This is a genomic window from Chloroflexota bacterium, assembly GCA_018648225.1.
Lineage (GTDB): Bacteria > Chloroflexota > Anaerolineae > Anaerolineales > UBA11858 > NIOZ-UU35.
Genome location: JABGRQ010000064.1, coordinates 1 through 49,911, shown reverse-complemented (window position 1 = coordinate 49,911; position 49,911 = coordinate 1). Strand labels below are relative to the sequence as shown.

Below are 49,911 nucleotides of genomic sequence, written 5' to 3'. Positions count from 1 at the left end.
CTCATGCTTTTGATTTTATCACCATCCAAACATTCTGTCCCGATCATGCACTAGTTTGATCTTCGAAATCCAGGGCGTTGTCGCCGGTCAGGCCGCCGTCTACAATGCCAGATATGCTGCCGCCCGGTTTGAAGATGAAGTTATCTTGTTCGGTGCCTCCGTACAAATTCTCAATATGCTCAAAGGGCGTGATGTCCTGCAGGGTGCCGCCGTTCGCTGAGTCGATCTGCCAATCATATTTCCAATCGGGGCCGTATAAAGAATCGGTACCGCCAGCACCATCTAATAATCCTGGCATTTCCCCAAAGTAATAATAGGTTTCCCCATCGTTGCCCAAAAATGAAGTTTTGATGATATTGAAAATATCGTCCAAATCACCGGCGATCAAATTTTCAAATTGGCTGAAATTCAGGCCGGTGGTCGAGCCTGCGCCTGTGTCGGTCAGGTTCCAAATCAAATTCAGGTCGCGCCCGTTGAGGGTATCCTCCCCGCCGCCGGCATTCAACACCCCGCTCAACAATCCCAAATAACCAATATCAAACGTATCATCCGCCTCACCGCCGGTGATATTCTCAATCGAGGTAAAGACTGTCGTCTCGATCAGTCCTGCATCCGTGCCAGAGATGGTAAAGCTCGTATCATCGTTAGCCCCCTTGATCGAGTCCGTTCCAGCCCCGCCGCTAAAGGTGCCATCCAGCTTGCCGTCATTAGCAAACCAGAAGGTATCGTCTCCCGTGCCACCGGTCAGATTTTCGATCTTGGCAAATTCAACGCGTTCCCACTGAGTCAGCCAATGTGCTTCGCTGACCGTGCCCAGGCTCAAGATCACAATGCCAGTGCCCAATTTGGCGTTCTCAGCGCTATCAGCTAATTGGATGACATTCGGGTCAGCCGTCGGGACTATATAATAGAAGGTCTCATTTACCAGACCGATACTTGAAGTACTGCCCGCTGAAGCGTGGTAGAAAACTTTATCGCCCAGAGCCAGGCCGTGCGCCGCGCCAAAATTGATGGTATTGGCGTCGGCATCAATCGCCGTGGAAATATCGAAGGTGCCAACGACCGGCACTTCATAAATTACCTGCCCGCCATTATCATCGGTGATTCGGAAATAGGTGCTGGCGGTAACTGCTGCCAGGGTATCGCTCCCGCCTTCGCCATCCACAGTAACCGAATCGCCAGCGGTATCGAAGCCGCTGTATGTGACTACCTGATTTCCGGAACGCGTCACCTGCCGATTGGCGATATCAACCACGAAGCTGTCCACACCGCTGGTGCCGAAGACCGTCAGGTGATCGTCGCCGCTGCCGCCGTTGACCGTAACAGTCAATGCGCTTGCGCCGCTCAGCGTCACCTTGAGGGTGTCGTCGCCATCGTTGCCAGTGAGCACATCCGCGCCGCCGTTGCCGGTCAGCACATTATCGTTGGCGTCGCCGGTCAGGGTGTCGGCCAAGCTCGTGCCGATGACTTCTTCAACACCGCTGACCAGGCCGCCAATAGAGGGAGCGCTGCCGGTTGTCAGATTAACCGTCACCGCGCTGGTGCGGTTGGAGTAATCCAGAATATCCGAGCCAGAACCGCCAGCCAAAGTCCCGCTGATACTGCCAGCGTCGCGCAATACGAAGGTATCAACTTTGGTCGCGCCGCTCAGGTTTTCAAATGAAACAAAAGGCAGCGTGCTATCGGTGGTCGTCAGGATACCACTATTGGTTCCAGTGATGTCAAAGGTTGTGGCCGCATCCGGGCCAACCAGCGTATCCGTACCGCCGCCGCCATCCAGACCCAGCGTTTCAACAACATCATAAGTAACACGCTGGTTGCCGTTGCGCGTAAAGCTGGCGTCAAATTGGATCGTGTCATTCCCCGAGGTGCCATGCACAACCAAAGTATCATCGTCGGCCGGGTTCATACCGGCGAGAACGCGCTCAGCTGTTTCCGCGATATCTGGCTCGCCGCCCTGTACGCTCAGGTCTACGGCCCCGCTCCCCGCGAGATAGACATCGAAGGTATCGTCCAATTTATCCGACCCGGCCAGGGTTACGCTGGGGCTATCGTCCAGCGTGATCGTGGCCGTAGACATAAACACAAAGTCGCGGATGATGATCGGGGCGCTGTTGCCGCTGATCGTGATGTCGCCGCCCAGTCCGGTATCGCCATCACCGTCGGGGCGCAAGGTCAGCGGGTTCGTCCAGCCGCTGATCGAGAACGCTTCAGTATACAAGGCCCCGGCTTCAAAGTAGATCGTGTCGTCATCCAAGATTTGCGTCTTGGCGTAATTCAGCGCATCCTGAATCGGGGTCGCCGAAACCACACAATTGGTCTTGCCGCTGCAATCCCCGCCGCTAGGCAAATAAGAATGCTGGACACCGGAAATATAAAAATAGGGATCGGGGATGGTGACTTCAAAAATGGGTTCGACTTTAACAGAGACAGGTTCAGCGGACTCCGTTAGAGCGGGTTCCTGTTCTTCAACATCTGCCTGTTCCCCAGGAGATTCAACCAACTCATCTTCGCCGCTATCACACTCGCCATCCGCGGCATCTGTTTGATCCGCAGTGGAAGATGAGTCAGATGGTTCGCAGACATCCATCACAGCGAGAGGTGTTTCAGATTCAACAACAACGGACTCAGTTGAATCACCAGAATCCGTCGAAGGGGTATCTACTAAAGGATCAGTTGTAACAGGGGAATCACTGGGAGTTGTATCCGTTGAAAGCTCCGTCTCAACAGTGGGATCAGGGAGGGGCGTTTCGTCTAGCGAAGAATCAACAACTTCAGATTCGGCGACAACCTGGGTATCGCTGCCGGGTGCAATCGGAGCATCATCCCCAGCGTGAACAACTTGCAGCGGTGTCACTATAAAGAGAAACGTGGCAAGGACAACCAAAAGGTTTTTTATCTGAAGCCGTGGCCGTTGATAATCAATGGGGTGCTCGTTCTTGCCAATCTGATAATTCTGCTTTGCAAATTTCAATTTATATTCTCGGTGGTTTGTCTAGACAAAAAACCTAATTGATCGAAAGCTATCTATTCGCCAAATATTCTTGTGACAAGCGCAAAGGATAAGCAGCCGTCTGCAAGTAAGCAAACGACCAATTATCTCTGTTTATTAATTTGGACACATTATGTCCATAATACCACATATTTAGCATCTCCCTATAGTACCTGGATACCACAAATAAAAAGAGGTACGAAATAGCGCCCTCATTCACACACTGAGAAAAAGCCGAAAACCAAATACTGTTAAGGCCGTTGGCTTAAGGTAATCTTCATTTCAAACCCTTCGCCAGTTGCTGATCGGTACCCTTGAACTATAAGCAGGTCACCCGGTCGATACTCAATGAGTATCTTATTTACCTGATCGGCGGTGTCAATAGAATGCCCGCCAATAGAATAGATTTGATCACCGAATTCCAGGCCAGCGTCTTCGGAAGTGCCATCGGATACGCAATTGGCCAAGGCGCTGCCGGTCAGGCCAAAAACCAGCTGGGAACTTTTTCATCATTTCAAACGTTTATAGGCTATTACTCACCTGTAGACTTCCTGAGGAGATTAGCATGTCTCGCAAAAACACTTACACTTATTTCGCGGTTTTCACAGCCCTGATACTGGCAACGCTGGCCTGCGGGCTAGGTGCCCGCGTCGAGAATCAGGCGCCCACCCAAAAATCCGAGCCGCCGCTGCTGGAAGAGTATCCCGTTGAGGAGCAAGAATACTCCGCGAGCGAGTCCGAGAGCCGCGCTCCCGCGGGAGAAGCGCTATCCGATTCATCTGCCGCATCCATCCCGCAGCCCTCTCCAGTGGCAACCGCCATGCCGCTCAATCCGCCCAACGACCAGAGCTACGCCGATATGTTTTTCGAGAATTACGGCGTGAATCCTTTTGTGGATACCGAAGACGATCACTACTCTACCTTTGCGCTGGATGTGGATACCGGCTCATACACTCTGGCCCGCAGCTACCTGGAGCGCGGCGTCATGCCGGATAAAGATGGCATCCGGGTAGAAGAATTTATCAACTACTTCGAGCAGGGCTATGCGTATCCCCCCGATGGGCAGGCCTTCGCCATTCATCTGGATGGCGGCGCGGCACCCTTCACCGAGAACGATCGCTACCAAATGCTGCGCGTGGGCGTGCAAGGCTATGCGGTATCTCCTGAAGAACGCAAAGATGTTTCACTGACCTTTGTCATTGATGTCTCTGGCTCAATGAATATGGAGAACCGCCTGGAACTGGTCAAGCAGGCCTTGGCATTACTGGTGGAGCAATTGCGCCCCAGCGACCGGGTCAGCATTGTGGTCTACGGAACGACTGCCCATGTGGTGCTGGAACCCATCCGCGGGAATGCGTACGGCACGATTATAGAAGCCATCAACGCCCTGCAACCCGAAGGCTCCACCAATGCCGAGGCCGGTCTGCGGCTAGGCTACGAGCAGGCTCTACGGGCTTTCAATCCGCGCGGCATCAACCGGGTAATTCTGTGTTCAGATGGCGTTGCTAATGTGGGCAACACTGGCGCCGAATCGATCTGGGAGCAAATTTCGGCCTACGCCAGCGAAGGCATCACCCTGACCACGGTCGGCTTTGGGATGGGGAATTATAACGATGTGCTGATGGAACAATTGGCCGATAATGGCGACGGATTCTACGCCTATGTGGATACCCTGAAAGAAGCGGAGAAACTATTCGTAGAGAATCTGACCAGCACCCTGCAGGCGATTGCGCTGGACGCAAAAATTCAGGTGGAGTTTAACCCCGAGGTGGTAGCCCGCTACCGGCTGGTCGGCTTCGAGAACCGGGATATTGCCGATGAAGCTTTCCGCGACGACAGTGTGGATGCCGGTGAAATCGGCGCCGGGCACAGCGTTACGGCGTTATATGAAATCAAACTTCACGAAGACGCACAAGGACGCATCGCCAGCGTCTTCCTGCGCTGGGAAGACCCCGACACGCATCGAGTGACAGAACTCAATCAGAATTTCACCGTCGCCGATCTGGATACGGCATTTGATAAAACCTCACCCTATTTCCAATGGGATGTGGTGGTTGCCGAATTCGCCGAAATTCTGAGAGAAAGCTATTGGGCGCAAGGCAGTTCTTTTAGCGAGATTCTGGAAGAAGCCCAACGAATAAGCTGGTATCTGGACGATAGCGCCGAAACACGCGCATTGATCGAAATAGTGCAGCAGGCTGAAGCGCTGGCCAGAGAGTAAGTAAAAAAAATACACCTTCTCAAAACAGCAAGTCCCTGATATGATGGTGGGCTTGCAACACGACCTCGGTCTGAAAGCCGGGGTCGTTGCATGTGTCAAAGACCAGAGAAACTCACTACAAAGACACGAGGACACAAGTTTTTTTCGGTTTCTTCGTGTCTTTGTGTCTGTGTAATAAACAATTGATAATAGTTACGGCTTGTCTCGTCTGGAGCTTGCCGATAAGGAAGTTCGTAAAAGTATGCAAATAGAACGAACCGATCTTCGTAATATTGCCATCATCGCTCATGTTGACCACGGCAAAACTACACTGGTTGACGGCCTACTCCGGCAGGCACTCGTTTTCCGTGAAAACCAACAAGTTGTTGAGCGCGTGATGGATTCCAATGATCTGGAGCGCGAGCGTGGGATTACCATCCTAGCAAAGAATACTGCCATTGAAGTTTGGGATTCTGAGAACGAGCAGATGGTTAAAATCAACATCGTCGATACGCCCGGCCACGCCGATTTTGGCGGCGAAGTCGAGCGCGTGATGAATATGGTGGATGGCGTGCTGCTACTGGTGGATGCCGCCGAAGGCCCCATGCCCCAAACCCGTTTTGTGCTCAAAAAAGCCCTCGAAATGGGGCATCGTGCCATTGTCGTCATCAACAAAGTCGACCGTACCGGCGCAGACCCCGAACAGGTACTCAACCAAACCTTTGACCTGTTCGTTGAACTGGGCGCCAATGATGTGCAAACCGACTTTCCGGTCGTTTATGCCAATGCTGTTACCGCTCAGGCAAGTCTGACGCCCGAACTCGGCGGTGATTTACAGCCATTGTTTGAAGTGATTTTGCGCCATATCCCTGGGCCAAGCGTTAATCCGGACGCGCATCTGCAAATGTTGGTCACCACACTTGGGTACGATCAATATCGCGGCGTGACCGCTGTTGGGCGGATTTTTGCAGGGCAAATCCATGCCGGGCAAGAATTGGTTCGGATTCAATCCGATGGCACAATGATCCCTGAAAAAGCGCGCTACCTGTATATCCATCAGGGTTTGGAGCGCATCGAAGTCGATCAGGCTCAGGCTGGGGAGATCGTAGCCCTGGCTGGGCTTGAAAATATCGTTATTGGTGAGACACTTGCCGATCCAGAAAACCCGGTAGCGCTGCCTACCATCCACGTTGAAGAGCCAACCGTACACATGGCTTTTAGCATCAACACATCGCCCTTTGCAGGACGCGAAGGACGCTGGAGCACATCCCGCAAACTACGTGAGCGCCTTTTTAATGAACTGCGTGCCAATGTCGCTCTGCGTGTTAATGAAACCGCCAGCGCCGATACCTTCATGGTTTCAGGACGCGGCGAGCTGCATCTGGCCATTCTGATCGAAACTATGCGCCGCGAGGGCTACGAATTCCAGGTTTCACGCCCCAATGTCATTCTGAAACAAGATGAAAATGGAAAAACCCTGGAACCCTTTGAAGACGTTTTCATCGAAACCAGCCCCGAGACAGTTGGTGTAGTGGTTGAGATGCTGGGTTCCCGCCGAGGACAGATGCAAGATATGCGCAATACCCAGGATAATAACGTGCAGATTAAATTCCTGGTGCCAACGCGCGGTCTATTGGGTTTCCGCTCGCACTTTCTGACTGCCACGCGCGGCTCGGGGGTGATGCACACACTCTTTCACAATTATTTGCCGATAGTCGGAGAAATGAACGGGCGCTCTTCCGGTTCGCTGGTGTCCTGGGAAGATGGTGTCACAACAACCTTCGGACTGAAGAGTGCTGAAGAGCGCGGTATATTATTTTGTGAACCGGGCATGGAAGTATATACCGGGATGGTGGTTGGCGAACATCAACGCACGGGTGATCTGGATGTGAACGTCTGCAAGAAAAAACATCTCACCAATATGCGTGCCGCTGGTTCTGATATTGAAGTGCGCCTGACACCGCCGCGTCGCATGAGCCTGGACGAAGCCATTGAGTATCTGTCAGATGACGAACTTCTCGAAGTCACCCCCCAAAATTATCGCATCCGCAAACAGATTCTTGATGCCAAAGAACGCGGCCGACTTGCGAAAAACACCAAAAAAGCAACCGTTGGCGTATAGCCTCTGTAAGGAGTAAATGATGAATCAACAACAAATGGTCCAGGATAACCTGGTCGTTTCAATGGAATACACCCTGAGCGTTGATGGCGAAATCGTTGCATCAGCCGATAGCAATGACCCCATCCAATTCATCCAGGGCATGGGCAATATCATCCCTGGCCTGGAACGTGAAATAAATGGTATGACGATCGGTGAAAGCAAAAATATTACACTGACCCCCGAAGATGGCTATGGCGAGTATGATGATGAAGCTTTTGCCGAAGTTCCCCGCGACGAAATCCCCGATAATGTCCCCCTTGAAATTGGCACCGCCATCGAAATGGAAGACGAAGAGGGTAATTATCTGGAAGCCGTGATTGATGAAATCGCAGATGACTATGTGGTACTCGATTTTAATCATCCCCTGGCAGGGCAAGAGCTGCACTTTGCCATCAAAGTGATTGCGCTGCGAGACGCTACCGAAGAAGAGCTAGAACACCAGCACGTACATTTCGAGGGGCACGAGCATTAACCCTAACCCCTCTCCCAAATTGGGAGAGGGGGGATAAGTTTCAGAATTCCTATGGGCGAAGGGTGTTCAGTGCCCAATATTTCTGTATCACTTCGAGCAATTCACTCGCCTCCACTTCCACATGATTTTCCGGGTCGGGGCCGTGGCGGATATTGAAAGCGTCTACATCGGAGACAAATGGCTCCCACGAAGAAGGCCATTCCCAGAAGGCGTAGTTCAAGCCGCGTTTTTCGAATAAGCTCATCTGGTCATCCATGAATTGCGCCAAATCCGGATTCCAGCGCGTGCCGCCAAATTCATTAATCACCACCGGAACACCGTACTCAGCCTGATATTCATCCACTGTGGCAAGCCACTCATCCAGCCAGGCACGATCAAATGTATCATTTACATTGTCCCAATCGAGATCATAAACTCCGGGGTAGGTGTAAGGTTCATCGGGGGATTGATGCGTGTACACATAAGGCATATATTGATGCGCCGCGTAGACCGTGCGCGCATCGCCGGTCGGCTTCAGATAAGGCAGCCAATTCACGGCGCTGTAACCCATCCCGCCAATGATGATGGGAGTTTCGGAATCGACCTCGCGGATGGCAGCAGAAATCCGAGGGTATAACTGCCCCCAATCGTAGAGCGAGCCGCCATATTGATCGAGAAATTCTTCCGGGTCCCAAATATCCAGATTATCGTATAAAACATGCGTGCCGACCTCATTGGCATTGGGTTCCACCATCAGATCGTAGCCAACCACAATCGGGTTTTCCCGATAATGCTCGGCGGTGGCGCGCCACATCTCCACCCAGGCATCTTGCGCGGCCTGGTCGCCCCACATAGAGTCGTTCAAATATTCCTCACCGAACCAGTCGCCAACTTCGTCCCAGAAAAAGGTAAATTCGGTACGCCCCGGCCCGGTGCGAAAGCTGATTACGGCATAAAGATGAGCATTGGCAGCCATCTCGAGCAGGTTGTCCATATTTTCCAGCACGCCATCATCTAACACATACGGCGGTTCAACTGTAAAAACGCCGGGCACTGAAAAGTTGACATAGTTCGCCCCTAGCGCCGCCAGACGGTCAAAATCGGCCTGGGTTAGCGGCGGTCCCACCGGGCCGGGGCCAATTTCTTCCGTGCCGACCAACTCTGGGTACACGCGCCATTGATGAATATTGGCGCCGCGCAACTGCGTTCCATTTGTCCACAATGACCATTTATCAAAATTTTCATCACTATCCCCGGCTTGCGCGGCGATCTCCCCACTGATGAGAAAGACAAATAGTAGAGAAAGCACAAACAAGCGATTCTTGCGGCGCATAACAGCCTCCTGTTCAGCAGTTCGTTCAGACCAAAAACAACACCGCCACCCCCGAAATAGCGATAAGTGTACCAACAATGGCCCCCCAACCATAGCGCTCTTTGAATACGAAATAGCTGATCGGCAGTAGAAAGACCGGGGGCAGGGCCATCAGGGTGCTGGCAACGCCGACTTCGGAATTCTGAATCGCCAACATCGAAAACGAAACTCCCAGAAATGGCCCCGCAAAGGAACCCAGTAAAATGAAAAGCAAACCGCGGCGATTGCGGTAGATGGTTTGTACAGTCTCTTTGGCCTGGCGCTGTATGATAGTGATCGTCCAGAGCACTACTGCGGCGCTGATCATGCGAATGAGATTAGCTGAGATGGGCGAGAATTCGCCACTCACGCCAGGTTTTGCTAACACCAACCCGGCAGCCTGCCCAACCGCACCGCCCAGGCCATAGAGAATGCCGCGGGCATAATCGGGGTTGGCGGTTTTATTGGCACCGTTACGCTCCAGCACCACCCAGGCCACACCGGCCAAAGTTAACCCAATGCCCAAAAACTGCACCCAGCCCATTTGTTCGCCAAGGAACAGCCAGGCCAGAAATGTGGCAATGATAGGCGCAAGGCTCATCATCAGCATAGAGAGACGCGGCCCGATCCACACAAAGGCCTGAAAGAGAAAAATATCGCCCAGTACCAGGCCAACCACACCGGAAAGCCCCAGCCATAGCCAGCGGTGCGATCCGGCCTGAAGCGGCAACGGAGTACCCAGCGTAATCCAATGCGTGATGCTGAGAAAAATAATCGCGATCAACAACCGCGTGCGATTGAGAATCATCGAGCCAACGCGGCGTCCGCCAAGGGTGAGAAAAGTTGATCCAAAAGAAAAGGCCAACGATGTGGCCAAAGCTGCAAGTTCACCAATCATATGGGGTTCCAGGTCAGGGGTTAAAAGTAGGCGGTTAGAATCCGTAGGTCATCGGTCGTCGGTTTCGTTGCCCATAAATTCTTCGGCGGTGGCGTGGCCGGGCTGGCTGATGCCTTCACGTCGAATAACTTTCCAAAGGGTAAGGGTTAGAATCTTAATATCCAGCCATAGCGACCAGTGATCCACGTACCACACATCCAAACGGAATTTATCTGCCCAGGTAAGGGCGTTACGTCCATTGATCTGCGCCCAGCCAGTAATGCCCGGCAGCACAGCGTGGCGACGCGCCTGATTGGGGCTATAACGTTCCAGGTATTGCACCAGCAAGGGACGTGGCCCGACCAGGCTCATTTTTCCGGTGAGTATGAGCAAGAATTCGGGGAGTTCATCGAGACTGGTTGCCCGTAATATACGGCCCAGACGCGTCAGGCGCTGCTCATCGGGGAGCAGTTTCCCCGCGGCGTCGCGTTCATTCGTCATTGTGCGGAATTTATAGAGCTTGAATAATTCACCGCGATATCCAGGCCGGGTTTGGGAAAATAGAACCGGGCGGCCATGATAAATACGTACCAACAAGGCCACCAACAATAGCAGCGGCGAGAGTACAATGAGACCGGGAATGGTTAGCAGCAGATCGAATATGCGCTTGGAAGGTGGAATTCCAGGGGGGAAAATCATGGGGCGATTTTATCACCAATACGCGCAGGCGACAGTCCCATTGAAAATAATATCGTATACCCCATCACCTGATATCGCCTCGGCATCCTCCGCCTGCGGCTGCGAATTTATGAGGAAAAAATCAGCTCCTCTTTGCCAGATAATTTATCCAGAATGCGCTGCTCGACAATATCAAGATGATTTTTTTTATTTACAAAATCCAGATCATCCGATTGGATCGTCAGTACCGGGCAAATATCAAAGCTGTCCAACCAATCCACATAAAAAGATTCCAGCAACGAGAGATAATCGGCGGTAATGCCAGTCTCCATCGCGCGGCCGCGCTGCCGAATGCGCTCAATCAACACCGGCACCGGGGCTTTGAGATAAATTAGCAGGTCGGGCGAGGGCAAGCTCGCCGTGACCAATTCAAACAAGCGGCGGTAGGCCTTGTAATCTCGTTCGCTGAGGTTCTCAAGATGGTGCAGGGCGCGAGCGAAAATGTAGGCATCTTCATAAATGCTGCGATCGGCAATTGTAGATTGGGGATCGTGCGCCAATTCGAGATGCTGCTCGGCGCGATGCCCAAGAAAGAAAACCTGCAAATGGAACGACCACTGGCGCATATCGGCGTAAAAATCAGAAAGATAGGGGTTGTCCGAAACCGATTCGAAAGCCGTGCGCCAGCCCAGACGTTGCCCCAGCCGTTCGGTGAGTGATGTTTTTCCAGCGCCAATATTTCCAGCGACCAGAACAAGATGTTTTGCCATATCGTCTCCTACTTCAGTTCAAAACCAGCATCCAGCAAAATCTGGCGTAGTTCAGGGCGATGAATTTTCGAAGCACGCCGGGCAGAATGTTCCAGCCAGCCGTATTCCTGGGGAATTGTTGCCGCGCCGCCGGATACCTGCCGCCCGCGGTAGATACCCGTCTCAAGCATCGCCTGATCATAAGCCAGGAGCTGCGCACGATCGTCGGGGTGATACTGCTCCCAATGGAGTACTGCCTCCAACGGCAACCGCGGACGAATACGCGGGGGGCGTTCGGGCCATCCGAGGGTCATGCCACAAAGGGGGAATACCAACCGCGGCAGATTCAACAATTCAATCACCGCTTGCGATTGATTACGAATGCCGCCAATATAGCAGATACCCAGCCCCAGCGATTCGGCGGCCAGGGCGGCGTTTTGCATCACCAAACTGACATCCACCGCGGCAAGCAGAAAACTTTCAATATGGCCGCTCTCATGAGGAGAGCCTTGCATCTCACAGACCCGCTCCAAACGGCTGAGATCGGCGCACCAGGTCAGGAATACCGGCGCCTGTCCAATATGTGCCTGATTGCCGCTCAAGGCCATGAGTTGGGTGCGTTTCTCGGCAGTGGTGGTCACAACCACGCTATACACCTGCAAATTCGATGAGGTTGAAGCGCGCTGCCCCGCGGCAACGATGGTTTCGATCAGGTCAGTAGACACTGGATCGGGCTTGTAATGACGCACCGAGCCATGCTGGTGGATTAACTCAATTACAGAATTCGGCATAGGATTTTCGATTCACAGACTGAAAAAAAGAGTGTGCCAGGCTAACAGCGCCTCGCACACTCAATTTTCTAGATATTCCTGATCAGGCGCGACGCCCACCCTGAAGATCATCTTGCAATTTTTCAAGCGCAGTCCAATCGCCTTTGGCGGCCAAAGCAGCTTGTTCAGGCCAGGTTTCAGGATTCCCCAGGCGAATATTGGCCTCGTCAAGGATTTTCTGCAAGGCGCTGGCTTCGGTTGCGGCCATCTTGGCAAAAGTTGTGATTCCCGCAGCCTGGAAGACACTGGAAATCTTGGGGCCAATGCCTTCGACCTTGGTAAGATCATCGGGAGTAGCTGGCGCTTCGGGTGCAGGAGCAGCCTCGGCGTGGTCAGCGTGAGCGTGAACTTCCACATCCGCACCGCTTCGTCGGGCATTCATCATGGCTGCGAATATCACAATCAACACAACGATCACGAAAATCAACAACCACACCCATAGCGGCAGGCCCGCGCGTTGAAGCAATGCTCCACTCAAAAATAGATTAGCAAACATAAGAACACCTCCATCGGTATAATAAAAATTCTGACCGGCTCGCGGGTTGAATTATACGTGCTTCCCCAAACACCTTATTCGATTATTGAGCCAACTGATATTTATAGTGTACCGGAGAACCACAATTTGAACCAGCGTATTTTTTAAAAGTGTTACGAGAAGGGGGTTTTCGTGATGCTGTGAGCGAGCTTGTTACGCATGAGGAGCGCGGTTCATTTGTCACATACCGGCAACCAAATCTGGAATTTGCTCCCTTCCCCCGGAATGCCTGTACTGGTCAGTTGAATTTCGCCCCGATGGAGTTCAACCAATTCTTTCACGACGGCCAATCCCAGCCCTGTGCCAGGAATGTTATAGGGAATCGCGGCACCGCGAACAAACCGCATGAAGATTTTGGTCTGCTCTTCGGGCAAAATACCAATGCCTGTATCTGTAATACTGATTCCGACGCAAGTGTTTTCCGTTTTTGAGCGTTGGTGCGAGGCAACGGTAATCGTTCCGCCAGCCGGGGTGAAATTGATCGCATTTGTCAACAGCGCGCTGATCATATAGCTAACCATCGCTCGATCGGCTGTCGCAAACGGGATCGTTTCATCCAACACCAGCGACATGGATAATCCACGATCACGAGCAAGCGCCTGGCGGTCTGTAAAGTATTCGGTTAGCAATTGGTTGAGGTCAAAAGGGCTTTTCTTCGGTTGGACTTGTTGCTGTTCTACCCGCGAGACCATTAGCAAATCTTCAATCAACACTGTCAGGCGCTCGGTTTCACGCTTGAGTACATCCAGATATTTTTCAGATGATTCGGGGCGCATAGATAATAGATCATGATTGAGGCGAATATTATTCAGTGGTGAGCGCAGTTCGTGGGAAATGTTGGCGATAAATTCATCTTTGATTTTACTGAGTTTCTCTAACTCCGTGTTCGCTTTCTGCAAGCGGGCATTTAAACCTATCAATTGCTTATTTGCGGCTTCAAGCTTTTGTTGGGCGTGTTTCTTCTCGGTAATATCGTAAAGAACCAGCAATCTACCGGTGATATTCCCCGATTTATCTTCAAGTTGCACGCCTTTGATCTCAAGAGCGCGTTTTTCATCTCCATTGGCAAGTTGAATTTCTATCAGAGAACCATTATTATCAAGATTTTGAAGCTCTCTTTTTTCTACTGGCAATATCATGGACACATCACTTCCAATTACATCCATGTCGTCCAGGTTTATATAAGCTAACGCAATGGGGTTGATATCTACTACGCGTTGCTGTTCATCCAATACCAAAACACCATCATGAATATTTTCAATTAGGACTTCGCGTGCGATGGGGATAATATCAAATAACTGATAACGATATAAGCCCCAGGCAAGGATTAGGTTGCCAATAACAATGGTATAAAAAGTCAGATCTAAATCATTTGGTATCATATTGGGTAACAATGAAAGGAGTATCCCAACATAGGGAAATAAAATACCAAACAGAAGGGTTGCAATTTGCCAGCGAAATATCTTGCGCACTGAAAAAAAACGCGCAACGAAAATGAAGATTGCAATTGCAGCAATAATAAAACTATATGCAATCAACAATTGGGTAATTAGCGGCAAAGAGTAGTCCAATAGCAAATTGGATGAAATGAATTTTAGCGAACCTGGGGGGTAGATGAGACGGTGAAAAGGATCGGTATAAACCAACAGGATAAAAATGGTTGGCCAAAGTAATAAAATCGGCCACAAGACTCTAGGATATCGTGTCTGGCGCTGTGAAAACAAAAAACTGGAATATAGCCATGCCAACGGGCCAAAAGCAGTCACAATAAAACGCAAATTACCCCAGAATAGTTTTTTGCTCATATCCGGACTGATTATTTCCAGCATATAAGCAATTACAAATAAATTATCTACCAAGACCAACCCCCACCACGCCAACCTACCCCTTGTGCCACGGTATTTCCAAGTCAACCACAAGACCAGAAGAGATATAGTAATCCCCACAAAATATAGAAGCCTTGAAACCCACATTGCGTTTCCCATCCTGCACTCCAGTAAATCGTAATCGCCTTAACTGACGAAAATACTTTCCCGGTTACTTTGTTACAATATCATACCAAATCATGCGACACTTTGCACTTGGGCTTGCAAAGTGTCGCATGATTTGCATGAACTTTAACCCAAAAACGCCGGACACACTCCGGCGTTTTTGGGTTTCAACATTCGCTATAGCCGCAGGCATAACATTTGCGGCAGCCCTCCTCATTTACCACCGCGGCTTGCCCGCAATCAGGGCAGAGATCACCAATTTTAAAGTTCGGCGGACGGGTTTCATCCACGGCTGGTGTGGGTTGTTTCTCATTCGCATGATGCCCATTACCGTGCTCCGCTTCTTTCCAGGCATATTCATCGAGCGAGTTTTCGAGATATTCGCGCAGAGCCTGCGATACACCATCGGGCAAAGAGCGTACCCGGTTCACACCAAAACCCAGGGATCGGCCACCGCCAATTCCAGAAAGTTGATGAACGATCTCGTTAAGACGTTCACGGGGTTCAATCGGTGAGGCGATGCGTAATAAATACGAAAGCAAGCGCCCAATAGCTTCAGAAACCGCGGCTGTGTCCGAGCCTGCTTTAGCGGTGTTGATGAAAACTTCAAAAGGTTGGTCGCCCCCGTTTTCATTGACGGTCACAAAGGCTTTCCCCAACGGTGTGTTAACATTGTAGGTATACCCCTTGAGACGACGCGGGCGCGGTTTCTTGGTCTCATGCCACAGGACCAATGGCTCTTTCTCGGCGGCAGGCGCAACCATCCGGCCATTTCCCTTCTCGTTTACAGTTGATTGTGTCTCCAGAACTACTTTCTGGCGCGAACCGGTTATATAAACCGTAGTCCCTTTACAACCCAATTCCCAGGCCAATTTATAGGCTGTGGCAACATCTTCTTCGAGCGCGTCTGGGGGAAAATTAATCGTCTTGGAAAGGCTGTTGTCGACAAATGCCTGCAAAGCAGCCTGCATACGCACATGTTCATCCGCGCTAATATCTTGTGAGACGACAAATGTTTCACGCAAGTGCTCGGGAAGCATCTCAACATTCTGGCAACTCCCACTCTCCACCACCCCGGCGACGATCTCCTGATGAGTATCTTCTTCGATACCCGCTTCAAAGAGCGCTTTCTCAAATAAGGGGCTGGTATAAGTGAGTTTCATATCCTTGCCGTTGTCATCCACATGACGGGTATAGGCCAGGGCAAACACAGGTTCGCAGCCATAACCCTCACAATCTGCCACGGTTGCAATTGTGCCTGTGGGAGCAATGGTCGTTTGGGCGGCATTGCGAATGCCATATTGACGAATGCCATCCAGAATCTCATCCCAATCCAGCGTTGGGCGCTCCCAATCCTGATGATAAGGGCTTAGCGGACTGGGCGATTCCCAGGTGAGGTTCTGCGGGTCATAGATACTGCCCGATATTCCAGGGAATGGGCCGCGGTCCCGGGCAAGCTCGATGCTGGTCTTCATAACATGAAAGCGCACAAATTCCATCACCTGAGCGGCAAATTCTTGCCCAATTGCAGAGCCGTAGCGAATACCGGCATGGTACATCATATCGCCCAAACCCATGATGCCCAAACCAATCCGTCGGGCGTTGAGCGCGGCTTTACGCAATTCTGGCACTGCGGGGACATAGGCATTCGCGTCGACGACATTATCCAAAAAGCGCGTAGCGAGTTCTACGGAGTTTTGCAGTTTTTTCCAATCCACATTGCCGTCCGGGCCAAAGTGCTGGGCCAAATTGATTGAACCAAGACAGCAATTCTCATAAGGCCCCAGAAATTGCTCACCACACGGATTTGTCGCTTCAAGCATATAGAGATGCGGTACCGGGTTGCTACGATTTGCGGCATCCAAAAAAAGCACGCCCGGCTCACCGTTATGATGCGCGTGGGCAACGATCTTGTCGAAAAGTTGGCGCGCCCGTACACGCTTATGGGTAATCACAGGAATGCCGGCTGCCTCAGCCTGATCGAGCGTGCCGCTAAAACCGCGATAGGAAGGATGGTCAACATCGGGAAAGCGTAGCGACCATAAGGCATCATGTTCAACTGCTTTCATAAAAGCATCGGTAATGCCCACTGAGATATTGAAATTGGTAATTGCATTTTCATCGGTCTTGCAGATGATAAATTCTTCAATATCGGGATGATCGACGCGTAACACGGCCATATTGGCCCCGCGGCGCGTGCCACCCTGAGCAATTTCCCCAAATGCTTTATCGTACACTCGCAAAAAACCAACCGGCCCGGTGGCCTCACCGGAGGATGTTTTAATTAACGCTCCTTTTGGACGCAGGCGCGAAAATGAAAATCCATTGCCGCCACCCGTTTGCTGGATCAGCGCTGCGTTGCGCAGTGTCTGGAAGATGCCATCGTTCCAGCGCCCCATATCATCACTGAGTGGCAGCACAAAGCAAGCGGCCAACTGTCCCAGGGGAGTGCCTGCCCCTGTGAAGGTGGGTGAATTTGGGAGAAAACGCTTTTCGGCAAGCAGATCATAATATTGGTGCGCCAACTCCGAGGGAGTCCCGCCCCATGCTTCTTCCACCGCGGCAATATTCCAGGCCACGCGCCAGAAGGTCTCTTCCACAGTTTCAACCGGCTGTCCATATTGATCCCGGCGCATATAACGGCGCTTGAAAACCTGATATGAATTTTCCGACAGTTTTATTTGGCGCATATCATCAGGCAATTGCACTTTTTCAATTTGGTGTGTATTAGTCGTTAAAACCATTAAACGCTCCTCTTTGCTCAATAAATCGACTTACCGCTGCCCCCACGTTTAGTTGCTATCGAGTAGGCGGTCAATTTCTGTACGAACGGAAATTAGGTCATCGAGGCCCAAATAGACAATCGCATAACGAATATAGGCGATATGGTCTAATTCTTTGAGTCCCGCGATGACAATATCCCCCACAACTCTTGATGAAACTTCAGCCTTGCCCATCGCCTGCAAGGTGGCTTCGACTTCGCCCGCTAAACGTTGAATATCTGCCGCAGAAACAGGGCGTTTGACACACGAAATACGAATGCCGCGCATCAGTTTTTCACGATCAAATTCCTCACGCGTGCCATCTTCTTTAATCAGCAATGGCGTAGCCAAAATAGGGCGCTCAATGGTGCTAAATCGTTGAGCGCAGGCCAAACACTCGCGGCGGCGGCGAACGCCCCAACGCTTGTCTTTTGTGGTATCAATTACTCGCGAACGTTCTGTCTGACAATAGGGACATAGCATAAGTCACACCCAAAACCAACCCCCATATATGGGGGTGCACTCTTAATCAATCCAAATATATAGTGGTTGAGCGATTTACATTCTAGCACGCCTGAGCTATTACAGCAACCTTTCCGGGGTACTAATTTACCTTAATATATTCTGGAGAGTTAAAGCCTTTAAGATTGGGGGGCCGCCGAGTAGCATGAAATATTGAAAACACTTGCGACAGATGTGAGAGGCTTTCTGAAAGCGTGTCCGAGTTTCGCCTTAAAACCCAGTTCCCCACCATAAACTTGTGGCGGGGAACAAGGGGCAAACAGATGGATAGAGGCTTTGTGAGGAGGAGGCAAAGCCTCTAATTTTTTAGATCAACGAAATATTAATTTGTTACCAGATGGTAAACCTCCGAAGTCTCGAATAATCGAAGGGGTTTTGCCAGTTTTCTATAGGCTTCGGAAACCCATTGTATATGTAGTTAAAAAAAGGCTACGAACGCACGCGGTTACGTAAGAAGGTGGGAATGTCCAGGTCTTCTGTATTGAGCGTGCGCGGTTTAAATTCTTCGCGTTGCGCTTTTTCGGGTACAACCTCACGCTGGCGGACGGCGCGCTCCATGATGTTGCGCGGAATGCCCGAACTCTCGAAGCCGGTGGCAATCACGGTCACACGCAGATCATCGCCCATATCGGGATCGATCACAGCGCCAAAGATCAGGTTCACATCGGGGTGCGCGGTCTCTTTGATGATTGCGGCAGCCTGGTTGACTTCAAAGAGCGTCAGCCCGGGGCCACCGGTGACGTTGAAGAGAATGCCGCGCGCGCCATCAATCGTAATATCCAACAATTGGCTGGAGATAGCTTGCTCGGCTGCATCGCGGGCACGTTCTTCGCCCGAGGCTTTACCTACGGCCATGAGCGCGGCGCCACCCTCGGACATGATGGTGCGCACATCGGCGAAGTCGAGGTTAATCAGGCCAGGGATAGTAATCAGCTCTGAGATGCCCTGAATGCCCTGGCGCAGAACGTCATCGGCAACTTTGAAGGCGTCTTGCAGGCTGGAGCGTTTATCGACAATCTGGAGCAGGCGATCATTGGGGATAACGATAAGTGTATCGGCGTGCTCTTTGAGACCATCAATTCCCAGTTCGGCAGATTTAATGCGCCGGGCGCCCTCAAATGTAAAGGGGCGGGTGACAACGCCAATCGTCAGCGCGCCAATCTCGCGCGAGATTTGGGCGATCACCGAGGAGGCACCCGTTCCGGTGCCACCGCCAATTCCGGCGGTAATAAAGGTCATATCGGAGCCTTTGAGAACATTATATAGCTCCTCGGCCGATTCTTCGGCAGCTTTTTGCCCAACTTCGGGGTCGCCGCCAGAACCCAGGCCGCGCGTTAGCTTATCGCCAATGCGCACCCGGATGGAAGCGCGGGACAGAGCCAGCGCCTGAGCATCGGTATTGACCGCGATGAATTCCACACCTTGCAGGCCTTCATCGATCATGCGGTCAACCGCGTTGCAACCGCCACCGCCAACACCAACCACTTTTATGCGGGCAAATGATTCAGGTTGATTCATTGTTTGCATTTTGTTTTCTCCTCGTTTTGAGCTTTTATGTTAGCGCCTGAGGAAATCTGGAGCACCTGCTTCGTGAAGGCTCAAAAGAATTCCTCTATTCTACCAAAAGCTCCTTCATAATACTGCTGGTCTTTCTTAAAATTTGCTAAGGCAACAATCGCCGCAGCCAGTCCTTCATTTTCATCCAATCTACGTTTTCACCCGAGATGATCGGGCGACGTGAACTGTAAGCACCGACAAATTCACTCATCAGCACAGCCCAACGTAACAAACCAACACTGGTCGCATACGCCGGAGAATCCAGTTGATCGACCATACCGATAATATTCTTGGGCTGGGAAATTTGCACCGGCATCCCCAGCACGTCTTTTGCCAATTGGCGAATCCCTGGCAAATTGCTCACACCGCCCGTCAAGATCATGCCTGCAGGCAGCAAGCCATCGTAACCCGAGCGTTTGATTTCCTGCAAAACCAGGCTAAATATTTCTTCAACACGCGCTTCAATAATATGGGTCAGATCGCCGCGTAAAATTTTTACGGGATCTTTTTCGCCAAAGGGATTGATATAGAAAGCTTCTTCGGGATCAATCTCGCTTTGCAGCGCATGCCCGTGCTTTAGTTTTATCTCTTCGGCTTGCTCAAGCGATAAGTGCAGTCCGTGGGCAATATCGGAGGTGACATGATTGCCGCCAACGCCCAGCACCATCGTGTGCCACACATCGCCATCAATGAAAATTGCCATATCGGTTGTGCCACCGCCAATATCACACACAACCACCCCCATCTCGCGCTCTGAGTCTGAGAGAACTACCTCGGCGGAAGCCAGGGGATTGAGCACAAACTGGCTGGCGTGTACTCCGGCCGCCGCAACGGCCTGACGCAAGTTTTCCACCGTGGCCGCCGCGGCAGTAATCACATGCGTTTCCACTTCCAGCCGGTAGCCGTGCATCCCCGTCGGAACACGAATGCCCCCCTGCCCATCCACAACAAAATCGCGTTGAATCACATGAATCACTTCGCGGTTATGCGGAATTGAAACTGCACGGGCGGCTTCTACGGCTCGCGCAACATCGTCATTACTAATCGTGCGCCCTGATACTCCTACCACACCACGGCTATTCTCCGATGTGATAAATGATCCCGCCAAACTCACCAGCGCCGATTCAATTTCAAGGCCAGATGTGTGTTCAGCTTTTTCAACCGCACGCGCAATGACCGCGCCAGCCGCGTTCAAATCTACCACGCCGCCTTTGCGCATTCCTTTCGAGGGTTCAATGCCCACACCCAAAATTCGCAACTGGTTGTCATTCTCTAAACGGGCAACCAGCGTACAAGTCTTGGTCGTTCCGACATCAATACCAACAATAATTGGCGATTCCATAGCTAAGGCTCCAAACGATAAAACGGAGCATGCAAATACTCCACACTAATTATGGCAGGCTGAATACCTTCTCGATTCAAATGCCGCAACAAAGTATCGTAAATGGCGATTTTCATCTTCACATTATCATCATCCATACCAAAATATACAATCCAACCATGCGGATCGTGCCAGCCAAATCCGTGTTCACCATCATAGAGCAGATCAACACTATCCGGCGCATAATTTCTGATCGACAAAATAGCCGTGACCATTTCCGGTGTCATATAGGGATGTGACTCGCCAGTTTCTTCGACCTCATCCAGGATGATCGGCGCAGGGGGGGGAGTTGATGCGACCACCCGAACCAAAGTACTTGCGTCCCCGCGCGGGGGAAACGCAAATCCCTGAGCATCGACCCACTGCGTTTGACCATCCAACTCCCAAACCAGCACCGGAGCACGTTCTTCAACCGTCACCGTAACCTGGGCAGGAAAACTTACCGTAACGGCGGCAGATGTCAATCCATCGAGGGTGTCAACCAACTGGCTGGCAATCACCTGAGGTTCAACAAGGAAAATTGGCTGGTTGTAAATCAACATCATGCGGCTGATACTATCAGAAGATAGATACACACCGCCCGCAATTTCAACATCTTGCACTCGATACACAGGCGAAGTAAATAAATAATATAAAGCACCCGAAAGCAACAAGACAAACATGAAAGATACCAAACGCCAACCAACCCTGATCGCCGGCACCGCTGGCAGGCGCATCTCGACGCCCGGCGCAGGCAGGGCAATATCATAGCGGCGCTTGACTCTTTTAGCCTTGGCGCGTGAATTCTGTGCCGGAGGTGGAGCGCCGCCTCGCACCATCACCGGAGGCAGCGTGGCACGAACGCCCGACGTTTTTTTACGGCGCGCAACCTGATTGCCCTGTGTATTCCGTTTTTCTCGAACCTGTTTGGCTCGCGGCAGAGTTGCTTCACGCTTCATAGTAGGAGTTATCTTTCACCTTCGTAGCGCCACTGAGTTTGATCGCGCTCAGCGCGACGCTCCACAGCCAGTTCAATCAAGCGATCACATATATCCGCATACGACATGCCGCTGGCTTCCCATAGCTTCGGGTACATGCTAATTTGGGTAAACCCCGGCAGCGTATTGACTTCATTGAGATAAAATTCGCCGCTATCCTTATCCAGCAAGAAGTCTACCCGCGCCATGCCCGCGCAATCAATCACCTGATAAGCACGCACGGCTGTACTACGCATCATTTCAGCCGTTCCGGCGGGGATATCCGCAGGGATAAAGGCTTGCGAACGGTCATCGTGGTATTTGGCATCATAGGAATAAAAATCGGCTTCGGGGCGGATCTCGCCGGGAAGCGAGGCCCGGGGTTGGTCGTTGCCCAAAACGCTGATTTCAATCTCGCGGGCGTTGATGCCGCGCTCAATCAAAATCCGGCGATCAAATTGAGCCGCATCCATCAAACCTTCCAGTAAATCTGCGCGGCTGTAACATTTGCTCACACCCACCGAAGACCCCATATTGACCGGTTTGACAAACACGGGATATGCCAACGAGGCTTCAACCCGATCTAGAATTGCATCCATATTTTTGTGCAGATCGCTGCGCAAACTGAGTACCTCATCCACCACAGGGATATGATGGGCGCGCATCACAGCTTTGAAAACGGCCTTATCCATCCCGACAGATGAACCCAGCACACCCGCGCCAACGTAGGCAACATTTGCCATCTCGAACAGGCCCTGCAATGTGCCATCTTCACCAAAGGTGCCGTGTAGAATCGGAAAATACACATCGACATCGGTGAAGTGTTCAAACTGCTCTCCGTGAGGTGTGCTTTTTATCTGATACAAACCGTTGCGGTTGGGGTCGGGTACTAATGTTACCGGGGTCAAATGATCCAACTTCTCGGCAACAAAAGCATCCAATACGCGTTCGCCAGCCAGCCAGATACCTTCATGCGTGATGCCAATCTCAATCACATCATACTTATTGGCATCCAGGGCTGCCAAAACCGATCGTGCAGACATGCGCGAAACCGCATGTTCCCCAGAACGACCGCCAAACAAAACCGCTACTTTCAATTTATCTGTCATAAGCTTAGTCCAACGGAAGAAAATCTCCCAATAACTCAATTTCCAACTCAAGTGCGATGCCAAATTTCTGCATCACGATCTTGTGTGCTCGCGAGATCAGGGCATAAATATCGCTGGCGCTTGCCTCACCATGATTGACAAAAAAATTGGCGTGCAAGGAGCTAATTTCTGCATTGCCCACGCGGGTGCCTTTAAGCCCTGCGGCCTCTATCAGGCGGCCCGCGAAATCGTTGGGCGGGTTCTTGAACATCGAACCCATGCTCGCACCTGGGGGCTGCGTACGGCGGCGGAATTCGGCATAGTCATCCATTTTTTGCTGGATCACCGCCGGGTCGCCGTGAACAAGGGTAAAGCGTGCCGCTAATACGACCACGTCAATTTTTTCGCGCTTCAATCGGCTGGAACGATACTCGAAGCCCATTTCGCCAACAGAGTAGGTTTTACGCGTACCATTCTGATGCAAGATTTCTGCCATCAAAAAATTTCCAGCCACATCACCGCCGTGGGCACCAGCATTGCCAAAGACAGCCCCGCCAACGGTGCCCGGGATACCCGCCGCCCACTCGAGACCCGAGAGGCTATGTGTGACCGCACGCCGGGCCAGGCTGCCAAAATTTGCGCCAGAACCAGCCCAAACGGTAGGCGGATCCGAAGTTATATCAAATTCTATTTCACGCGCCCGGTTGAGCAGCACAACGCCGCGCACACCGTTATCGCTCACCAGCACGTTTGAACCGCCACCCAACACCCGGAAGGGTAGCTCCAATTCCCACAATTGCTGTGCGGCCTGGGCCAGCGCCTCAACGGAATTGACCACCAAGAGCGCATCGGCCTGCCCCCCCACCCGCGCCGCCGTATAGCGAGCCAAAGAAGCATCGGTTTGGCAGGCAGCGCCAAACAGGGACTGCAAATTTTCATAGATGTGCTTCTTCTCAGTCACCAGCATTAGCTCATTCTCAAGGTTTCGATCGCGGGCAAACCCGCCAGTAAATCTGCATTAATTTGGGTAGCATCGCCTGCCGAGAGCACCAGAACGACATCACCTGTTCGCAAGTGGTCACTCAAATACGCAACCGCGGCATCTAAATCGGGCACATAGTGGGCGCTTTCGCGCTGCAACGCCGTCACAAATTGCGCCGACGAGAAATTCGGATCAACGGCTTCGCGGGAACGATAAATTTCGGTGATCAATATCTGATCGGCTTCGTCAAAAGCGGCAACAAATTCATCGAAAAGCAATTTGCTGCGTGAATAGGTATGCGGTTGCCAGATTGCCCAAATTCGATGGGCTGGATAGCGGGCGCGGGCAGCAGCGAGCGTGGCGCGGATCTCGGTGGGATGATGGGCATAATCATCGATCAGCGTAATGCCGTCAATTTCGCCAACCACCTGGAAACGGCGGCCAGCCCCGATGAACTCGCCGAGTCCCTGGGCGGCTTCTGCCACAGAGAGTTGCATCTGATCAACAACCGCCAGAACTGCCAGGGCATTGGCAACATTATGCTGCCCCGGCACTTGCAGCGAGATTTGCGCCAGTTTTTCGCCATTGTGCAGCGCCGTGAAGTCAAAACCACCGCGTGTGTTGGAGTGCATATTTTCAACAGCATAATCCGCTGCGCGGGAAGCCAGTGAATAGGTTCGTTTTTGGATAGCGTTGACGGCGGTGTAAATTTCTGCAGCGCCGGGATCATCTTCAAAGGCTAGTAAAACGCCATCGGATGGCAGAAGCCTCACAAAATCCAGGAAGGCTTGCCGGAAACTCTCCGGGGTGGGGAATATATCGGGGTGGTCGTGTTCCACATTGGTGATCACCGCGATGCGGGGCTTCAATCCCAGGAACATATAATCATATTCGTCAGCTTCAATCACAAAGGCCGGGCCATCTCCGGCGCGGGCGTTGACTCCCAAATTAGCAATATCACCGCCGCAAATAAAGGAGGGTTGTTGCCCTAAATAAGTGAGTACCCAAGCCAACATGGCGGTGGTGGTGGTTTTGCCGTGCGATCCGGCGACTGCCACGCCTAAACGATCTTCCATGAGGCGGCCCAGAAAATCGACGCGCTTCAGAACGGGGATATTGACCCGGCGCGCGGCCAACACCTCGGGGTTGTCATCCGGTATGGCCGATGAACGAATCACCAGATCGGGCGCGGTAATATTCTCGGCGCTGTGTCCCTGATAGACACGCGCCCCAGCCTTTTCAATAGCTTGCGCCAGCGGGGAATATTGCAGGTCGGAGCCGCTAACCGTGTAGCCGCTCTCCAGCAGAACCCGGGCAATTGCCGAAAGGCCTGTGCCGCCAATCCCGATAAAGTGAACGTGCTGTGTCATTAGATAAACACCACCAATACAAATAGAAAAGCCAGACCCACGGCAATGTAAATGCCATACGGTGTGGAGCCAATCAGGGCCGGGAACATGCGTCCCACCATTGCGATAGCTGCCTGCCCAACTTCTGTAGTGGCATCCGGAGCAATGATTTTCTCAAATGGATACCCGGCATGTGCGAGATAGAACCACAAAGTGCCAAAGATTAGATAGCCGTTGATTGCGCCTAGGAATATACCCAGAAGAGAATCGGAAATGCGCTCTCTACGCGCGGCGCCAGACAGGCGCGAAATTTTGGGCGTTTGATAACCGAAGAATACCAGCATACCCACGATAAATACGCGAATCCAGAATTGCCGAAGTGTTCCATCTGGCATTATTCCAGTGTCTTTCAGTATTAATGTTTCAAGAATCGTGATCAAAAACAAGGCCAGAACCACACTAAAACTGACCAGCGCTTCCGTTGCCCAGCCGCGCATAAAGCCGATGATGGCAAAAAGGATGACAAATAAATAGAACATAAACAGCAAACTTACCATAGCGATTACTCCAAATGATTGCTTTGCTGAGCAAGCTGATGCAATATCTCTGCAATTGCGGCGGCAGCATCTGGCCGCGCCAGCGCCCGCATCGCCGTACTCATTTTTTGGCGGCGATTTGCATCCTGCATGAGTTCGCGCACCAGATGAGCTAGTTTCTGCGGCAATTCATCATCCGACAGGATCACCGCGGCCTCGCGCTGTGCCAAATAATCGGCATTCACTTTCTGATAGCGCCAGGCATACGGATAAGGCACCAAAATGGCCGGAAGTCCAAAAACGGGAAACTCGCCCAGTGTTGATGCGCCGCCGCGGGCAACAACCAGATCGGCAGCGGCAAGAGCAGCACCCATTTCGTCATGCAAATAGGGGTGTGCATGATAACGGGATGCCAGATGGGGCGCCAACTTGTCGCGGGCAGCCTCGGCTTCTTCCCAGTTAGCTGTGCCGCTGATATGCACAATCTGCATTTTAGCAAGCAAATCGGGGAGGGCAGCAAATAAAGCCCGGTTGATCGAACGCGCACCTTTGCTACCGCCAAAAACCAACAAGGTTGGCAAATCTGCTTGCAGGCCGAGGGCAGCCTGCGCTTTTGAACGATCCCAATTAATCAAATCATGGCGCACGGGATAGCCGGTTTCAACTAACCGTTCGGCGCGGCGCGGGAAGAATTGCTGCGAATCTGCCGCCGTGATGGCAATACGGTCGGCGAAACGCGTAAGCGCCTTTAGCGCCAGGCCCGGCTCAATATCGGGGATAAAGAGCGCCGTCGGTACGCGCCAGCCCGCCAATGCCACGGGAGCAGCCACATAGCCGCCGGTGAAGAATAATACCTCGGGGCGAAACTGGCGCAACAGGCGACGCGCGGCGAAAAATCCATGCACTAAACGCCAAAAATTGCCCGGCAAGGCGCGCAAGCCAACGCCGTGCAGTCCGGCCGCGGGAATTGCTTCAAAGGCAATGCCTGCACTCGTTGTGCTCGCTGTGCTCGCTACGCTTGCAACAAGCCCGGCTTCCATGCCGCCTTCACCGCCAACCCACAGAGTTTGCACATCTTTGAACTTAGCGTTTAGCCGTTCGAGAACGGCGAGCGCGGGGTACACGCCACCGCCCGTTCCACCGGCGCAAATCAACAATCGCACCCAATGTCCTCCGTGATTCTTCAACCTGTTTGCGTTCAGATAAACGCGAAATATTGAATACAATTCCCAACGCAGCCATGGAAGTTACCAAACTGGAACCACCAATACTGAAGAAGGGCAATGTGTTCCCTGCAAAGGGCATCAACCCTAATAATGATGCCATATTCATAAACGCTTCCAGCGTAATCCACATGGTCAGGCCCGCGGCCAGCAGCGACCCCAACCCATCGGGGGCTTGCCGGGCAATCACCAGACCGCGCCACAATAAAGCGCCAAAGAGAAAAACCAGGAATACCGCACCCAACACACCCGTTTCTTCACCAACCACCGCAAAAACACTATCGGTATGCGGGAACGGCAATGTGGTCAGTTTAGTCGTCCCGAGGCCAATGCCAACGCCAATCCATTTACCGCGCACAAAAGCCACCAGCGAGTGCATGACATGGTCGGATGATTCGAGGATATCGTTCCAACCGTTGATGAAAGTTGCCACACGGTCGTTATCAGTGGGGTTAAAACGCAGCACCAAAAAACCAGCCACGCCCGCTATCAAAAAGAGCACCGTGGTCTGAAAAGCGTCGCTGCCTGCCAGATAATACATCAGGCCGCCCAGAATTAAGACCATGCCAGCGGCGCTCAAATCGGGCTGACGCAAGATCAAACCACCAGTAATACCGACAATCGCTCCCAGCGGGAGCAAACCAAAACCAATATCATTGAGCTGATCGCGCTTGGCATACAACCAAACCGCTAAATAAATCACGATCACAAATTTGGCTAACTCCGAAGGCTGCACAGACCCGTCTGCAAAACTGCGTGTCACGCCATCGTTGCTCTCGCCAACCAGCAGCACAGCCACCAGCATCAACAGGGTGACGCCCATCGCGCCAATTGAAAGATAATGCCAATAGTGATAGTCCAGCCAGGTGAACAACAACATGACAATAAACCCAACACCCAGCCAGCGCAGTTGGCGGAAAAAGAGAAATGTTGGTGAGCTATGGCCAATCTCTTCCGGGGAAAGCTGCAATGAGGCATTCCAACTGGCCGAATGCGTCATCAAGAGGCCGAAGCCAACCAGCGTCAGAAATACCAACACCAGCAGCACGTCAAAATTCAACCGCGATGAGGGCAGTTCATTTTCTTTTTTCGTCCCACGCGGGGAGGCTATTACACCTGTTGGTTCAACCATGTCCGAAAAAACGCTCCTCGTTCAGCAAAATCCTTAAATTCATCAAAACTTGTTCCGCCCGGCGAGAGTAAAACCACAGCGCCCGGCACGGCAACTTCGGCGGCGGCTTCCAGCGCAGCTTGCAGCCCGGTACATTCGTGCATTGAAAACGGGCATTCGGCAGGATCAGCGGCTTCCACAGCCTGCCGGATCAAGGCGGCGGCCTCGCCAAAAAGGATCAAATGATCCACGCGCTGCCGCACAATTTCGGCAAAAACATCCCAGGGCAAATTTTTATCGCGCCCGCCAGCCAGTAACACCAACGGCTCATCAAAAGCATTCAGCGCTGCAAGCGCGCGCTCCGGGGCGGTGGCAATCGAATCGTTATACCAATCGGCGCCGCGCCAAGTGCGCACAAACTCCAGGCGGTGCGGCACGCCAGCAAAACCATCTACCGCCACGCGCATGGCCTCGGAGGGGATCCCCACAGCCGCGGCAATCGCACAGGCTGCCAATACATTTGCCAGGTTATGTTCACCGCGCAGATGGATCGCCTCGCGCGGAATTAGATCGTGAGCAAATTCCCCATCCCAGAAGCGAATCCACGCCTCGTGCAGGAAAACACCGGCCTGGCCCTCGGGTGGGCGCGCCAGCCCAAAGCTGATGCAATCCCCCCGGAGAGAGTCCGCCAAGCCCCAGGCTCCGGGGTCATCGCTCCCTAATACGGCCACATCTCCCAGCGTTTGATGCGTTAGAATCCGGGCTTTAGCCGCAGTGTAGGCCTGCATACTGCCGTGCCGGTCGAGATGATTGGGCGTAATATTCAGTACGGCAGCCACCTGGGGAGAACGAGTCATCACATCCAACTGAAAACTGGAAAGTTCCATCACAGCAATATCATCAGCGCTCATATTATCTATATCGGCGATCAACGGGTTGCCAATATTGCCGCCAATCCAGGCCCGGTTAAAGGTTGCAGGTTGCAGGTTGCAGGCCGCTTCTGCCATGCGCCCAACCAGGGTTGTAGTGGTGGTTTTGCCTGCCGAGCCGGTAATCCCAATCACTTTGCAGGGGGCGTGCTCCAGGAATATTTGCGAATCATTTGCCAGCGGGATTCGACGCGCCAGCGCTTCGACTATTAGCGGCAATTCCAGCGGCACCCCGCCGGATGGGCACACCCAATCCACTTGATCGAGAATGCCCAAAGGGTGGCCGCCCAGCACCCATTTTAGCGGCACATCGACCAGCGCGGCCTGCGCTTCACGAAGTTCTTCCGCAGCACGGCGGTCGTTGAGCACAACATGCGCGCCGCGGGTGGCGAGAAAACGCGCCAGAGCTATACCCTGGCGGGCAGCCCCCACAATCAAAACGCGCTGTCCTCTCCATTCAATCATCGTTACGCCACCGCCAAAGCGACTCCAATCATCGCAGTCATCAAACTGATCAGCCAGAAACGCTGCACTACCTGTGTTTCACTCCAACCCGAAAGCTCAAAATGATGGTGTAAGGGTGCCATTTTGAACAAGCGGCGGCCTTCGCCATACAAACGCCGGGTGAGTTTAAAATAAGGCACCTGAAGCATCACGCTCAAGGTGGTGCTCACCGGAATAATGGCAATAATCGGCAGCACTGCCCACTGACCGGTCATCAGGGCTACAACCGCCAGCGCTGCCCCCAGACTGAGCGAACCCGTATCGCCCATAAATAATTGCGCCGGATGGACGTTGAACCATAAAAAGCCAAATAATGCGCCTACCAGCGTGAAACAGAAACGCGCCACAAATATTTGCCCTTGCATCACGGCGATGCCGCCATAGGCCACAAATGCCGTCACCGAGATCAAACCAGCCAGACCATCCAGGCCATCGGTAATATTGATGGCGTTAGAGAAACCTACAATCAGAAACATAGCAACCGGGATATACCACAATCCAACCCGAAACTCGATATGAAAGCCGGGCAAATAGAGATGCGGCGCATCAAGATAGTGATACAGGCCATACGATGCCCAAAACGCAATCACCAATTGCAAAAAGAACTTCACCCGGGCGCTAAGGCCATCGCTGCGTTTGCCACGCAGGCCAGCCCAATCGTCCACAATGCCAATCAGCGCGAATAATACCAACACGCCGGTGGGCAGCAACACTGAATTACCCAACATCTCTGTGGGACCAATCAGTGAAGCGCCATTCAATAACAGCGTAATTAACATCACCGGCAATACAATCATCAGGCCGCCCATCGTAGGCGTACCCAGCTTGGCAAAGTGCCGCTCCGGGCCATCCATGCGGATTTGTTCGCCCATTTTGAAATAGCGTAAAATGCGCAGAAACGGACTGCCCCAAATGACCGTTAACAAAAAACTAAAGGCCGCCAGCGCCAGGGAGACAGATGTTTGAGTCATGACCGCGCCTCCAGGCTGGCTACAATCCGATCCATGTGCATGCCGCGCGAACCTTTCACCAAAACAACATCATCGGCGCCCAACTTTTCGCGCAAATATTCAATCGCCTGCTGGCTATCTTCTAATTCTGCAATCCGCTCTTCCGGGAAACGCGTCCTGCGCACTGCTGCGGCAATGATGCGGGCACGTTCACCAATCGTAATCAGTTCATCAGCCACTTCTGCAGCGCGCAAGCCCATCTTCCAATGACCTTCATGTTCATAGGGGCCCAGTTCCAGCATATCACCCAGTACGGCCACTTTTCGGCCATCCATCTCATCCAAAAGATTCAGCGCCGCCAACGTAGATTGCGGTGAAGCGTTATAGGTATCATCTAGCAGCAAAGCGCCGCTTTCAGTTCGCACCGCCACCAGGCGCAATTGGGTATGCCCTGCCCGCAACCCGGTGACAATTTCCTGCCAGGTTAAACCATCCACAAGACCCACAGCCGCCGCCCGAAGCGCCGTATGTACCGAGTGGCGGCCAATCATGGGCACACGCAAATATAATGTTTCATTTTGGTAATGCAGCCGGAAACGAATTCCTTCCAGCCCCAGGCCCTCAACCTGATCGGCCCACAAATCGGCCTGCTCATCTAGCCCGTAAAAGAAAACCCGTGCTTCTGTTTTCCCGGCCATCTCGCGCACCCAGGGGTCATCGTAATTTAAAATCGCCACACCCTCCGGGGGCAACGCCTGAACCAGTTCTGCTTTGCCACGCGCAATCGCTTCTTGCGATCCGGCGCGTTCGGCATGAACTGTGCCAACATTGGTTATCACACCAATATGTGGCTGCGCCAGATCACACAAAAAAGCGATTTCGCCCGGCACGTATAGACCCATCTCCAGAACCGCCCGTCGATGTCCATCACTCAAGCCTAACACCGTGAGTGGCAAACCAATCTCATTATTCAGATTGCCGGAATTTTTCAAAGTACTATAGCGCTGGCCCAAAACCGCGGCAATCAATTCTTTCGTGGTCGATTTTCCAACGCTGCCCGTGATGCCAATAACTTTTATATCCAATTGACGACGCCAGTAGGATGCCGCCCGCTGCAAAGCCAAGAGAGTATCTTCCACACGCAAAACACAGGGATATTCAATCCTGGAGTTCAAGTTGAGCGCTGCCCCGGGGCGTAAATCTAAAACAGGAAATGGTTCTGGCATATCTTGCTGCACAAGCGCACACACTGCGCCGCGCTCGAAAGCACTGACAACAAAACGATGCCCATCAACCTGCTCGCCGGGCATAGCTATAAACAACGCTCCAGGGATAGTATGCCGGGAATCAACAACCGCATCCGTGATAACCTGTGTGGCCCAGGCAGGATGCTGGTCAACCAATGCGTTCAGAATATCGCCTAAAGTTAGCATAACTTCTTCAAATTATTCGGCATTCATGCTAAGTCTCACCTCATCGGGTGGAATATCCATCAGAACCACCAACCGGGACACCACATCACGAAAGACTGGGGCAGCGACTAACGAAGCCCAGGGCGTACTCGTGGGCTTGTTCAACCAGATATACACCATAAACTGAGGGTCATCCACCGGGCCCCAGCCAACAAACGATGCATTGGTCAGACTGCTGTTATAAATTGTGGCCGTGCCTGTTTTTCCGGCCACACGATAACCAGGCACCAAAGATGTAGATGCTTCCTTCTCTAACGATGTAGCCAGCATTTCCGAAAGCGTGTGAGCTGTAGCCGCTGAAATCGGCTGCCCGGCAACTTCTGGGCCAAATGAATACTGATGCTCGTCATCGACTACAGCCTGCAGGATATACGGCGTCATCATTTTTCCATCGTTGGCTACCGCTGAAATTGCTCGCAGCATTTGTAGCGGCGTGACTTCAATGCCTTGCCCATACGAATTTGTCGCCAGGTCAATCAGATGCCAATCGGGATCATTATGAAATCGGACATTACCAGCATATTCACGCGCTAATTCGACATTGGTAGGTTGTTTGAACTGAAAATCGTGCAAATACTGGTAAAACAATGTTGGGCCTAGCTTTTCCGTAGCAATCCAGGCCAAGCAAACATTCAACGAGTGCTGCAAACATGTCGTCATCGTTTGCGGCCCCCAGGCACCGCCATCCCAGTTATGGATTGTCCAGCCATCCACGGGCAGTGCGCCGGTATCAATAAATTCAGTATTTGGCACAACAACCCCTGCATCTAATGCGGAGGCCATAGTAAGCACTTTGAAAACTGAACCCGGCTCATAACCATCAATCGCCATATTAAACGCCAGATTCCCCTCAAACAGGGCTTCAAAGTCCCACTCTGCCGACAAATCCATACGCGGGTACGATGCGATACTGAGAAGTTCACCCGACCTAGGGTCCATCACAATAATACTGCCAGATGTTGAACCGCTGGATGCCATGTGGGCATCGAGTATTTCTTCCATTGCGGACTGGATTTCTCGATCAAGAGTCAATACAATATCTGCACCGTGTATTGTTTCTGGCAATTCCATTGCCAGATGCGGGTCCGTGGAAACCGCTTCTTGTTTCTCCACGCCAGAAAGTAGCCAGTGCAGTTCTTCTTCAACGCCATGAATGCTGGTGCCGTCTTTCATCACAAAACCCAACACATTGGATGCCAACGGCCCCTCCGGGTAACTGCGATCTAGCCGCGGGGTTATCGTCAATCCAACCAAACTATGCACTTTATTGTTAGAACCCACACCCGCATTTTCAGGATCATCCAAAAAATCGAATTTTAGCGTCGATAAAATCTCCGCGGTGTCATGTGGAACAAAATTGCTCAGTGTAATATGCCTCAGGTCTGTCTCATCGAGTTTCAAACTGGCCAAAGCAAATACTTCGTTATAATCCAAGCCTAGATATGCACTTGTTGCCCAGGCAATTGTTTCCGCGTTGCGCACATAGCTGAGTTCAATCGCTACTTCATAAATCAGCTGATTACCCGCTAGCATACGGCCATGACGATCATAAATATTGCCGCGTGCCGGGTACAGGTTGACGAGTGTCAAACCATCCACTGCCTCGAAGGTCTGGATACTTTCATGCGTTGGTCCAATTTGAATATAAATCAACCGGGAGACAATTGCCAGACTGGCAAAAATAAAGACTACGCCCATACTGGCATAACGGAAACGATTGCTTGTATTCATGGCTGCGAGTCCGCTACCGACATTGGGGGATTCTGAAGTTGCTCTGTAAGCCACTCCACCCAAGATTGGGTAAAAGCGGGCAAAAGCACAGGCGCAGTTGAAACCACAGTTTGTGCAGGAGTGGCAATACTGGCCTTCGGCTTGCCTGTATATCCGGTCACTCGGATATAGGAAATTTCGTCGGTAGTAGCCGGACGAAATCCCAGTTCCAGCGCGCGCGCCTTGAGTACCGAAACGGAATTTAGCGCCGCCAAATCAGAACGCAGATTGGCAATTTCATATTCCAGGTCTTCGTTCTCCAGGCGATAGCGCTGAATTTCACGGCCCAGCGTCGCGGCGCGTGCCGTAATGCTAACGAATACACTAGCAGCCATCAACAAGATAATCAGCACGGATAGAAAAATGCCGATCACCTGAAGCTGCTTTCGCCAGGGGGCCTGAGAATATGCTTGTGTAATTTGTGATACGTTGTCCATATCATCACCAAGAATGAATCGCATCCAATATTACCTATGTACCCTGCAAGTCTTATGCCAATCTTAGCGCTTTTCAGCAACTCGCAAGCGAGCGCTGCGCGCCCGCGGATTTTTATCAACTTCGGCTGAGGAAGCCTGTAAGGGCTTCCGAGTAACCATATTAATAGAAGCCTGGTGCCCGCAACTACATATCGGAATTTCGACCGGGCATATACAATCCCGACTCTCACGCTGAAAATAGCGTTTTACAATGCGATCTTCCAGCGAATGAAAGGCAATCACAGCTAACCGCCCCCCGGGGGTCAATGCCGATATCGCCAACGGGAGCACAGTCTCGACAGCCTCCAATTCTCGGTTGGTGGCAATCCGCAATGCCTGAAAAGTGCGCGTAGCCGGATGCAAACGTGTGTATCCTTTGCCCTTGCCCACTACGCGGCTGACGATCTGAGCCAGCTCGAGGGTGGTGCGAACCGGCCGGGCATAAACGATCGCCCGGGCCACCTGCCGCGATTTGCGCTCTTCGCCGTAGCGATAAATCAAATCGGCCAACTCGGATTCAGGAAGCGAATTCACCAAATCGGCAGCGGTGCGTACTTCCTCGGGGCTGAAACGCATATCCAGGGGGGCATCTACTTTGAAGGAAAAGCCGCGTTCCGGCGTATCTAACTGCATCGAAGAAACGCCCAGGTCGAGTACAATCCCCTGGACAGAGGACCAACCCAGGGCTTGCATCTGCTCATCCAGCGATGTGTAAGAAGCTTGCACCAGGGTCACGCGCTCCCCAAAAGATGCTAAGTTATTTTTGGCTAAGTCTAATGCCCGGGGGTCGAGGTCCAATCCTAGTAATTTTCCATTCGGAGAACTGGCCTCTAATATCCCCCTTGCATGGCCGCCGGCGCCTACAGTGCCGTCAATATAACAGCCGCCATCGTGAGGATGCAGAGCTTCTAGAATTTCGTGGTAAAGTACAGGTTGATGCGTCATCGGGTTGGATGGGAAGGTTGGTCTTATTTGTCGGTGGGGCAGTTCGTTGGTTGAAAGCGCCCCGTTTGACCCGTAAGACAAATCCAGCCATAAGACTATAATTCCAGGGCCGCAAAACGCTGTGAATTGGCTTCAACATCGCTGAGCAAACTAACTTGTTCATCCCAAGATGCAGGTGACCAGATTTCGATAGCCTCGCCAACGCCTACAATAACAGCATCCGTTTGCAATCCAGCCACATCGCGCAAAAACTGCGGAATCAAGATGCGGCCAACGCTATCCAGGTCAGCCTCGCTGGCGCTTGCAAAGATCAAACGGCGCAAAATACGGGTTAACGGATCGGTTGTCTGCATCTGACTGACTTTAGCAGCCATTTCATCAAACGCTGCCTTCGTCACCAGGCGCAGGTTGCGATCAAAACCTTGTGTCAGATGCGCGCCATTAGACAATTCGTCGCGAAACTTTGCCGGAATCGTCAATCGTCCCTTATCATCAAGCGAGTGGCGGTACTGACCCAAAAACATTTGTTCTATTTCTCCATTAAACAACCACACGCCGGTCGCCCGGCGCGCCACTTCTTCCCACTTTATCCCACAAGCACACACAGTATATACGAAACACTTCTAAAATGCAAGTGGTTTTGTCCAATTTGAAAGGCGGGCGAAAGCTTTCCGAGCGAAAGAACACGAAAAATCAGGTTGTTTGACTGGCAAAGTCACCCGCGTAGTCTGGTTTTTCGGTTTTTTCTTACTGCGCGGTGAAAACTCTATAGCCTACATGCGATACAATATGGCGAGAAAACACAACTCCAAACCAACGCAGATCACCGAAAGGAACGATGGAATGGAAATATCATTGCATGAATACAACGATAATAATTTGTACCAGGCTTTAGCCGCTTTCAAAAATGAATATCCAGCCTATGAAAGCACTCATCTATTAGATAATTTGCGCGCCCGCGAGTACGCCCGCCTGGAAAAACACAATCAAATCTATTTGGATTACACTGGTGGTGGTTTGTATGCCGCATCGCAGCTTCGCCAGCACATGGCCCTGCTAGAAGAAGGCATTTTTGGCAACCCCCATTCAAAGAATCCAACATCCCTTGCCATGACGCACCTGGTTGAACAGGCGCGTTGTTATGTGCTGGAATTCTTTAACGCCTCCCCCGATGAATATGTGGTCATCTTCACGCCCAATGCCAGCGGCGCGCTGAAACTCGTTGGCGAAGCGTATCCATTTGATGCACACAGCCGTTACTTACCCGTTTTTGATAATCATAATTCCGTCAACGGCATCCGCGAATTTGCCCGCAGTAAAGGCGCGCGAGTAACATACATGCCCACCGTGATGCCTGAATTACGCCTGGGCGCAGCCGAGCTCGAAGCAGAATTGAATCAAGTCGAACCGGAGAGCAACAATCTATTCGCCTATCCGGCGCAATCCAATTTCACCGGCGTGCAACATTCGCTGGAGTGGATTGCGATGGCGCAAGCCAGGGGTTGGGATGTTTTACTTGATAGCGCAGCTTTCGCCCCCACAAACCGCCTTGATCTGAGTATCTGGAAACCCGATTTTGTGCCGCTGTCGTTTTATAAAATATTCGGCTACCCCACCGGAGTGGGCTGCTTGCTGGCCCGTAAAGCAACCCTGCGAAAATTACAACGCCCCTGGTTTGCGGGTGGTACCATTTCGATTACCTCCGTACAGGGCGAAGGATGGCATTATCTGTTAGAGAATGAAGCCGGGTTTGAAGATGGCACCGTCAATTATCTCAATTTGCCCGCCATAGAGATTGGCCTGCGCCATATTGCCAGCATCGGCATTGATATTATTCACGAACGGGTTGCCTGTCTGACTGGCTGGCTGCTGGACCAAATGATAAAGCTGCGCCACAGCAATGGACGTCCCCTGGTGCAGATTTTTGGGCCTACGAACCTGAAAGCGCGGGGGGGGACAATTTCCTTCAGCGTGGACGACCCCGAGGGGACGCGCATCGACTACCGGCGCATCGAAGCGCTGGCGAACCAAGCGAATATCTCGCTACGGACGGGTTGCTTCTGCAACCCGGGAACTGGCGAAATCGTGCATCAGCTAAAACAAGAAGAAATGGCGCAGGTATTCAATCAACCCACTGCATTATCATTTGATGATTTCTTTGATTGGGCGCGCAACGAACATAACCGCAACCCCAGCACAATTCGAATCTCGGTTGGGGTAGTCTCGAATTTTGCGGATGTCTATCGGTTTATACAATTTCTCCATACTTTTAAAGATAAACTGGATGCAGACATTCAGGTCGTTGAAGTGGACTATCCAAAATATGGTTTGCTGCGTGATAGTGCATAATTCCCCCAGAGTTGACAGCTAGACCTTAACACAGACTTCCGAAGTTTTGAAGACTTCAGAAGTCTGTTTGTTATCGGCGCAATTTTCGCCCCATGTCTATGATTTCATCTACCCAGGCTTCCTGATAGGCGTTGTGCAAAATCTCGGACAGCGGATGTAGGACCCGCGCCGGGGTTAGCGGGCGCTCTGCCCAGACACGGTTGACAATAAAATTCACATCCTGATGCACGCCTTTCGTATCAAAGAGAAGGCCGATAAAGGGATGGTGGGTGCGAATATCGGCAAGCAGTTGGCGCGGGATGCCAAAAGCTGAATGTGGGAATGAAAAGGGAACAATCGCCTGCCCGGTGATCTCTTGCACAATGCGGCACGAATCTACGATTTGGGCTTCGATTTCGGCGGCATCCAGCCCGCGCAATTTGGGATGTGATCTGGTATGCGCTCCGATGGTAAAGCCATCGGCGTGCATCTGCCGAATTTGCTCACGTGTCAGATAGGGTTGGACTTCACGCAAAAAGACTTCCCAATCCACACCCAGAACACGGCAAATTTCATCAATCAGGACATCGTCGGAGATGCGAAGTTCTTTGAGCCAAAGAACCCCATCTTCAACGGTTTCAATTTCTGCTGCAAAATTTTTTAGCTGTTGAAGGTTGAAAGTTGGAAAGTTAGTATGTTCAATGCACAGCGAGATTTTGTTGCGGTAAAACATGGCCTGGTTATCGACCCAATCGGTTGCGACGAAAAATGTGCAGGGAATTTTCTTTTTCAGAAGCAAAGGGCGTACAACCGAATAACATTCACTGAAACCATCGTCAAATGAGAGATGCGCGGCATTCGAGGGCAACGATTTACCCTGCGTGTAATGGGCGTGCAGTTGATGATAGTCCACCGGTGTATATTGAGCATGAATGAACTCAATCGCTTCTGCAAACTGCACCACCGGCACCACCGGATACAGCCAGCGGGCATGTTCCATCGGCTCATCAGAAACGGCATGATAGAAAAAATCCACATGCGTCCGGCGCAACAACAACGGATACAATCGCAACGGGATTATGCGGGCGATAAATTCAAGAATTTTTGAGAATATTTTCTTCATTTTGACAGTTGAAGGTTAAAGGTTACAAGTTGAAAGTTGGCAGATTGAATCTGTAATCTTCAACCTGTCACTTTCAAACGGGGTTCACGAAAACGCCATATCGCCATCCACCAGCTTGAAGACCAAATCTTCCCAGGCCTGCGCTAGGGGGCTGTCGTCAGCTTTGGGCATACACTGGTAGATGCGCGCTTTGGAATGCAATAATAATTTTCGCAGCCAACGCGGGCGCAGATATTGCGCCATTTCTTGCGGAATTTCAATCGTATCGGCCTGATGCTGCCGTCCGTAACGCAACGCCAATGCAAACGCATAACGCCTGTCTTCGCGGCGGGCAAATTGATAATCGAGCATTTTTAGAAAAACACTGTCCACTGATTTGCGAGAAATTGAAAAAGTTACAAATCCCAGATACTCACCTTCCGGAGAGGTGATTTCCACCCCAAAGATGCGGTACATAGGGCGTGTATCGGTAAAATAATATTTCATTTGCTCTGTGACGGATTGGCCTTCATCTACGATCCAGGGGTGGTGCAGCATCCAGTTGACCGCGTCCGCGCCGCGGTGGAGTTCGACGTTCGGACGCGGCTCGGGGGTGGTAGACGCCTCCCGAAGACGAGTCACCTCTTCAAGGCGGGCACCCGCCAGAAGTGAGTCCGCCGCGCCGCTCAATATTTGGTAGATAATCTTCTTCGTCCAGGGGGCAAACCAGTTATCCACGCGTTTTATAAAATTCGTCTTCAGGGGGACTTCGCGCTTGATCCGCAGCAGATGTACCATTTTTCGCATCCCGCGGCGCAGCCAAACCAGCGGATTGAGATGCCCCATGCCGGTAGCATCCAGCCAGTAATAATGCAGCGGAGCTCGCTCCCAAAAACCATATTTTTGGCACACCCGCCGGGCATGGATGCTGCCCACGATGAGGTAATCCAGCTTGAGGCTGAGCGCTTCAGCCATGAGCTGCGCCCCAACGCCCTGACCGCGCACCTTGCCCGAAACCGACCAGGTGGTAAACCAGTGAACTTTGAAAAGCTCTTCGCCGCGGCGTAGCAAGAGCGGCAAAATCCCGAAGAAGCCAACAACTTCTTCATCTGCGTCGATAGCGACGAGCAAGGCGATATCGTCTTTGGCGGCGTAGGGATTGTTGGCGTGCGCCAGGGCGCGCTGCATGGTAATTGGGATAAACTGCCCGGGTTGGGCGCTCCCCAGCACGCGCTCAGCATATTCGTGCAGGTTTTTCACTTTGATGTGGTCGAAACGAATATTGCTCATAGTTTTTGATTCTATACAGCACATTTGGAAAATGGCACTGAATTTCAACGCGAATAAACGAACAGCACGAATGAAAAACAAAGAGAATATTCGCGTAATTCGCTACAATAGCGGCATAAGCGCTCAAAAGCAGAGCAGACAATTACACATAGTGTCTCAGAATAGCCTGTATCTGTTCAAGATAGCTACGACCAAAAAGATTGACATGATTGAGCAGATGATAGAGATTATACAGCGGAAAACGACTCCGATAGCCCCCTTCGAGGGAACGCGTTTCTTCATAAGCTCGATAGAAAACTTCGGGGAAAGCGCCAAAGAGAGTGGTCATGGCGAGTTCGGATTCGGCCCAGCCGTAATGCGCCGCCGGGTCAATGATGGCGGGTGCGCCATGCCTGTCGCTGATGGCGTTGCCGCTCCATAAATCGCCGTGTAATAAAGATGCCGGTTGCGCTGGGATGAGATTAGGCAGACGAGCGATGAGTTTATCGAGGCTTTTTTTGTCAGTCGCACTGAGCAGACCGCTATCGTAGGCCAATTGTGCCTGAAACCCTAACCGCTGCTCGGCAAAAAAGGCGAAACCATCTTGCATCCAGGGGTTGGGCTGGGGGGTGCTGCCAATATGGTTGTTGTGTGCGAAACCAAATTGGGGATTGGTGTGTTGGTGCAAAGCCGCCAGTCGACGCCCAAACTCAGGCCAATAATCCTTCTGGCGCGGCGCGGGGGTTAAATCATCCATCAAGAGGAAGTCATCGCCCCAGAGCAAGGGGCGCGGCACAACTGGCCCATCGGCTGTGTTCAGGGCTTCAAGGCCATCGGCTTCACGGGCAAACATATCCGCCGGGGCACGGCGATTGGTTTTAAGGAAAAAGGTTTCCCCCGAAGCAACCCAAAGAATTACGCCATTGCTAATACAGCCACCATCGACGGGGCGCGTGGATTGAATAGCACCATAATTATGAGATTTCAAGTAGTGGATGACCGGAGGTGGGAGCATATTAAAAATAGTGAATAGTAAATGGCGAGTAGGTGAATTCGGTATTCATCCTTCGCTATTCATCACTCCTTGTTCCAAAGCATCTAATAGGCCCTGGCAGGCACGCTGCACAATCTGGAAAACTTCTTCGAAGCCATCAATCCCGCCATAGTAAGGGTCTGGCACAGGGGCATTTGGCCCGCCCTGGGGGTCAAACTCGCGCATCAGACGAATTTTCTGGCGCGCAGTTTCGCTATCGGCCAGTTGTGCTAAATCGGCATGGTTGCTGGCATCCATGGCAATAATCCAGTCAAATTCGATAAAATCGCGCTTTATCACCTGGCGCGAGCGGCCAGTATAGCGAAAACCGTGTTCGGCGGCCACACGCCGCATCCGGCGATCAGGCTCTTCGCCAACATGCCAACCTGAAGTTCCAGCGGAATCGACTTCGTATTTATGCCCCAGGCCAGCCTGCTCAGCCAGATGCCGGAACATGCTCTCCGCCAGGGGGCTGCGGACAATATTCCCCAAACATACAAAACAGATGCGGGTTGAATCACTCAATCGAGGCCTCCAAATGCGCTAAAAATAACCTCCGAATCGTACCATAAAAGACGGCAGATTACAGACCGCAGAGCAAATAAATTGCTCATCATTGCGGTGTGTAATCTGCCGTCCGTCGTTAATCGTTACGTAAAATCGCTCGCCGATTGAATTCGGTATCAGTCGCGGTTGGCCGCATCCATCACAGCTACGGCGGCAATATTGACAATATCGCGCACATCAGCGCCAGTTTGCAAGGCATGCACCGGAGCGCCCATCCCCAGCAAGATCGGGCCAATGGCCCGAGCGCCACCGAGCCGAGCCAGGAGCTTATAGGCAATATTTGCGGATTCCAGCGAGGGGAAGATCAGAACATTGGCATCTTTTACCTGGCTGAAGGGGAAGCGCGTCTCGATGATTTCAGATATTACGGCTGTATCGGCTTGCATTTCACCATCCACAACCAAGTCAGGGCGTTTCGCACGGATCAATTCCAATGCCTTTTGTACTTTCGCCGTTAGCGGATGCGGCGTGCTGCCAAAATTCGAGAACGAAAGCAGGGCTACCCGCGGTTCAATCTCGAGTTGGCAAGCAAAATCCGATGCCAGGCAAGCAATCTCTGCCAAATCTTCCGCTGTAGGGTCAATATTCACGGTCGCGTCTGCAAAGATATAAACTTGTTTATCAATCACCATGATATAAGCTGCAGCGGCCTTTTTTGTACCGGGCATGGTTTTATGAATTTGCAATGATGGCCGCAACACTTCCGGATAGTGACAGGTTAGCCCAGAAACGAACGCATCCGCATCGCCCATTTTCACCATCATCGACCCGAATACATTGGGGTCTTTGACTAGCTCAATCGCATCTTGTACTGTCACGCCCTTGCGCTGGCGCAGTTCATAAAATGCCTGGGTATATGCATCAATCCGGGCGAAATTCTTGGGGTCTTCGACATGAGGGCAACAACGCAGTCCCAACTCTTCCACGCGGTTATGGATATATTCAGGGCGGCCCACCAAAATCGGTTGGCCAATGCCCTCTTCCTCCACTTGTGCTGCAGCGCGGATAATTTTATCTTCTTCGCCTTCGGCAAAAACAACCCGTTTCTTCGGTGAGGCAGCCTGGGCTTTGTGCATAATAAAGTGTCGCACCCGCTGACCACTTCCCTGACGATAGGCCAACTGCTCACGGTATTCGTCCAAATCAATCTCACGACGTGCAACGCCAGTTTCCATAGCAGCTTTAGCAACAGCTGGGGCTACCCAAAGCAATACCCTGGGATCAAATGGCTTGGGGATAATATAGTCGTCACCCAAGCGCATGCTCTCTACCCCATAGGCTTGCAGAACGCTGTCGGGCACATCTTCTTTGGTGAGGTTTGCAAGCGCATAAGCCGCGGCCAATTTCATCTCGTCATTGATGGCGCTTGAGCGGACATCCAGGGCGCCACGGAAAATAAAGGGGAAGCCCAAAACATTATTGACCTGATTGGGGTAATCCGAACGTCCAGTTGCCATAATGCAATCTGGGCGCGCTTCCTTAGCAAGTTCGTATTTGATTTCAGGGTCTGGATTCGCCATCGCAAAAATAATTGGGCGGTGGGCCATGGTTTTAACCATTTCCTGTGTTAGCACATCGGCCACAGAGAGACCGTAAAACACATCGGCGCCAACCATCGCATCGGCCAGCGTGCGCGCATCCGTCTCGCGGACAAATTGGGCTTTATACTTATTTAAACTGGGAAGGCGCTCTGTAGTCAATACGCCACGCGAATCCAGCATCATAAGGTTTTCTTTGCGCACCCCCAATTTAATCGCCAAATTTGCACAAGAGACTGCAGAAGCTCCCGCCCCATTGACCACGATTTTCACTTCGTCAATCTTCTTGCCAACAACTTCCAGGGCGTTCATTAACCCGGCGCTGGAAATAATCGCCGTGCCGTGCTGGTCATCGTGGAAAACAGGAATATCCAGCATTTCCTTGAGCGTCTCTTCAATATAGAAACACTCAGGGGCTTTAATATCTTCAAGGTTAATGCCGCCAAAAGTCGGCGCCATAGCTGCCACAACTTGGATGATTACGTCAGAATCATGCGTGTCGAGTTCAATATCGAAAACATCAATATCTGAGAAGACTTTAAAAAGCACCCCTTTGCCTTCCATAACCGGTTTGGAGGCCAGCGCGCCCCGATCGCCAAGTCCCAGAATAGCCGTGCCGTTGGATACCACCGCGACCAGGTTTCCCCGCGAGGTATATTCATACGCCAAATCCGGATTATCGGCAATTTCCAATACCGGAATCGCCACCCCAGGAGAATATGCCAAAGATAAATCCCTTTGCGTATCCAGCGGTTTGGTTGGCAAAATCGAAATTTTCCCTGGTTTACCATCTAAACGATGATATTCCAGAGCATCTTCACGAGTGATCTTACTCATCATACACTCCTTCGTAAGGAATAGAAGAAAAGGGGATGCATCACAGGACTTGTGGAGAGTTGATTCCTGCTTCCAGGCTCTTTCCTATTCCCAAAGCATTGCCTGATAAAACGCATCCGCGAAAGTAGGTTTATTTTGCCCCCAAACAGGAACCGTGCAAAGTTTCGTTTGTCACCTTTTCAGCAGAAACCTGACTAAAAATTTACACTGCCTTCCATTATCAACGCAATCATGTTAAACTGTTAGCAGATGCCAAAGCGCTCACCGAAGGAACCCCAATCTTATGAGCAACGCTCAAAATAAGCGTTCCGAAATATTGGGTGAATCCACACTCCATCGGGGCAATATGTACCAGATCGTTGATGTTATCTCCACCGGTTCGCTTGCGCTGGATATTGCGCTGGGTGTAGGTGGCATCCCCCGGGGCCGCATTATAGAAATATTTGGCCCCGAATCTTCAGGAAAAACGACACTGGCACAACACATCGTCGCCGAGACGCAGAAGCTGGGTAATACCGCCGCTTTCATCGATATGGAGCACGCCTTCAACCCAGCCTATGCAACAATCTGCGGCGTCGATGCGAACAGCTTGCTTGTTGCTCAACCCGAAACCGGTGAACAAGCACTTGAAATCACCGAAACACTGGTACGCTCTGGCGCTGTTGACCTGATTGTGATCGACTCTGTTGCGGCGTTGGTGCCCCGAACCGAGTTGGAGGGCAATTTTGGCGACGAGCATCAAGGTTTGATGGCCCGCCTGATGACACAGGCTTTACGAAAACTTTCAGGCGTACTCAAACAAACCAGCGCCACTATTATCTTTACCAATCAAATCCGCTACAGAATTGGCAAATTCTATGGCAACCCCGAAACAACACCCGGGGGCAACGCCCTAAAATTTTATGCATCTGTCCGAATTGATATGCGCCATCTGGAGAATATCGAATTGGATGGAGAAATTATAGGCAATCGAGCGCGCGCACGCGTGGTCAAAAACAAACTTGCCCCGCCATTCCGCAATGCGGAACTTAACATTTTGCATAACAAAGGTATCTCCAAAACCAGCGAGATCGTTGAGTTAGCTTGTGAATTGGAGATCATCAGCCAGCAGGGTGCTTTTTATCAATTCGACAATCTAGCTCTGGGGCAAGAACGCCATGAAATTGAAGTGTTCTTGCGGCAAAACAGAGCAATCGCCGAAGAAATCGAAACCGCCATACGGCTGGCCTTATTACCGCATCCACGGATGCCACTTGTACATTGACACATCTCTGCTATCCATCAGGATAGCCCCCAAACGAACGTCAGCATTATATAGTGCATTCGTTTGGCAAATTGATACCGCGCCCGATTTATTCTCTTTCATTTTTTTAGGCGCGGCCATGGCTTTGAAAATATCTCAGTAAAAGTAATACTGTTCTGGAAATTGGCCCCAACTTATAGCGTTTGTTCTGAAGGAGAGAAAATCTTAGCTGCTAGTGTTCGTTTGCTAAAACTAAAAACTATGCTCAAATCAAGAAATAGTGCCATTCACGAACCTGCGTACCTATATTCTACGATTTTATTCCGTTAATTTTTTAGCAGCTACGAGATTTTCGAGTATTCCAAAACCAAAGGGCAATTTTCGACAATAATCAGTCTAAATCGCTTCGAGATCTATTGAGCGTAAGGCTCATTTTCCATAACTGAGATACAAATTCGCGCTGCACAAAGCCGTGGCAATTTACTATGCCAGGGCTTTTTTTGTTGTTGCACCTTGACTTATGAAAAAGACAATTACTGCGCTACAAGCCCAAAAGAAGAATCCCGATCGCATCAGCGTCTTTTTAGATGACGAATTTGCCTTTGGACTTTACCACATTGTGGCGGCGCAGTTGCGCATTGGGCAGCAGCTTGAGACCGAAGAAATTCAGCAGTTACGACAAGCTGAGGCCGGTGAAAAAGCTTACCAACGAGCGTTAAATTTTCTCAGTTATCGCGTGCGCACCGAGATAGAAATTCGGCGCAATCTGGCGAAACATGACACACCCGAAGATGTTGTTGAAGATGTGTTGGAGCGCCTGCGCCGCAACCGGTTTGTAGATGATGCGTATTTTGCACAAACCTGGGTTGAAAATCGGAGCGATTTTCGCCCGCGCGGGCGCAGGGCTTTGCACAGTGAACTTCGTCAAAAAGGCATCGCGGACGAGATCATCCAGGAAACATTGCTGGACCTGGATGAGCAAGCGCTTGCGCTCCGGGCCGCCGAGAAGAACGCCCGCAAATATCGTCGACTGGAATGGCCGGAATTTCGCAAGAAGTTATTGGGATTTCTGGCTCGCCGCGGCTTCAACTACGATGTATCCGCGCCCGCGGTAGAACAAGCTTGGGCCCGAATGCAAGACGAAGCTTAGGGAGCCGAATCCACACCGGTTACAGGTTTGAAATTCCCGCTCCGGGCCGGGCATCCCCTAAAAAGGGCAAGCCAGCCATACCTTATTCGCAAATAGACATACGAGGCAACTATGAAAGAAATCATCCCCTTTATCTTTCCACTGTTCGCACTGCTGATTGGTGCAGCAATAGGCTATTCTATAAAAGCCTATCTGGCTCATCAGGCCAATCAAAGGCTGGTTGAGCAGAGCGAAAATATTCTTACAAAAGCTGAACAAAAAGCCCATGAAATTGTATTGGAAGCGCGCGACGAAATTCTAAAAGAGCGCCAGGAAACTGAAGAAGAAATTGCCCGACGGCGGCAGGAAGTTTCGCGCTCGGAAGATCGCCTGCAACGGCGCCACGACCAGCTCGACAAACGTTCCGAACGCCTCGAACAGCGCGAGCAATCGCTGAATAATCGTCAAAGCACGCTTGATCGTCAGACGAACGCCATTGAAAAAATCGAAGGCGAGGCCCGTGAAAAGCTGGAGAAAATTGCCCGCATGAATGCGGAAGAAGCCCGTAGTATTTTGCTGGCTGAGGTCGAAAAAGGTGCCCGTGACGATATGGCACGCATTATCCGGCAGGTTGAAGCCGAAGCCCAAGAAGAAGGCGACCGCCGCGCTCGCAAACTGGTGGCCGATGCCATTCAGCGAGTGGCTTCTGAGCATGTGGTCGAAGTGACTTCATCCAATGTTGTGCTCCCCTCTGATGATATGAAAGGCCGCATTATTGGCCGCAACGGGCGCAATATTCATGCCTTTGAACGCGCTGCCGGGGTGGATGTGATCGTTGATGACACGCCTGAGGCGATTACGATCTCGAGTTTTGATCCGGTACGCCGCGAGGTGGCCCGACGCTCGATGGAAAAACTGGTGCTGGATGGGCGCATTCATCCGGCGCATATTGAAAAGATCGTCAAAAAAGAAGGCAAAGAAGTTGAGCGGGTGATTGTTGAAGCCGGTGAGGAGGCCGCTTTTGAAGCTGGCGTTCCCGGGCTGCATAAAGAGATTATCAAGAAATTGGGGCGGCTCAAATTCCGCACGTCTTACGGACAAAATCAGTTGGCGCACGCGGTCGAATCGGCCAAGTTGGCATCTGTGATTGCAGCAGAATTGGGCGCCAATGTAGAACTCGCCAAAGCGGGCGGCTTGCTGCACGACCTTGGCAAAGCCATGGATCACAACGTTGAAGGCACGCACGCCGGAATTGGGGCGGAATTTGCCCTGCGCTACGGGGTTCCCCCGTTGGTGGTGAATACCATCGCCGCGCATCATCATGAAGTCGAACAGGAAACTGTGGAAGCTGTGATCGTTGAAGCCGCGGATGCCATCTCCGGAGCGCGACCCGGGGCGCGGCGAGAGAGCGTGGAACAATATATCAAGCGGGTACGCGCACTCGAAGAGATTGCCAACACCCATGAGGGCGTGCGCGAAACCTACGCCCTGCAAGCGGGTCGCGAAATCCGCGTCTTCGTACATCCCGAAAACGTGGATGATTTGGCATCAATCCAGTTGGCCCGCGACATCTCCAAACAAATCGAAGAGACGATGCAGTACCCCGGCCAGATCAAGGTAACGGTGATCCGCGAGACACGCGCTACCGATTATGCGAAGTAGGGATTGGGCGACCGGGTATTAGGAAACAGGAAGCCCCTTCTTATCAAGTTGAAAAGAAGGGGCTTTTTTTATTGAATGGAGTGAGGCGGATCAGGCGAGTTCGCCAGCTTGCTTCAGCAGGCGCAAGCCTTCGAGACGTAAAACTTCGGGGAATATGGCTTTATAAATATTGCAATTGGGAGATTGAACATCGTAGCGCCCCGTAGCGCGGAACGTTTCGAGGGGGCATCCACCCGCACACCAGAATTTCCAGTCGCAGTCGCGGCAGCCTGCTTTTTCTTCCACAGAGATATTCTGTACGCCAAGTTGGTCAGTGCGGATCCGTTGCAATGGGTCTTCGGTATGGACATCGGCGACTGCCTCATTCATCATCATCTGGCACTTCGCCACGCGTCCATTTTGGTCGAAGACCAGATAATCGTGTCCGACTGAACAAGTGCGCTCATGCGGCACAGCCAGGTTAGCCCGGTCGGTCAATGATGCCAGCAAACTGTGTTCCGGCAAAGTATCTTCGATCACATCAAAAGCCGCCAGCATCCCAGCGATGATTTTTTCTTCTTCGAGTTTCAAATCCGTGTGTGTGACGGATAAATCATTCTGGCGGTAAAAGTTAACGCTGAACGGCAAATCCCGCTCCAGCACCCAGGCGATGATCGCTGGCAAACCCTCAGCATTACGCCCACTGACGGTAATCGAAATATGCGGCACAAGCGCATGGTCAAGCGCCAATTCCACCGCTTCGGCGACATCCTGGAACGTGCCACGCCCTCCGGCATACGGACGTTGCGTATCGTGCCAGTCGCCCATACCATCGAGGGAAATCATCAAGCGCAGGTTGTGGGATTGGAGATTAGTGATGATTGCCTCGGTGAGCAGGGTTCCGTTAGAAAGCACAACACCGTCAAGTTCAAGATTATATTCTTCGGCAAGTTGTTGGGCGTATTGGTGCAATTCCAAAATCAACGGGAAGCGCAGCAACGGCTCACCACCGGCGTATTTGAGCTTGACGGTTTCATAGCCATGCGCCAGCGCCGAGCGGAAGGTAGCATCCACGGCAGCACGACCGGTTTCGGCGGTCATATCTTCGCGCACATGCGGCAGGTAGCAGTATGCGCAGCGCAGGTTGCAGCGGTCGGTGAGGTGCAGCCAGGCGGAGAGAAATGCAGAAGGTTGAAGGTTGAAGGTTGAAGATTGTTCAGTTTGCGGCACCAGCAATCCGGCGGAGGCCATTTCGAGGGCGGCCTGGGTTTCTTCTTCTGACAAATTGAGTAAGTCAATATTTTGGGTTTGTTGAAAGCGCGTCCAGAGATCGTAGGCAGAAGGATTGAGAACCGCCAACGGAACAAAACCGCCGGGTGTGAACATGCCTTGCCAGCCATCTGAAAAGGGGATGATTTGGGCATCAACCGCGCGCCAGGTACCTGTAAAATCAGCCGTGGTGAAGTCGGCGCAGGGGGTAACAGCGCAGGCGCAGTCGCAATCGCAATCACACTGACCTGACTCATGATTGGCTAGCTGATATTTCAGCATTGAAGAATCATAAATAATATACTTCATTTCTTTCCTAACGTAAGTGTTGCGCAATCAGAGACCGGATCGCAAAAAACGGTCATAGAACACAAGATTATTTGAACATTACCAACTGAATACAGACCCGTTATGCTTGTGGCCTATTCAATCCGGAAAATTGGAGGGGCCATGAGCAAAAATAACGAGCAAGTTTTCGAGACCCAGCACGCATTTTTGGTGGCCTGGGGCCAGTTTGCACAGGAAACCGGGCTGGTGAAAGCCCTCGAGGCAGTTCCGCTGAAACAAAAGGTGTATCGTCATAAACCACAGACAAAGGTACTGGAGTTTCTGGTAGCCCTGATGAGC

41 protein-coding genes are annotated in these 49,911 nt (G+C 51.7%); 8 read left to right on the top strand and 33 right to left on the bottom strand.

Going from position 1 to position 49,911, the window contains the following annotated elements; genetic code table 11:
• Positions 1-43 precede the first annotated feature (43 nt).
• On the bottom strand, positions 44-2,974 hold the full coding sequence (locus HN413_04795; GenBank protein ID MBT3389708.1) for a calcium-binding protein: 2,931 nt from the start codon (positions 2,972-2,974) through the stop codon (positions 44-46).
• Positions 2,975-3,243: 269 nt separating this feature from the next.
• Complete coding sequence (locus HN413_04790; GenBank protein MBT3389707.1) at positions 3,244-3,459, bottom strand: PDZ domain-containing protein; 216 nt, start codon at positions 3,457-3,459, stop codon at positions 3,244-3,246.
• Between the two features lie 98 nt (positions 3,460-3,557).
• Between HN413_04790 and HN413_04785 the strand changes: the two genes are divergently transcribed.
• From HN413_04785 to HN413_04775, 3 genes are all read left to right on the top strand, one after another.
• Positions 3,558-5,213 carry a DUF3520 domain-containing protein gene (locus HN413_04785; GenBank protein ID MBT3389706.1) on the top strand — a complete coding sequence of 552 codons (1,656 nt, stop codon included), beginning with the start codon at positions 3,558-3,560 and terminating at the stop codon, positions 5,211-5,213.
• Positions 5,214-5,454: 241 nt separating this feature from the next.
• Positions 5,455-7,314 (top strand): translational GTPase TypA, encoded by a 1,860-nt coding sequence (gene typA, locus HN413_04780; GenBank protein ID MBT3389705.1) that lies wholly within the window; start codon positions 5,455-5,457, stop codon positions 7,312-7,314.
• 16 nt (positions 7,315-7,330) lie between these two features.
• On the top strand, positions 7,331-7,825 hold the full coding sequence (locus HN413_04775; protein ID MBT3389704.1) for a peptidylprolyl isomerase: 495 nt from the start codon (positions 7,331-7,333) through the stop codon (positions 7,823-7,825).
• Between the two features lie 49 nt (positions 7,826-7,874).
• Here HN413_04775 and HN413_04770 read toward each other — a convergent pair whose 3' ends face one another.
• The 25 genes from HN413_04770 to mraZ form a co-directional block, all read right to left on the bottom strand.
• On the bottom strand, positions 7,875-9,137 hold the full coding sequence (locus HN413_04770; protein ID MBT3389703.1) for a cellulase family glycosylhydrolase: 1,263 nt from the start codon (positions 9,135-9,137) through the stop codon (positions 7,875-7,877).
• 25 nt (positions 9,138-9,162) lie between these two features.
• Positions 9,163-10,053: a DMT family transporter gene (locus tag HN413_04765; GenBank protein MBT3389702.1), complete on the bottom strand. Its 891-nt coding sequence runs from the start codon at positions 10,051-10,053 to the stop codon at positions 9,163-9,165.
• A gap of 48 nt (positions 10,054-10,101) precedes the next feature.
• Complete coding sequence (locus HN413_04760) at positions 10,102-10,731, bottom strand: sugar transferase (GenBank protein ID MBT3389701.1); 630 nt, start codon at positions 10,729-10,731, stop codon at positions 10,102-10,104.
• Between the two features lie 107 nt (positions 10,732-10,838).
• Positions 10,839-11,480, bottom strand: a complete 642-nt coding sequence (locus tag HN413_04755) for a deoxynucleoside kinase (protein ID MBT3389700.1) — start codon at positions 11,478-11,480, stop codon at positions 10,839-10,841.
• 8 nt (positions 11,481-11,488) lie between these two features.
• Positions 11,489-12,250, bottom strand: coding sequence for an NADPH-dependent oxidoreductase (locus HN413_04750; protein ID MBT3389699.1), 762 nt, complete (start codon positions 12,248-12,250; stop codon positions 11,489-11,491).
• A gap of 82 nt (positions 12,251-12,332) precedes the next feature.
• A complete protein-coding gene (locus HN413_04745) occupies positions 12,333-12,785 on the bottom strand; it encodes a hypothetical protein (protein MBT3389698.1) in 453 nt (150 codons plus the stop codon).
• Between the two features lie 212 nt (positions 12,786-12,997).
• Positions 12,998-14,809, bottom strand: coding sequence for a PAS domain-containing protein (locus tag HN413_04740; protein MBT3389697.1), 1,812 nt, complete (start codon positions 14,807-14,809; stop codon positions 12,998-13,000).
• A 173-nt stretch (positions 14,810-14,982) separates the two neighbouring features.
• Positions 14,983-17,559 carry an adenosylcobalamin-dependent ribonucleoside-diphosphate reductase gene (locus HN413_04735; GenBank protein MBT3389696.1) on the bottom strand — a complete coding sequence of 859 codons (2,577 nt, stop codon included), beginning with the start codon at positions 17,557-17,559 and terminating at the stop codon, positions 14,983-14,985.
• A 48-nt stretch (positions 17,560-17,607) separates the two neighbouring features.
• Positions 17,608-18,060: a transcriptional repressor NrdR gene (gene nrdR / locus HN413_04730; GenBank protein MBT3389695.1), complete on the bottom strand. Its 453-nt coding sequence runs from the start codon at positions 18,058-18,060 to the stop codon at positions 17,608-17,610.
• A 468-nt stretch (positions 18,061-18,528) separates the two neighbouring features.
• A complete protein-coding gene (gene ftsZ, locus HN413_04725) occupies positions 18,529-19,626 on the bottom strand; it encodes a cell division protein FtsZ (GenBank protein MBT3389694.1) in 1,098 nt (365 codons plus the stop codon).
• A 136-nt stretch (positions 19,627-19,762) separates the two neighbouring features.
• Positions 19,763-20,998, bottom strand: a complete 1,236-nt coding sequence (gene ftsA, locus HN413_04720) for a cell division protein FtsA (protein MBT3389693.1) — start codon at positions 20,996-20,998, stop codon at positions 19,763-19,765.
• Between the two features lie 2 nt (positions 20,999-21,000).
• A complete protein-coding gene (locus HN413_04715) occupies positions 21,001-21,975 on the bottom strand; it encodes an FtsQ-type POTRA domain-containing protein (GenBank protein ID MBT3389692.1) in 975 nt (324 codons plus the stop codon).
• 8 nt (positions 21,976-21,983) lie between these two features.
• On the bottom strand, positions 21,984-23,102 hold the full coding sequence (locus tag HN413_04710; protein MBT3389691.1) for a D-alanine--D-alanine ligase: 1,119 nt from the start codon (positions 23,100-23,102) through the stop codon (positions 21,984-21,986).
• A gap of 4 nt (positions 23,103-23,106) precedes the next feature.
• The gene (gene murB / locus HN413_04705) at positions 23,107-24,042 is read right to left on the bottom strand and encodes a UDP-N-acetylmuramate dehydrogenase (protein MBT3389690.1); all 936 of its coding nucleotides are present in this window, start codon (positions 24,040-24,042) and stop codon (positions 23,107-23,109) included.
• 5 nt (positions 24,043-24,047) lie between these two features.
• A complete protein-coding gene (murC, locus tag HN413_04700; protein MBT3389689.1) occupies positions 24,048-25,433 on the bottom strand; it encodes a UDP-N-acetylmuramate--L-alanine ligase in 1,386 nt (461 codons plus the stop codon).
• Positions 25,433-25,969 (bottom strand): hypothetical protein, encoded by a 537-nt coding sequence (locus HN413_04695; protein ID MBT3389688.1) that lies wholly within the window; start codon positions 25,967-25,969, stop codon positions 25,433-25,435. The genes murC and HN413_04695 overlap by 1 nt, the downstream gene beginning before the upstream one ends.
• A gap of 5 nt (positions 25,970-25,974) precedes the next feature.
• Positions 25,975-27,135, bottom strand: a complete 1,161-nt coding sequence (gene murG / locus HN413_04690; GenBank protein MBT3389687.1) for an undecaprenyldiphospho-muramoylpentapeptide beta-N-acetylglucosaminyltransferase — start codon at positions 27,133-27,135, stop codon at positions 25,975-25,977.
• Positions 27,032-28,303 (bottom strand): cell division protein FtsW, encoded by a 1,272-nt coding sequence (locus HN413_04685; protein MBT3389686.1) that lies wholly within the window; start codon positions 28,301-28,303, stop codon positions 27,032-27,034. Before HN413_04685 ends, murG begins: the two co-directional genes overlap by 104 nt.
• Entirely contained in the window at positions 28,282-29,676 is a 1,395-nt protein-coding gene (murD, locus tag HN413_04680) for a UDP-N-acetylmuramoyl-L-alanine--D-glutamate ligase (protein MBT3389685.1), read from the bottom strand. The genes HN413_04685 and murD overlap by 22 nt, the downstream gene beginning before the upstream one ends.
• Before the next feature lie 2 nt (positions 29,677-29,678).
• Entirely contained in the window at positions 29,679-30,686 is a 1,008-nt protein-coding gene (locus tag HN413_04675; GenBank protein ID MBT3389684.1) for a phospho-N-acetylmuramoyl-pentapeptide-transferase, read from the bottom strand.
• On the bottom strand, positions 30,683-32,098 hold the full coding sequence (locus tag HN413_04670; protein ID MBT3389683.1) for a UDP-N-acetylmuramoyl-tripeptide--D-alanyl-D-alanine ligase: 1,416 nt from the start codon (positions 32,096-32,098) through the stop codon (positions 30,683-30,685). The genes HN413_04675 and HN413_04670 overlap by 4 nt, the downstream gene beginning before the upstream one ends.
• Before the next feature lie 12 nt (positions 32,099-32,110).
• A complete protein-coding gene (locus HN413_04665; protein ID MBT3389682.1) occupies positions 32,111-33,868 on the bottom strand; it encodes a penicillin-binding protein 2 in 1,758 nt (585 codons plus the stop codon).
• Positions 33,865-34,344: a hypothetical protein gene (locus HN413_04660; protein MBT3389681.1), complete on the bottom strand. Its 480-nt coding sequence runs from the start codon at positions 34,342-34,344 to the stop codon at positions 33,865-33,867. Before HN413_04660 ends, HN413_04665 begins: the two co-directional genes overlap by 4 nt.
• A 63-nt stretch (positions 34,345-34,407) precedes the next feature.
• The gene (gene rsmH / locus HN413_04655; protein ID MBT3389680.1) at positions 34,408-35,328 is read right to left on the bottom strand and encodes a 16S rRNA (cytosine(1402)-N(4))-methyltransferase RsmH; all 921 of its coding nucleotides are present in this window, start codon (positions 35,326-35,328) and stop codon (positions 34,408-34,410) included.
• 95 nt (positions 35,329-35,423) lie between these two features.
• Positions 35,424-35,852 carry a division/cell wall cluster transcriptional repressor MraZ gene (mraZ, locus tag HN413_04650; GenBank protein MBT3389679.1) on the bottom strand — a complete coding sequence of 143 codons (429 nt, stop codon included), beginning with the start codon at positions 35,850-35,852 and terminating at the stop codon, positions 35,424-35,426.
• A 319-nt stretch (positions 35,853-36,171) separates the two neighbouring features.
• Between mraZ and HN413_04645 the strand changes: the two genes are divergently transcribed.
• Entirely contained in the window at positions 36,172-37,677 is a 1,506-nt protein-coding gene (locus HN413_04645) for an aminotransferase class V-fold PLP-dependent enzyme (protein ID MBT3389678.1), read from the top strand.
• Between the two features lie 70 nt (positions 37,678-37,747).
• Here HN413_04645 and HN413_04640 read toward each other — a convergent pair whose 3' ends face one another.
• The 5 genes from HN413_04640 to HN413_04620 all read right to left on the bottom strand — a co-directional run bounded on the left by HN413_04640 (position 37,748) and on the right by HN413_04620 (position 44,002).
• Positions 37,748-38,779, bottom strand: coding sequence for a polysaccharide deacetylase family protein (locus HN413_04640; GenBank protein MBT3389677.1), 1,032 nt, complete (start codon positions 38,777-38,779; stop codon positions 37,748-37,750).
• 84 nt (positions 38,780-38,863) lie between these two features.
• Positions 38,864-40,048: a GNAT family N-acetyltransferase gene (locus HN413_04635; protein ID MBT3389676.1), complete on the bottom strand. Its 1,185-nt coding sequence runs from the start codon at positions 40,046-40,048 to the stop codon at positions 38,864-38,866.
• 142 nt (positions 40,049-40,190) lie between these two features.
• A complete protein-coding gene (locus HN413_04630) occupies positions 40,191-41,042 on the bottom strand; it encodes a phosphotransferase (protein MBT3389675.1) in 852 nt (283 codons plus the stop codon).
• Between the two features lie 45 nt (positions 41,043-41,087).
• Positions 41,088-41,585 carry a low molecular weight phosphotyrosine protein phosphatase gene (locus HN413_04625; GenBank protein ID MBT3389674.1) on the bottom strand — a complete coding sequence of 166 codons (498 nt, stop codon included), beginning with the start codon at positions 41,583-41,585 and terminating at the stop codon, positions 41,088-41,090.
• A gap of 158 nt (positions 41,586-41,743) precedes the next feature.
• Positions 41,744-44,002, bottom strand: coding sequence for an NADP-dependent malic enzyme (locus HN413_04620; protein MBT3389673.1), 2,259 nt, complete (start codon positions 44,000-44,002; stop codon positions 41,744-41,746).
• Between the two features lie 283 nt (positions 44,003-44,285).
• On the opposite strand from HN413_04620, the gene recA reads away from it, so the two are divergent.
• From recA to rny, 3 genes are all read left to right on the top strand, one after another.
• Positions 44,286-45,266, top strand: coding sequence for a recombinase RecA (gene recA, locus HN413_04615; protein MBT3389672.1), 981 nt, complete (start codon positions 44,286-44,288; stop codon positions 45,264-45,266).
• Between the two features lie 499 nt (positions 45,267-45,765).
• A complete protein-coding gene (locus tag HN413_04610) occupies positions 45,766-46,395 on the top strand; it encodes a hypothetical protein (protein ID MBT3389671.1) in 630 nt (209 codons plus the stop codon).
• Between the two features lie 120 nt (positions 46,396-46,515).
• Positions 46,516-48,036 (top strand): ribonuclease Y, encoded by a 1,521-nt coding sequence (gene rny, locus HN413_04605; protein ID MBT3389670.1) that lies wholly within the window; start codon positions 46,516-46,518, stop codon positions 48,034-48,036.
• Between the two features lie 90 nt (positions 48,037-48,126).
• On the opposite strand, the gene HN413_04600 is transcribed toward rny, so the two are convergent.
• On the bottom strand, positions 48,127-49,593 hold the full coding sequence (locus HN413_04600) for a radical SAM protein (GenBank protein MBT3389669.1): 1,467 nt from the start codon (positions 49,591-49,593) through the stop codon (positions 48,127-48,129).
• A gap of 141 nt (positions 49,594-49,734) precedes the next feature.
• On the opposite strand from HN413_04600, the gene HN413_04595 reads away from it, so the two are divergent.
• Positions 49,735-49,911: hypothetical protein (locus HN413_04595; GenBank protein ID MBT3389668.1), on the top strand; the 177-nt coding region annotated here is incomplete at its 3' end.

Excerpts from the sequence above, each read along its gene's own strand:
- HN413_04760 (MBT3389701.1), bottom strand. The coding sequence starts at position 10,731 with ATGATTTTCCCCCCTGGAATTCCACCTTCCAAGCGCATATTCGATCTG.
- HN413_04740 (MBT3389697.1), bottom strand. The coding sequence starts at position 14,809 with ATGGGAAACGCAATGTGGGTTTCAAGGCTTCTATATTTTGTGGGGATT.
- murC (MBT3389689.1), bottom strand. The coding sequence starts at position 25,433 with ATGACACAGCACGTTCACTTTATCGGGATTGGCGGCACAGGCCTTTCG.
- HN413_04635 (MBT3389676.1), bottom strand. The coding sequence starts at position 40,048 with ATGAGCAATATTCGTTTCGACCACATCAAAGTGAAAAACCTGCACGAA.
- HN413_04685 (MBT3389686.1), bottom strand. The coding sequence starts at position 28,303 with ATGGTTGAACCAACAGGTGTAATAGCCTCCCCGCGTGGGACGAAAAAA.
- HN413_04610 (MBT3389671.1), top strand. The coding sequence starts at position 45,766 with ATGAAAAAGACAATTACTGCGCTACAAGCCCAAAAGAAGAATCCCGAT.
- HN413_04750 (MBT3389699.1), bottom strand. The coding sequence starts at position 12,250 with ATGCCGAATTCTGTAATTGAGTTAATCCACCAGCATGGCTCGGTGCGT.
- HN413_04695 (MBT3389688.1), bottom strand. The coding sequence starts at position 25,969 with ATGGTAAGTTTGCTGTTTATGTTCTATTTATTTGTCATCCTTTTTGCC.
- recA (MBT3389672.1), top strand. The coding sequence starts at position 44,286 with ATGAGCAACGCTCAAAATAAGCGTTCCGAAATATTGGGTGAATCCACA.
- HN413_04770 (MBT3389703.1), bottom strand. The coding sequence starts at position 9,137 with ATGCGCCGCAAGAATCGCTTGTTTGTGCTTTCTCTACTATTTGTCTTT.
- HN413_04715 (MBT3389692.1), bottom strand. The coding sequence starts at position 21,975 with ATGAAGCGTGAAGCAACTCTGCCGCGAGCCAAACAGGTTCGAGAAAAA.
- HN413_04765 (MBT3389702.1), bottom strand. The coding sequence starts at position 10,053 with ATGATTGGTGAACTTGCAGCTTTGGCCACATCGTTGGCCTTTTCTTTT.
- HN413_04785 (MBT3389706.1), top strand. The coding sequence starts at position 3,558 with ATGTCTCGCAAAAACACTTACACTTATTTCGCGGTTTTCACAGCCCTG.
- HN413_04665 (MBT3389682.1), bottom strand. The coding sequence starts at position 33,868 with ATGAATACAAGCAATCGTTTCCGTTATGCCAGTATGGGCGTAGTCTTT.
- HN413_04660 (MBT3389681.1), bottom strand. The coding sequence starts at position 34,344 with ATGGACAACGTATCACAAATTACACAAGCATATTCTCAGGCCCCCTGG.
- HN413_04735 (MBT3389696.1), bottom strand. The coding sequence starts at position 17,559 with ATGGTTTTAACGACTAATACACACCAAATTGAAAAAGTGCAATTGCCT.
- HN413_04755 (MBT3389700.1), bottom strand. The coding sequence starts at position 11,480 with ATGGCAAAACATCTTGTTCTGGTCGCTGGAAATATTGGCGCTGGAAAA.
- HN413_04745 (MBT3389698.1), bottom strand. The coding sequence starts at position 12,785 with ATGTTTGCTAATCTATTTTTGAGTGGAGCATTGCTTCAACGCGCGGGC.
- HN413_04670 (MBT3389683.1), bottom strand. The coding sequence starts at position 32,098 with ATGCTAACTTTAGGCGATATTCTGAACGCATTGGTTGACCAGCATCCT.
- rsmH (MBT3389680.1), bottom strand. The coding sequence starts at position 35,328 with ATGACGCATCAACCTGTACTTTACCACGAAATTCTAGAAGCTCTGCAT.
- HN413_04600 (MBT3389669.1), bottom strand. The coding sequence starts at position 49,593 with ATGAAGTATATTATTTATGATTCTTCAATGCTGAAATATCAGCTAGCC.
- HN413_04645 (MBT3389678.1), top strand. The coding sequence starts at position 36,172 with ATGGAAATATCATTGCATGAATACAACGATAATAATTTGTACCAGGCT.
- mraZ (MBT3389679.1), bottom strand. The coding sequence starts at position 35,852 with ATGTTTTTGGGTCAGTACCGCCACTCGCTTGATGATAAGGGACGATTG.
- murD (MBT3389685.1), bottom strand. The coding sequence starts at position 29,676 with ATGATTGAATGGAGAGGACAGCGCGTTTTGATTGTGGGGGCTGCCCGC.
- HN413_04710 (MBT3389691.1), bottom strand. The coding sequence starts at position 23,102 with ATGACAGATAAATTGAAAGTAGCGGTTTTGTTTGGCGGTCGTTCTGGG.
- HN413_04640 (MBT3389677.1), bottom strand. The coding sequence starts at position 38,779 with ATGAAGAAAATATTCTCAAAAATTCTTGAATTTATCGCCCGCATAATC.
- nrdR (MBT3389695.1), bottom strand. The coding sequence starts at position 18,060 with ATGCTATGTCCCTATTGTCAGACAGAACGTTCGCGAGTAATTGATACC.
- ftsZ (MBT3389694.1), bottom strand. The coding sequence starts at position 19,626 with ATGCAAACAATGAATCAACCTGAATCATTTGCCCGCATAAAAGTGGTT.
- ftsA (MBT3389693.1), bottom strand. The coding sequence starts at position 20,998 with ATGGAATCGCCAATTATTGTTGGTATTGATGTCGGAACGACCAAGACT.
- typA (MBT3389705.1), top strand. The coding sequence starts at position 5,455 with ATGCAAATAGAACGAACCGATCTTCGTAATATTGCCATCATCGCTCAT.
- HN413_04630 (MBT3389675.1), bottom strand. The coding sequence starts at position 41,042 with ATGCTCCCACCTCCGGTCATCCACTACTTGAAATCTCATAATTATGGT.
- HN413_04620 (MBT3389673.1), bottom strand. The coding sequence starts at position 44,002 with ATGAGTAAGATCACTCGTGAAGATGCTCTGGAATATCATCGTTTAGAT.
- HN413_04775 (MBT3389704.1), top strand. The coding sequence starts at position 7,331 with ATGATGAATCAACAACAAATGGTCCAGGATAACCTGGTCGTTTCAATG.
- HN413_04675 (MBT3389684.1), bottom strand. The coding sequence starts at position 30,686 with ATGACTCAAACATCTGTCTCCCTGGCGCTGGCGGCCTTTAGTTTTTTG.